Consider the following 56604-nt stretch of genomic DNA (forward strand, 5'->3'; position numbering starts at 1 on the left):
ACAAAACCGATGCCCAACTCTTCCAGCAGCGGAATAATTTCCCGCTCTGGCTCACGCCACCACATGGAGTATTCGCTTTGCAGTGCGGCAACGGGTTGGACGGCATGGGCGCGGCGAATGGTTTTCGCGCCGGCTTCAGACAGGCCAAAGTGTTTCACCTTGCCTTCGGCGATCAGGTCTTTCACTACGCCCGCCACGTCTTCAATTGGCACTTCCGGGTCCACGCGGTGTTGGTAGAGCAGATCAATAACGTCGGTTTTTAAGCGCTTAAGCGAGCCTTCAACCGCCTGGCGGATATGTTCCGGGCGGCTGTTTAAAATCTGCTGCTTGTTGTCATCGCCAAAAGTAAAACCGAATTTGGTGGCGATCACCACGCGATCGCGAAACGGCTTCAGCGCTTCGCCGACCACCTCTTCATTCAGATAAGGGCCGTACACTTCTGCGGTATCAAAAAAGGTCACGCCGCGTTCAACGGCGGCACGGATAAGCTCAACCGCCTGGCGGGTATCGGTTGCCGGGCCGTAGCCGTAGCTCAGGCCCATGCAGCCCAGACCGAGTGCGGACACTTTCAGGCCAGATTGGCCAAGAGTTCTCTGTTGCATTGCAGGATCCTTAATCACGTTAAACGTCGAGTTTACGGGCCGCCAGCCACTCAACGATGGCCGGGTCACGATGAGAGAAAAAGGCGCTGGTGGCGGTATCCAGCGCGGCAATGCGCAGCATGTCGTCAGCGCTAAGCGCAAAGTCGTTGATGGCAAAATTTTCGACCATACGTTCCTTACGCACCGATTTAGCGAGCGATACGATGCCGCGCTGGAGCAGCCAGCGCAGGACGACCTGGCCCACGCTTTTGCCATATTTATTGCCGATAGCCGTCAGCACCGGATGCGCAAATAGGCCGTTGCGCCCTTCGGCAAACGGTGCCCAGGCTTCCGGCTGAATGCCGCGGCTCTGCATCCACGGCGTGGCGTGAAGTTGCTGGTTGAACGGGTTGACTTCGACCTGGTTAACAGCGGGTGCTATGCGGTTGAAGGCCATCAGGTCGGCCAGTCGGTCTGGCTGGAAGTTACTGACCCCAATAGCGCGGATTTTTCCCGCCTCATGCAGTTCCTCCATGGCTCGCCACGCGCCGTGGACGTCGCCGAAGGGCTGATGGATAAGATAGAGGTCAACGTAGTCAAGCTGCAGGCGGTTCAACGAGCGCTCGAACTGTGCTTTCGCCCCTTCATAGCTGGTGCCTTGCAGCCATAGTTTGGTGGTGATAAACAGCGCATCACGGGCAATACCGCTCTGCTTCAGGGCGTTGCCTACCTGGGTTTCATTCTGGTAGGAGGCGGCGGTATCAATTAAACGGTAGCCGGTCTCGAGGGCATCCAGCACCGCGCGTTCACATTCGGCAGCATCGGTCATCTGGTAGACACCGAAGCCCTGTAGCGGCATCGCAATGCCGTTGTTCAGTTGTACTGTTTGCATGGGGTTATCCTTCTTCTGAGTAGAAGAAGGATAGCGCGTGGGGATTTATTTGATTAGAGGGGGGAATTTACTAATGGTAATGATCAAAATTCATTAATAAGCCAGCGATCGGCGTAAACCGATCGCCAGACTTCAAGCCTGCCGTTTCTTCCCGGACGAAATATCCCGCCGCAGTGCCGCTGGCGCATTCGGGTCGCCGGTCAGCGGCAGGTTACTCAGCATCACCTCAATATCCTCAGCCGGCACCGGGTCGGAGAACCAGAAGCCCTGCAGCGCATCACAGCCCAACCCGCTGAGGATGCGCTGTTGCTCCTGCGTTTCCACACCTTCGGCAACGACGTCCATATTCATTGAGTGAGCGATGTTAATGATGGTCGAGACGATTTTGACGTGCTTACTGTTTTCTCGCATGTCTTTCATAAAGCTCTTGTCGATTTTCAGCTCTCCGGCGGGGAGATCCTGAAGCGCTAGCATGTTGGAATAACCCACGCCGAAGTTATCGATGGAGATGGTGATGCCGATGCGGCAGAAGTCGTTGAAAATCTGCACGCTGCGGTCAAAGCCGTGTAACGCGGTGGTTTCTGCCAGTTCAATCGTTAAGCGGGTTGGGGAGACGCGATGGCGCACCAGCGCTTCGCACACCCGTTCGTAAAAGTTCTGCTGCTCAAACTGCACCGGCGAGATATTCAGCGATACCGTCCAGTCGTCGTGTCCGGCAATGCTCCACTTATGCAACTGCTGGCTTGCTTGCTCCACTATCCAGTTGCCCACCGGGACAATGAACCCGGTGTTTTGCAGTGTGGGTAGGAATACGTCGGGCAGCAGGATACCTTTTTTCGGGTGTCGCCAGCGCAGCAGCGCTTCAAAGCCGTAAATACGCTGTTCTTTGACGTGATACTTAGGTTGATACCACAGTTCAAACTGGCCGCGATCCAGCGCCTGAGTCAGATCCTGCAGGAAGTGTGCTCCTTGCCAGGTACTGTCGAGCATCGATTCATGGTAGAAAACCCAGCCGTTACGGCCATTGTGCTTCACGTGATACATCGCAGTATCCGCCGAGAGCTTCAGCTCCTGCGGCGTTTCGCCGTGGCCTGGATAGAGGCTTATTCCCACGCTGAGTGAAATCTGTAGGATCTGCCCGGAGTGGTAGAACGGGCGGCGGACGCTTTCCACCAGGCGGGTGCAAATATCGGTGATTTCCGCTTCAGTGCAGTTTGGCGCGAGCAGGATAAACTCGTCACCGCCGATACGTGCGAGCGTCATTTTGGGATTGAGGCAGGCGCTCATGCGGTTGGCGACGGAGACCAGCAGATTATCACCAACGTGATGACCCCAGGCGTCATTAATCAGCTTAAAGCGGTCGAGATCCATCAGCACCAGCGCAAACGTGCTACCCGCCAGGCGGGATTGATGCAGGCAGGCCAGCAGACGCATATCAATCTGGCTGCGGTTGGCCAGCCCGGTCAGGCCATCAAAGCGCGCTTGTTGCTCCAACTGTTGGTTAAGGCGCTGCAGGTTTTCCGTCAACCGGGCGGTACGCACCTGTGAGTCGACCATCGAAATCATCAGCATCAGCCCGAGCAGCAGCAGGGTGGTCACCGACACCCAGATCGAGAGCCCCTCTTCGCTGACCATCGCGTCGTGGCCCATCATCATATGACCGTGGCCGGTAAAGGTGGCGGCGCTCATGCCGGTGTAGTGCATAGCGGCAATGGCGATGCCCATGGCGAACGCCGCGCCGACGCGGGTCAACAGCACGCCTTTACTGTTGAGACGCAGGCTGAAGGCCAGCCACAGGCCGACGCAGGAGGCCACGATAGCAATGACCACCGAGGCGATAATCAGCGGAATGCTCCAGACGATATCATCGTGGGCCATTAATGCCGCCATGCCCACATAGTGCATGGTGACGACGCCAGAGCTGAGCAGGGCGGTGGCAATGCAGAGGCGTTTTAACGACAGCGTGTTGCCTGCAACCGCGATATTAATCGCTAATGATGAGGCAATAATGGCTGCCAGCAGAGAAATAACCGTGAGCTCAAGGTGATAGCTCATTGGCATTGGCATTTTCATCGCCAGCATGCCGATAAAGTGCATCGACCAAATACCAATACCCAGCGTCGCGCCGCCGGTAATGCGCCAGAAGATAGCGGCTTTTTTATTCGACGCAGCAATTTTTGCAGCACTATCAAGCGCAACGAAAGACGCAATGAAGGCCACCAAAAATGAAATACCGACCAGTATCGGGTCCCACGAAGCATGCAGCATCATGTAATCCATACCTTTTCATAAAGGGGGTTTAATTAATCTATCAGTAAATTCCGAATTTTACACAGCGAAATAGCAATAACCTGTGACTCTTTTTACTGAATTGAACTCGATTAAGTACGGCTAAAACTTGATGAAATGCCAATGAATGTTAAGTGTTGCTTTTTTATATAATTCTTATTTTATCACTGCTTAAGTGTTTCATTAGTCGTTGAGATTGTTGATTTTACTTAAGGTGGCGTAATTGTCTGGTAAAAGTGAAACTGGCACTGCTAACAATTAAACTCCTTATAAACATGGAAATAATCTGGAAAATACCCCTTGTGGTGATATAACAAAATGACACAACAGGTGTTGGGGAAAAGATTATGTTTAAAAACATTAGCGTCCGAACGTTTATCCTGGTATTTATTCTGGCGGTTTTCCTTATTGTAGATGTGATCTGCTTAATATTATCAAAGAATATATTCTTGCATTTAGCCATTAACCTGGTTTGGGTAGTGGCGCTGGCGTCGCTCTGGCTTTATATGACCAAATATCTTGTTACGCCGATTAACGCCGTAAAGCGCAGCATTGATGAAGTTAATGATGGTAATTTATCGGTGCGTATTCCGATATTTGGTAATAACTGTGCCGGGCGCTTAATTCCGGGTATCAATAGCTTATCGAATAATATCTCCACGCTGGTGGCGGAGATTCGTTCTTCGTCCGATACGGCGATGACGTTGTCTGAACAGCTGGCAAACCGCAGCGCGGAATTGGCGGTGAAGACCGAGCAGCAGTCCGCTACGCTGATGCATACCGCCTCCAGCATGGAAGAGATCGGCGCGGGTACTAAGAACAATGCCGAGCACACCCGTCTGGCAAGCGAACGGGCGGGTGAAGCTACCCGATGCGCCCGTAAAGGCGGGGAGTTGATGGGGGAGGTGGCGACGAACATGCAGTCGATCACCGACTGTGCGCGACAGATGACGGAAATCATTGCCATGATTGATGGGATTGCTTTCCAGACGAATATTCTGGCACTGAACGCGGCGGTAGAAGCGGCGAGGGCAGGCGACCACGGTAAAGGGTTCTCGGTAGTGGCCGGTGAGGTGCGGAATCTGGCGCACCGCAGCGCCGAGGCGGCGAAGAGCATTAAGACCTTAATCAGCGTCACCAGCGATAACGTGACGCAGGGCGCGAATATTGTCGCCGAGGCTGAGCGGAATATGCAGGATATCGTGAGCGGTTCCGGCGAACTGAACAGTCTGATGGAACAGATTGCAGTGTCGACCGCCGAGCAGGAGAAAGGTATCGATCAGATAACGCTGGCGCTGACGGAGCTGGAAACTGTAACGCAGAGTAACGGGATGGTGGTGGAGGAGCTGGCGCGGTCGTCTGATATTCTGAAAAATCAGGTTATCGACTTGCAGTCACGGACGCAAAACTTCCGTATCGGAGATGAGCCGCGGAAGCTGGAGGCCGCGCCGGGAGCGGCGGTGCTTAAACCAGCGGTGGCCGGGAGCCATGATAAGGACTTTTGGCAGTCGTTTTAGCGTAAGGTAACGCTTCATCGCTTTCAGAAGAACGAGTAGGCTGGATGGCGCTTTGCGTATCCGGCCTACTGCTGTGTAACTTTCACCGTCCCCTTTTATGAACCATTTCAGCGCGATGCCCCGCCCACATATTGCTTAACAAACGCAGATGGCTAGACTAACAGGATAAATAGTTCTAACCGGAGGCGAAGTGGAAGCCATAAAGGGATCTGATCTCAACGTACCTGATGCGGTATTCGCGTGGACGCTCGACGGGCAGGGCGGCGTAAGGCCCCTGACCGATGATGAAACCGTCAGCAAAGAGAACCCGTGCTGGCTACACATGAACTACACCCACCCCGACAGCGCACAATGGCTGGCGACAACGCCGCTGTTGCCCAACACGGTGCGCGACGCGCTCTCCGGCGAAAGCTTACGCCCGCGCGTCAGCCGTTTAGGCGAAGGGACGCTGATCACGCTGCGCTGCATCAATGGCAGCACTGACGAACGCCCTGACCAACTCGTGGCAATGCGGCTCTATATAGATGAACGCATGATCGTCTCCACACGGCAGCGAAAAGTGCTGGCGCTGGATGATGTGGTTAGCGACCTTCAGGACGGCAGCGGGCCGACGGACTGCGGTTCCTGGCTGGTGGATGTCTGCGACGCGCTGACTGACCATGCCAGTGAATTTATCGAACAGTTGCACGACAAGATTATCGATCTGGAAGATAGCCTGCTGGAGCAGGAGGTGCCACCACGTGGCTTCCTGGCGCTGCTGCGTAAACAGCTGATTGTGATGCGTCGCTATATGGCACCGCAACGGGATGTCTATGCCCGACTCTCCAGCGAACGTCTATCGTGGATGACCGACGACCAGCGCCGTCGGATGCAGGATATTGCCGATCGCCTGGGGCGCGGGTTGGATGAGATTGATGGCTGCATTGCGCGGACGGCGGTGATGACCGATGAAATTGCGCAGATGATGCAGGAGTCACTCTCGCGCCGCACCTACACCATGTCGCTGATGGCGATGGTCTTTTTACCCAGCACGTTCCTGACCGGGCTGTTTGGGGTCAACCTTGGGGGTATTCCCGGCGGCGGATCGCATCTGGGCTTCTCCCTCTTCTGTATTATGCTGGTAGTACTCATTGGTGGTGTTACGTGGTGGTTACATCGCAGTAAATGGTTGTAAAAAGTCACCTTTTTTATTCCATTAAGCGCCAATAACACGACTTAATTTGAGCGAGGTCAATAAACCAGCACCCCAATCGAGGCAATATCGTTCCTGCAGGTGAATGCAACGTCAAGCGATGGGCGTTGCGCTCCATATTGTCTTACTTCCTTTTTTTGAATTACTGCATAGCACAATTGATTCGTACGACGCCGGCTTAGAATAGTCGGCTTTTTTTTATCTTTTTTTCCGCTACCCTGGCTACACTCGTTGATTAGTTGTCGCATCCCGCGGCGAGATCTGCGAGGATACGCGCCTGCTGAACGTCAGCCCCTAATTCGTGAGAACTACACCGTGACCGCTTTTGCCTCCCTGAACATCCTGCCCGCTTCCCAGCTCGAAAATCTCAATGACCTGGGCTATCTCTCAATGACCCCGGTACAGGCGGCCTCGCTGCCGGCCATCCTTGCGGGAAAGGACGTGCGGGTGCAGGCAAAAACCGGCAGCGGTAAAACGGCTGCATTTGGTCTTGGCCTGCTTCAGCACGTGGACGCAGGTCTCTATCAGACCCAATCGCTGGTGCTGTGCCCCACCCGTGAGCTGGCCGACCAGGTCGCCGGTGAGATTCGTCGCCTGGCCCGTTATCTGCCGAATATTAAAGTGCTGACGCTGTGCGGCGGCCAGCCGTTCGGCGCTCAGCGCGACTCTTTGCAGCATGCGCCACATATTATTGTAGCGACGCCGGGCCGTCTGCTTGACCACCTGCAAAAGGGCACCGTCTCTCTGGATGCGCTGCAAACGCTGGTGATGGACGAAGCGGATCGCATGCTCGATATGGGATTCAGTGATGCTATCGATGAAGTTATTCGTTTTGCACCAGCGTCTCGTCAGACGCTGCTGTTCTCCGCCACATGGCCGGAAGCAATAGCCGCCATCAGCGGCCGCGTGCAGCGCTCGCCGGAAACCATCGAAATTGACTCCGTTGACGCGTTGCCTGCCGTTGAACAGCAGTTCTTCGATGTGCCGCGTCACGGTAAAATCGTGCTGTTGCAGCAACTGCTGAGCCAGCATCAGCCTGCGTCCTGCGTGGTGTTCTGTAACACCAAAAAAGATTGTCAGGCGGTCTTTGAGGAACTGAATGCCGCGGGTCAGAGCACCATTGTGCTGCACGGCGACCTCGAACAACGCGACCGTGACCAGACGCTGGTGCGCTTTGCTAACGGCAGCGCGCGTATTTTGGTCGCAACCGACGTTGCCGCCCGCGGTCTGGATATTAAATCGCTGGCGATGGTCGTGAACTACGAACTGGCTTGGGATCCAGAAGTGCACGTACACCGCATTGGCCGTACCGCGCGTGCCGGTAACAGCGGGCTGGCCATCAGCTTCTGCGCGCCAGAAGAGGCGCAGCGCGCCAATATTCTCGCCGAAATGCTGCAAATTAAACTCAACTGGGTCGCTGAGCCGGGTAAAGCGCGTATCGTGCCGCTGGAGCCAGAAATGATGACCTTGTGCATCGACGGCGGTAAGAAAGCCAAAATGCGTGCGGGCGACGTGCTGGGGGCGTTAACCGGTGATGTTGGGCTGGTTGGCGCAGATATCGGTAAAATCGACGTTCATCCGGCACACGTTTACGTGGCGGTACGCGAGGGCGTGGCGCATCAGGCGTGGAAACTGCTGCAGAAAGGGAAAATCAAAGGCAAGGCTTGCCGAGTGCGTCTGCTGAAATAACCGCAGAATAACGCGTCTCAGGTGCGGACCTGAGGCGCGATAAGCAGATTACTTCACTTCGACGACGTTCAGACGCAGCTCATCCAGCTGCCCATCTTCTTCTTCCGGCTGCCAGCCCACTGGCTGTAACGGAATCTCTTCCCGGTCAAACGCCAAATCGCCGCCGTCAATCACTTCACCGCCGTGGGTCAGACCTTTGAAATCGAACAGGTTGATATCGCTCAGGTGCGATGGCACCACGTTCTGCATGGCGCTAAACATGGTCTCAATGCGGCCCGGATAGCGTTTATCCCAGTCGCGCAGCATATCCGCAATCACCTGACGCTGCAGATTCGGCTGCGAACCGCACAGGTTGCATGGGATGATTGGGAAGCCTTTCGCTTCAGAGAAACGTTCAATATCTTTTTCGCGGCAATACGCCAGCGGGCGAATAACAATGTGCTTGCCGTCGTCGCTCATCAGCTTCGGCGGCATGCCTTTCATTTTGCCGCCGTAGAACATGTTCAGGAACAGCGTCTGCAGGATGTCGTCACGGTGGTGGCCGAGCGCGATCTTGGTTGCACCCAACTCCGTGGCGGTTCGGTAAAGAATGCCGCGACGCAGGCGCGAGCAGAGCGAGCAGGTGGTTTTCCCTTCCGGGATCTTCTCTTTAACGATGCCGTAAGTATTCTCTTCGACAATCTTGTACTCCACGCCCAGCTTCTCCAGATACTCTGGCAGAATGTGCTCCGGGAAACCCGGCTGTTTCTGGTCGAGGTTGACCGCGACCAGGCTGAAGCTGATAGGGGCGCTCTGCTGCAGGTTGCGCAGAATTTCCAGCATGGTGTAGCTATCTTTACCGCCGGACAGGCAGACCATAATGCGGTCGCCGTCTTCAATCATGTTGAAGTCAGCGATGGCTTCGCCCACGTTGCGGCGCAGACGCTTCTGCAATTTGTTCAGATTGTATTTTTCTTTTTGGCTAATTTCTTGATTTTGTTGCATTTAATGGTTACTCAAAAATCTAAATGGAAGTTCAGGCCAAACACAGCGTCTTCCCGTCCATTTGATTTGCGATAAAAGACCTGTCTCGCGCTGACCGGTCAATAGCGAATCAGCGAATGTGTGGCGTGTATGGTACGGATTACGGCGACGAATGTCAGCACGTTTTACTGCTGCGTGCTATCTAATCGGGGCGAGGGCCTGTGTGGCTAAGCGAGAGGTGGGGTCTATCAAGGGTAGAAATGCATCAGTAAATGCGTCGTGCAAAGTAAAAGGCCCATTAAAAATAATGGGCCTGACAGGTAACATTATCGACAGCATTATTATGTGGATGAAATTTATCAGCCGCGACAAATTGTCATCCAAAATAATGAAACATGCTAATGTTACGCTGTTATAAAACGCTAACGGCCATGAGGTAAATAAACCTCCTGGTGGTCAATATCAGAAGAGATAGTTAACGTTCAGTGTGGTGGTGCTGTATGACGTGTTGAAGTTACGAGAACCATAATCTGCATAGTTAGGATCGTGCAGATAAACGGAAGACGTTCCTAAGTCAACGTAAGTATATTCAATACCCGCAGATAAATTCTGAGTGACGCGATATTGAATACCGGCACCAACGTTCATACCAGCAGAGATGTTTGACGCGTTGGTGTTGAATTCGTTTCCACAACCATTTGTCTTCGTCACGTTACCTTTATGGCAGCCCATGGTAAAATCTTCTTTCGCGACGGTGACGCCAACTTTTACGTATGGCAGGACACGGTCAAAGGCGTAACCCATCAGGAGATCGACAGAACCGTTCTGTTTGATATCAATGGAACCATCGTATGCGTCATACTTATCATGGTCGCTGTTTTTGAAAGCGTCGCCCATGTCAGACAGGTTCAGGTTTGCCGCCACGCCCAGCACGATATTATTATCGAACTGCCAGTTATGGCCGACCTGAATACCACCGACCACGCCGTCGATTGAATCACCCCAGGAGGTTGAATTCCCTTCATCGCGACTGTGGCCTGAACCATAACCGAGATTACCCCCTGCATAAAAACCAGTCCATTGATCAAGTTGATTTGACGCTGCAAAAGTAGAACAAGAAATCATTAATGCAGAGACAAGTAATGCACGTTTCATTTTAATACCTATGAATGAAGTAAATTGATCAAGCACGTGTATTATTCCCGTACTGGCTTTGAATGCAATTTATAATTTCGGTTGAATTTGTTTTTAATTAATAGTGAATGTAACGAAAAAGGATAATGGCATAGTAACTATATGCCTCTATAATTTTATTGGTTTGGGTGATGATTTTTGTTGTTGATGTATATAATAATATCCATTTGGTCAGGCGTATTAGGCCAAATGGCATAAAGGACGTGCGCCAGCATATTAATAAAATCATAACTGGCTGCTTGGATAACATGCTTCTCCAGCTGGTATTCCCCGAAACAACCGATTCGCCAGAGGGAGAGAATTTCGCTATGATCCTCACTCCTTCGCAATACTGGTCGCCTGATGTCTACGATTGTTGATACTTTTATCGCTCCACCGTGTTCCGCCGAGATAGAAATCCTCTATGAAGATGCGCATTTGCTACTTATCAATAAGCCCAGCGGGTTGCTGAGCCTATCGGGTAAGAATCCGCAGAACTTCGATTCAGTACACTATCGGCTGGTAAAGGATTTTCCCGGCTGTACGTTGGTTCACCGTCTTGATTTTGGCACCTCCGGGCTCATGGTGGTGGCACGTAACAAAGAGATGAATGCCGCGCTGTGTCAGCAGTTCAGTCAGCGTAGCGTGACTAAGGTATACAGTGCGTTGCTGTGCGGCCATCTTGAAGATGACGAAGGGATTATTGACGCGGCGATTGCGAAGGATCCGGCGTGGTTTCCGCGCATGACAATTTGCCCGCAGCAGGGAAAACCGGCACGGTCACATTACCGGGTTGAAGCGCGTTTTTTCCAGCAGGGGAAAGAGGGAACTCAGTTGCCGCTGACGCGAGTCTCGTTAACACCGGAAACCGGGCGCACGCATCAGTTGCGTATACACTGCCAGCAACTGGGTCATCCGATTTTAGGTTGCGACCTGTACGGCGGGCTACTGATGTCCGGTGCCGAAGGGACACCGAGACTGATGTTGCATGCCAGCGAGCTGAATTTTGTTCATCCCGTCAGTGGTGAAGCGGTCAATGTGCGTCATGCTAGCCCATTTTAGACATTAAAAAAGCCCGTGAGGGCTTTTGGTAAGACGTAGGCGGGGGATGTTTACCACATCAGATCGTCAGGGATTTTGAAATCAGCGTACGGATCGTCTTCATCCTGCACTTCCTGGCTTAGGGCGCTGTGCAGAACAATGCTGCTGGCATCGCGCTGGGCGATTTTTTCCGCCACGACCGCCGGGATAATCGCGTATTCGCTCTCACCGTTGCTCTGGGTTGCCAGACGCGCGATGGCGAGACGCCCGTTAATCAACTGGGTCTGCGTCAGTTTATCGACGGTGATTTTTTTGATGATGCTGCCGTCGGTAAAGTTAAAGCTAATATCGCCGCGGCCCGGCATGACGCGGTTCATTTCAATCAGCTGTTTAACCTGCGCTTTATACTCTTTGGATAACACGGCCTGTTTTTGCTGCTCGCTAAGCAATTTATCGCGCTCAAGCTGCGCCTTTTTATTCTCTTCGACCGCTTCTCTTGCCTCACGAGCCTGAACGCGCGATTTTTTCGCCGTACGCTGAACTTTGGCCACTTTTTTACTGGAGACTAATCCCGCTTTTAGCATCTGCTCTTGTAAGGTAAGTTTTGTCATTTTCGCTTCTGAATAGGATGAATAATGGCGAGGATTATACCCGCAATTTTTGTCACGATGCCAGATTATAGGTCTCGAGTGGCGTGTTGTCCGACATCCGCTTGGCATTTTGCGCCTTTAATGCCCTGTTATTCATTGTGGTGATGAATGCGTAGCCGCATAATAGCGGCCAACCTCCGCAGGTGCGGGGTTAAGCGCCAGCTTTTTCTGGTGATGAAGGAAACACAATGGAAAGGCGTAACTTTCTGAAAGGTGCCGCGGCACTCTCCACCCTTGGGCTGGTGAGCCCGGTTTTTGCTAAAACCGAAGCCGTCGCAAAGCCTGCCGTCTCGTCTTCCGGCAAATCACGCCGTTTCGTGATGACCCAGACCTACAGCCTTAAGGCCCCACAGGGCTCTTCCGGCAAGGTCAATTTGTGGATCCCCATCCCGGAAGATACCGCCTTCCAGCAGCTGCTTGATCTCTCCTTTAGCGGCAACTATCAAAGCGCTACCCTCAACGCCAATAACCGCTACGGGGCGAAAGTCCTGTTTGTGACCTGGCCTGCCTCCAGCGGCCCGTTGGAAATTAAGGTCGACATGGAGATTGAAACCCGCGATTGGGAAGTGCTGAAAGAAAACCGTCTTGCCGACTGGCAATTGCCGGTAGAAGGCGCGGTGATCCCTGACGAGATCAAACCGTTCCTGCAGGCAACCCCTCATATTCCCGTTGATGGTCTGGTCAAAGAGACTGCGCTGAAAATTATCGGCAGCGAAAAGGCGCCGCTGAAGCAGGCGCGTCTGATTCATGACTGGGTGAGCACGCATATGCACCGTGATGATGCGGTGATTGGCTGCGGTACCGGTGACGTGGGTGAGATCCTGAAAACCGGTAAGCTTGGCGGTAAATGCACCGACATCAACTCGGTATTCGTGGCGCTGTGCCGCGCGGTCGGGATCCCGGCGCGTGAAATGTTCGGTATTCGCCTGGGCGCGAGCCGCAAGCTCGACGGCTACTCTAAAAAAGCCTTCGGCAGCGCCGATGCGCAGGGCGTGGCAAAAGTCAGCGGCGGCCAACACTGCCGCGCGATGTTCTGGCTGGCCGGCTTCGGCTGGATGCCTGCCGACCCGGCGGACGTCACCAAAATGCGTCTGACCGAGAAAAAAGAGAACGGCGACCCGGCGGTGACGGCGGTGAACGACTATCTGTTCGGTAACTGGGAGATGAACTGGGTGGGCTTCAACCACGCGCGTGATTTTGCGCTGTCGCCAGCGGCAGAGCAGGGTGACGTTAACAACCTGGGCTACCCGTATGCCGAGGTGGATGGCGATCCGCTGAACTTCTACGATCCTGCGGCATTTAGCTACGACTATGTCAGCGTCGAACAGCATTAAGGGCGGCGTCCTGACGCTACTGGCGGCGATCGTTGCCGCCGGTGCCTCGACCCTGTGCTGCATTGGGCCGCTGCTGTATCTGCTGTTTGGTATCTCAGCAGCGGGGCTGGTGGGCATTCCTGGCGCCTCCTGGCTGCAGTTCCCGATGATTGTCGTCGCGGTAGGGCTGATGGCGCGGGGGTTCTGGCGTTTGCATTTGTCGCCGAAACCGGTATGCGTCAACGTGGTGAGCCGTCGGGTGCTGGTGTGGCTCTATTGGCTGTCGGTACCGCTGGTACTGGCGCTTATCACCTATCCTTATGTTCTGCCCTGGATTTGGGAGTGGATGGAATGAAAAAAGCAGTATGTCTGGCGTTGATGCTCGTTACGCCGCTGAGCTGGGCCGCCGATAAGCTGGTGACCATTGATATTGGCGAGATGAACTGCCCGCTGTGCGTGATTTCAATTAATCAGGCGCTACGTACGACCGATGGGGTGATTAAGGCGAAAGCGTCGCTGAAAACGCGTCAGGCGGAGGTGGTGGTGCCGGAGAATTTTGATAACCAACAGCTGCTGGCGGCGATTGCCAAAACCGGGTTTAAGGGCGAGATTCACGGAGAAAGCGCGGTGCAGTGAGGCCGTGCTGGCGTGATAAAAGAAAAAACCCGCTGTTGCCAGCGGGTTTTTTGTTGCATTAGAACTGGTAAACCAGGCCTACGCCAACGATGTTGTCGGTAGAGATACCGTTTTCCTGATAGAAGGAATCGTTGCCGTCCAGCAGGTTGATTTTGTAATCAACGTAGGTGGACATGTTTTTGTTGAAGTAGTAGGTCGCGCCCAGATCCAGGTATTTAACCAGATCTTTGTCGCCAACAGAGTTGGAGCTAACGTTAGCGTTAGAATGAGTGGTGCCAGTGGTGGTGCCGTACAGATCTTTACCTTTGGACTGCAGGTAAGAAATTGCTGGACGCAGGCCGAAGTCGAACTGGTACTGTGTGGTAACTTCAAAGTTCTGGGTTTTGTTTGCTACGCCATCATTACCGTACGGGGTCATGTTGTTGGTTTCAGCATACATGGTTGCCAGGTAGATGTTGTTAGCGTCGTATTTCAGACCCAGAGTCCATGCGTCAGCTTTATCGCCTTTAGCATTCGTGCCATCGATCTGATCGTTAGTACGATCAGAAGTTGCATACGCAGCAGAAGCGCTTACGCCCATACCTAAATCGTATGAGGTAGAAACACCGAAACCGTCGCCATTATCGTAGCGCACATCACTATCACCGACATTGCCGCGGTTGTTGGTCCCAACATCATCGGTGCCTTTGCTTTCGTTTTTGCCCTGATACTGCAGAGCAAAGTTCAGGCCATCAACCAGACCGAAGAAGTCATTGTTACGGTAGGTCGCAACGCCGTTAGCACGGCCAGTCATGAAGTTGTCAGCATTGGTATAGGTATCGCCGCCAAACTCTGGCAGCATATCGGTCCAGCCTTCCACGTCGTACAGCACGCCGTAGTTACGACCGTAGTCGAATGAGCCGTAGTCGCCGAATTTCAGGCCAGCAAATGCCAGACGGGTCCAGTTGTTAGCGCCGTCACCTTCAGAAGAGTTTGCTTGAACGTTGTATTCCCACTGACCGTAGCCAGTCAGCATATCGTTAATCTGAGTTTCGCCTTTAAAGCCAAAACGGACGTAGGTCTGATCACCGTCTTTTTTGGAATCGCTGGAGAAATAGTGCAGACCATCTACCTTGCCATACATGTCTAATTTGTTGCCGTCTTTGTTATAAATTTCTGCGGCATGAGCTGCGCCTGCTGCTAACAGCGCAGGGATAACGAGGGCCAGTACTTTTCTGTTCATTGAAATTATTCCTTTAGTATTTTTATTCGCGCACTTCCACTCAAATGGAGGAAGTAAGGCAATGCTAAAGGAGACCTATCGGAGATGGTAAATAACATTTGTTACAACATGAGTAAAATCTAAAGAATATAATTCCCATGAAACGATGATAATTCTCATGAATATTTATCATTGAAACATATAAAATAAAAATTATACAAAGAATATTCGCTGCCGTAAGCTATCTCCGTTATATGCCTTTTTGTCACACAACGTATTTAAGTTGCCGTGTGTCATTTCATTTATTCGTCACTCTCCAATGACAAGCCCGAATTGCTATTCGGGCTTTTTTTATTGCCTTGTTTTTATGTGTTTTTTACGGTGTGGTGGCGTATGCCTGTCGGTCGTGGAGTCTATCCTATCTACACCCGCATTAGGTCATTATCGCCCTATTCGATAGTCAGTTTTTATAGATAATAAGCACAGGGTAGACGGACGTAATGCTACATATTTGACGCGTTAAGAAGCGGCTGAAAGTAGATAATAACGCGATGGCTGAATACGTTTCTCACACCGGGTGACGGAAATTTGGCCATGCGAGATTAAATAGTGTGATCGATAGCATAAAACTAAATGTTTCTGTCATTCCTGCATTCGGTTCGGATTTACATGAAAAAATATAGTGATGCGCGGGAATAATCGTATTGGTCGAATTAACTACGTACCGGGCAAAAAAAACCGCCTTCATAAAGAAGGCGGCTGTCGATAACAATCGTTATTCCTGCGGCGTTGTCTTCTCAGCCTTTCCGGCCAGCTGTGCGAGGAAGTCGTAGCGCTTTTGCAGGTCCTCTGCCGCGTCTTTCCACAGCTGCTCGGCCACTTCCGGCTGCTGGCTGTTCAGGCGACGGAAGCGCTGCTCGTTCATCAGCGTTTCTGCCAGCGCGTCTGACGGTGGGCGAGAGTCCAGCGCCAGCGGGATTTTCCCTTCGTCAGCGCGACGCGGGTCGAAGCGGAACAGCGGCCAGAAGCCGGTAGCGGTAAGCTGACGCATCTGATCGTGGCTCAACGCCAGATCGTAGCCGTGCTCTTCACAAGGGCTGTAGGCGATGATCAGCGATGGGCCCGGATAAGACTCGGCTTCCTGAATGGCTTTCACCGTCTGGTTGAGCTGGGCGCCGAGTGAAATCTGCGCCACATAAACATGACCGTACATCATCATGCTGACGCCCAAATCTTTACGCGCTTTGCGCTTGCCGTGCTCGCCAAACTTGGTGACGGCGCCGAGCGGGGTCGCTTTAGAGGCCTGGCCGCCGGTGTTGGAGTAACACTGGGTATCCAGCACCAGAATATTGACGTTCTCGGTCAGGCTCATCACGTGATCCAGGCCGCCGAAGCCAATATCGTAGGCCCAGCCATCGCCGCCAATCAGCCAGATCGATTTCTCGACCAGTGCGTCGGCATCGGTCAGCAGCTCTTCAGCGCCCTCAACACCTTTCAGCGCGCTGCGCAGCTGTGAGACCTGTTCGCGACGGACATCCGGTGTGGCATCGGCGTGCAGCGCGTCGTTCAGCTCAGCCGGAATATGTTCGGCAAAACCGTCCAGCAGGCGCATCACGCGCTGACGATGCTGATCGACCGTCAAGCGGAAACCCAGACCAAACTCGGCGTTATCTTCAAACAGCGAGTTGGCCCACGCCGGGCCGCGACCGTTAGCATCGGTGGTGTACGGCGTAGAAGGCAGGTTGCCGCCGTAGATAGAAGAACAGCCGGTGGCGTTGGCAATCAGCATACGGTCGCCGTAAAGCTGGGTCAGCAGTTTGATATACGGCGTTTCACCGCAGCCGGAGCAGGCACCGGAGTATTCAAACAGCGGGGTAATCAGCTGCGAGGTACGAATATCGATACGTTCCAGCTTGCTACGATCGATTTCCGGCAGGTCGAGGAAGAAGTCATAGTTTACTTTCTCTTCTTCAACGTGCTCCAGGCGGGACATCATATTGATGGCCTTAATGCTTGGATCCTGACGATCTTTCGCCGGGCAGACTTCCACGCACAGGTTACAGCCGGTGCAGTCCTCAGGCGCCACCTGCAGGACGTATTTCTGGCCGCGCATATCGCGGGACTTCACGTCCAGAGAGTGCAGGGACGCCGGGGCGTTTTCCATCTCTTCCGGGGAGACCACTTTGGCACGAATCGCCGAGTGCGGGCAGGCCGCGACGCAGTGGTTACACTGGGTACAAAGATCCTCTTTCCAGATAGGGATCTCTTCGGCAATGTTGCGTTTCTCCCAGCGGGTGGTGCCTACCGGCCAGGTACCGTCTGGCGGCAGTGCGGAGACCGGCAGCGCATCGCCAAGCCCGGCGAGCATTGCGGCGGTCACGGTTTTGACGAAATCTGGAGCGGCGTCGGACACCACCGGCGGGCGGTTCGGGCTGGCGGCGTTAACCTGCTGTAGCGGCACTTCAAACAGCGACTCGCGCGCGAGCGCCAGCGCCTGCCAGTTACGCTCAACCAGATCCTGACCTTTGCTGCTGTAGCTTTTGGCGATGGCGTTTTGCAGTTCCATCAGTGCGCTGTCACCCGGCAGGATTTGCGTCAGATGGAAGAACGCCATCTGCATCACGGTGTTGATACGCGCGGCGAGCCCGCATTCACGGGCGATTTTCGCCGCGTTAATCACGTAAAAGCGCGCTTTTTTCTGGTTCAGAACGGCCTGCACTTCCTGCGGCAGACGCCCCCACACTTCATCGGCGCTGTAAGGGGTGTTGAGTAGGAAGATACCGCCAGGCTTCAGGCGCTCGGCCATCTGGTATTTATCGATAAACTGCAGCTGGTGGCAGCCAACGAAATCGGCCTGCGCCACCAGATAGGCGGAACGAATGGGTGTGTCGCTCACGCGCAGGTGAGAAACCGTCAGGCCACCGGCTTTTTTGGAGTCGTAGACAAAGTAACCCTGCGCAAACCACGGCGTCGAGTTACCGATGATCTTGATGTTGTTCTTGGTGGCTGAGACGCTACCGTCACTACCAAGGCCGTAGAACAGCGCTTCCAGACGCGCGCGCGACGGCAGCGTGTTTTCCGGCAGCGGCAGGGAGAGGTTAGTAACATCGTCGTAAATGCCGACGGTGAAGCGCGGTTTTGGCTTCGCTTCCGATAGCTCATTAAAGATAGCCAGCACGCAGTCCGGGCCAAACTCTTTTGACGACAGGCCGTAGCGGCCGCCAATCACGCGAGGTAAGGTTTCGCGCTCGCCCTGATTGAACGCTTCCGCCAGCGCGGTCATCACGTCGAGGTACAGCGGCTCGGCCAGTGCACCAGGTTCTTTGGTACGGTCGAGCACCGCCACGCTGCGCACGCTTTCCGGCAGCGCCTGCAATAAATGCTGGGCGGAGAACGGACGATAGAGGCGCACTTTCAGCACGCCGACTTTCTCGCCGCGGGTCAGCAGTTCATCCACCACCTCTTCACAGGTACCGATGGCGGAGCCCATGATGACAATCACGCGCTCGGCCTGCGGATGGCCGTAGTACTCGAAGGGCTTGTAGTGGCGGCCAGTCGCGTCGGCGAAATCAGCCATCGCCTGCTCAACGTGGTCATATACCGCGTTGTACCACGGGTTAGTGGCTTCGCGAGACTGGAAGTAGGTATCCGGGTTTGCGGAAGTCCCGCGAATCACCGGGTGTTCCGGGTTCAGCGCGCGGGCGCGGTGTGCGGTGATTTCATCCTGCGGCAGCAGGTCGCGAATGGTGTTATCCGACAGCGGCACGATTTTGTTGATTTCGTGCGAAGTGCGGAAACCGTCGAAGAAGTGAATAAACGGCACGCGGCTTTTCAGCGTGGCGATATGTGAAATCAGCGCAAAGTCCTGCGCTTCCTGAACGCTACCGGCACACAGCATCGCGCAGCCGGTCTGGCGAATAGCCATGACGTCGGAGTGGTCGCCGAAAATCGACAGCGCATGGGTCGCGACGGTACGGGCCGCGACGTGCAGGACAAACGGGGTCAGCTGACCGGCCAGTTTGTAAAGCGTTGGGATCATCAGCAGCAGACCCTGCGATGAGGTGAAAGAGGTCGACAGCGCGCCGGTTTGCAACGCGCCATGCACGGCGGCAATGGCACCGGCTTCAGACTGCATTTCGACCACGCGCGGGACATCGCCCCACACGTTTTTAAGCCCATTCCCCGCCCATGCATCGGCCTGTTCGGCCATCGTTGAACTCGGCGTGATCGGGTAAATGGCGATGACTTCACTGGTTCGGAACGCCACTGAGGCGACCGCACCATTACCGTCAGTTGTGATCATTGGTTATGACACCTTACATTGCGCAGAAAAGTGGCCCACGGGCATCCCGAAGGCCGGAAATTTATCCTTAATAGACACATCGCTCTTGTCGATGATGTTAGGTGAAGTTTAGCAAACCCCGCGCTGAATCATTTTTGCTTTTGTGTCCTTGGAGCGCGTCTATATCAATGACGCGAATATTTTTAGCCACAAAATTGCCAGAAAATGTTTCTAAGGTGCATAAATGCGCGCTTCCTCTCTCGACGAGTGCGGCTGCACTGCCTATGATGCATAGGTTTGTTCCTATTTTTGCGATTCGGAGGGAAGTGATGCGAGCTGCTTTTTTTGTCGGGTGTGCGGCGCTTTTATTATCCGCGTGTAGCAGTGAACCTGCCCAGCAGGCCACGGCGGCGCACGTAACGCCAGGGATGAGAGCGGCAATGTCCAGCTCAGGCGAAGCAAACTGCGCGATGATTGGTGGGGCGCTTTCCGCCGCCCGCCAACTGGATGGCTCCAGCATTGGCATGTGCGCGCTGCCAAACGGTAAGCGTTGCAGCGAGCAATCACTGGCGGCGGGAAGCTGCGGTAGCTATTGAGTGTTAACTCACCAGGTCGGCGAGTTTGAAGGTCAGCGTCTGATCGGCAGTTGCCAGCGTCAGCTGATGTTCAGTTAAATCGACCTGGGCTCCCTGGCGAAGCATGCTGCTGAGCGTCGCGTCGAGCTGGTTTAGCTGCGCGTCGCTACAACGCTTACGGGTCATTGCCAGTTCGGAGGCTTTGAGTTCGCCGTTGCTGATTTTTGCGGTTCCGGAAAAGCGGTTACACATCTCGCCGGAGAGATAAATGTTATTTAATAGCGGCTGTTTCTCACCAAAGCTCACTTCGAGCGGCGCGCCATTGCTATTGACGGTTTTGCCATTCACGCTTTCAAGTACAAAACGGTGATGCTGGAGCTGTTCACCGCCGGTAGACATTTTGCTGTTATAGACGCAGCCTGAAAGCAGAGCGGCTGCGGCCAGCAATAAAAACACGTTCTTCATTGCACGGGACTTCTTATAAATATATTGATCAGGTGAATACTTCTGAGGGGTTACTGTACAGCCGGAGAGGGCTGGAGGACTTGGCGGAAAATGCTTCCGACGGTAGGTCAGGCGCTTATTCGTCCAAATCCTGGTACCGGCAGGCAAGAAGAAAAGTGGTTGGGTTTATCACCCCGTTGTGTGCCTATCTGTAGTCGGTTCTTCCCCCACAACGGTGAGTTCCTGGTGGGGGAAGAAAAACGCATTAAGCAATAGCGTTAGGGCAATCAGCCCCAGTATCAATCTGGCGCAGGTTCTCCAGCGTGGTCTCCGAAATACTGGTCAGCGCCTCCGCGGTCAGGAATGCCTGGTGGCCGGTAAACAGCACGTTGTGACAGGCTGACAGACGGCGGAACACATCGTCCTGAATCACGTCGTTAGACTTATCTTCAAAGAACAGATCGCGCTCGTTCTCGTACACGTCCATCCCCAGTGCGCCAATTTTCTGCGTCTTCAACGCTTCAATCGCTGCCTGGGAATCAATTAACGCACCGCGACTGGTGTTGACGATCATCACGCCGTCTTTCATCTTCTCAAACGCGCTGGCGTTGAGCAGATGATAGTTATCTGCGGTCAGCGGACAGTGCAGCGAGATAACGTCCGACTCGGCGAACAGCGTCGGCAGATCAACATACTCTACGCCCAGTTCCAGCGCCGCCGCGCTTGGATACGGGTCAAACGCCAGCAGACGCATACCAAAACCTTTCAGGATGCGCAGGGCGGCGACGCCAATTTTACCGGTACCGATCACCCCAGCGGTTTTACCAAACATGGTAAAGCCGGTCAGGCCTTCGAGTGAGAAGTTAGCATCACGGGTACGCTGATAAGCACGGTGAATACGACGGTTGAGCGTCATCATCATGCCAATAGCGTGTTCCGCAACGGCTTCCGGCGAATAGGCCGGAACGCGAACCACGCGCAGACCCAGCTCTTTTGCCGCATCGAGATCGACGTTGTTAAAGCCCGCACAGCGCAGCGCAATGTACTTCACGCCGATTCTCTTCAGCTCTTCCAGAACCGGACGGCTGCCGTCATCGTTGACGAAAATACACACCGCTTCACAGCCGTGGGCGGTTTTCGCGGTTTTTTCCGTCAGCAGGAAATCAAAAAATTCGAGTTCAAAGCCATATGTCTCATTAACATTTTGCAGGTACTTTTTGTCGTACTGCTTGGTGCTGTAAACGGCGATTTTCATAAGACTTTTCTCCAATGATTTTGGCGTTAATTTAGCACATTTCAAAAAATCTTACAAAATATAAAAATGTTTTGAAGGCTAAAGTTACGTAAAGAAACTATCACCAGTATACGCGGATAATCGGCGGGGCAGAAATCACTGTCTCAATCAGAATCAACTGAAATTCCTCACGTTTTATTTTGTAGCAGCTATGATTAATCCATGGTGGCGGCTTTCACTCACAGGTCTGACATGACACAATATGCCTCTTTGGATCGCCCGCTGCGCGTTCACGGCATGACTGCCTGCTTAATCTGGATATTACTGCACCCATGAAGGGTAAATATAAAGCCGTTATTGCGCTACTCCTGGTATTAATACTCCTGCCGTTGACGCTGGTGATGACGCTCGGATATTGGGTGCCTACGCTGGTGGGTATCTGGCTGCCAGCGGGAACTCGCATTGCGCTGAACGACAGCCCACGTTTCACCCGCACCTCCTTACGCGTTCCTGATTTACGTTATCTGGTAGGGGATTGCGAGCTCGCCACGTTGAAAGACGTGACGCTGTCACATCCTAGCCGCTGGCAGTTGCATGCCGCCGCCGTCAATCTCAACGCCGTCTGCTTTAATAAGCTCCCGCAAAACGATGCGGTGCCGGGTGCGCCGCGAACGCTGGCGGAATGGCAGTCGATGCTGCCTAACACCTGGCTGTCCATCGACTCACTGAGCATCTCGCCGTGGGAAAAGTGGCAGGGCAAGCTCAAGGTCTCGCTCACCGCCCAGCATCAGGAACTGGAGTATGAAGGCGACCAGGTGACGCTGCACGCCCGCCTGCGCGGGCAGGCGCTGACGGTCAGCGAGTTTCATGCCAGCCTGCTGGAAGGCGAACCGCCGGTGAAGCTGCTTGGTGAATTTACCATGCCGCTGGTGCCGGACGGGCTGCCGGTGAAGGGCCATCTTGAATCGACGTTCCAGGTGCCTCAGGTGCCGTCGCCGGTGGATGCTGAACTGAACTGGGACGGCAATCAGGGGCAACTGGTGATGATGGCGCGCGGTGAAGATGACCCGATTGCCGACTTCCCGTGGCAGATTACCGAACAGCAGCTCATTATCAGCGACGGTCGCTGGAGCTGGCCGTTTCAGGCGGGCATTCCGCTACGTGGTCGCGTGGGCGTGAAGCTGGACAACTGGCAGCAGGGCATCGATAAAACGCTGATTACTGGTCGACTGAGCGTACTCACCTCTGGTGATGCCGGTAAAGGCGTCGCGGTGCTGAACGTTGGGCCGGGAACGCTGAGCATGGATAACAGCGACATGCCGCTGCATCTGGTCGGTGAGGCCAAACAGGGTGACCTGATTTTCTACGCTAAGCTTCCTGCACAGTTAAGGGGCCCACTTTCCGCGCCGACGCTGGCTTTCCAGCCCGGTTCGCTACTCCGTTCACGCGGTCGCGTTATTGATGCTCTTAATATTGATGATGTCCGCTGGCCATTGGCCGGGGTCAAAATTTCCACTCAGGGGATTGATGGCCGTCTGCAGGCGATCCTTCGCGCCCATGAGCAGCAAACCGGCGATTTCGTTCTCCACCTGGATGGCAAGGCCGATAACTTCATGCCGGATAAAGGTACCTGGCAGTGGCGCTACTGGGGCGACGGTCACTTTACGCCGATGCAGGCGCGCTGGGACGTGACCGGCACCGGCGAGTGGCGCGATAGCGCGATTGTGCTCAACGCACTCTCCACCGGTTTTGACAAGCTGCAGTACGGCACCATGACCATCGAGCAGCCGCGCCTGACGCTCCAGCAGCCGATTCACTGGATCCGCGACGAACAGCATCCCTCCTTTACCGGTGCGCTGGCGCTTGATGCCAAAGAGACGCGCTTTACCGGCGGCAGCGTCTTGCCCGCCTCGGCCCTGAACTTCAGCGTTGACGGCCGCGACCCAACTTTCTTCCAGTTTAAAGGTGACCTGAGGGCGCAGGAGATTGGCCCGATTCGCGTCAACGGCCGCTGGGACGGTGAACGTCTGCGTGGGCAAGCATGGTGGCCTAAGCAATCGCTGACAGTGTTCCAGCCGCTGGTGCCACCGGACTGGAAAATGAAGTTGCGTGACGGTTCGCTGTATGCCCAGGTGGCGTTCTCTGCGGCGGTAGGGCAAGGTTTTGAGGCCGGTGGTCACGGCGTGCTGCGCAACGGCAGCGCATGGATGCCGGATAACGAAGTCAACGGCGTTGATTTTGTACTGCCGTTCCGCCTGAAAGCAGGCGTATGGCAGTTGGGAACGCGCCGCCCGGTGTCGCTGCGTATTGCTGAAATCGTCAACCAGGTGACGGCGCGTAATGTCACTGCCGACCTGCAGGGCACCTGGCCGTGGAGTGAAGCATCGCCGTTACAACTGAGCGACGTCAGCGTTGACGTGCTCGGGGGTAAGGTGACCATGCAGCAGCTGCGTATGCCGCAGCACGATGCGGCGCTGCTACGCTTGCAGCATATTTCAACCAGCGAGCTGGTCAGCGCGGTCAACCCGAAACAGTTCGCCATGTCCGGCCCGGTGGACGGTGCGCTGCCGCTGTGGCTGAACGATAGCAAATGGATAATCAAAGACGGCTGGTTGCATAATCCTGGCCCGATGACCCTGAGACTGGACAAAGACACCGCCGATGCCGTCGCCGATGACAATATTGCCGCCGGGGCCGCGATTAACTGGTTACGCTATATGGAGATCTCGCGGTCGTGGACGCGTATCAATCTCGATAGTCTCGGTCTGCTGACGCTACAGGCAACGGTCACCGGGACCGGCGTGATGGACGAGAAACGCAGCACGGTGCGTCTGAACTACACGCACCAGGAGAATGTTTTTGATTTGTGGCGAAGCCTGCGCTTTGGCGACAAACTTCAGTCATGGCTCGAGCAACACGCAACCCTTCCCGGTGTGCCGTGTCGCAGCGGCACGGAATGTAAGGAGCAACAATGAAATTATCCATCGCCATACTAGGATTGATGGCAACCGGCCTGTTATCAGGGTGCGTGCCGCGTATTGAAGTGGCGGCACCGAAAGAGCCGATCACCATCAATATGAACGTGAAAATTGAACACGAAATCCATATTAAGGCCGATAAGGACGTTGAGGATCTGCTCAAGTCCCGTAGCGACCTATTCTGAGGCTATGATGAGAAAATCCGGGATTATCGCCGTGCTGGCGCTCACGTTCTTCAGCCTACAGGCGCTGGCGCTTACGCTGCCCGAAGCTCGCCAGCAGGGACGAGTGGGAGAAACGCAGGGGGGCTATCTGGCGGCCATTGCCCAGGATAGCGAGACGCTGGTGCTGGTGAAGAAAATTAATGAAGCACGCAGCCAAAGCTATCAGCAGCTGGCGCAAAGCAACAACCTGCCGTCGCAGGAAGTCGCGCGTCTGGCCGGGAAAAAGCTGATTGAGAAAGCCCAGCCGGGGGAATACGTCCAGGGCATCAACGGCCAGTGGGTGCGGAAGTAAAGGCTGGCGCGTAGAAGAAAAAACGCATTACGGTTGAAACAGGGGCGGCAACTCGCTCATACTCTTGGCATGTAACCTGTTCGTCGGTAACGATTTTACCGGCTGCACATGAGAATAATAAAGGAACTCCCAATGGCAGAAGAAACGATTTTCAGCAAAATCATTCGTCGCGAAATCCCATCAGACATCGTCTATCAGGACGAGCTGGTCACCGCCTTCCGCGATATTTCTCCGCAGGCGCCGACGCATATTCTGATCATTCCTAACACGCTGATTGCCACCACCAACGACGTTACCGCCGAGCACGAACTGGCGCTGGGGCGTATGGTCACCGTGGCGGCGAAAATTGCTCGTGATGAAGGGATTGCTGAAGACGGCTATCGTCTGATCATGAACTGCAACCGCCACGGCGGGCAGGAAGTTTACCATATCCACATGCATCTGGTGGGCGGTCGCCCGCTGGGGCCAATGCTGGCGCATAAAGGCTAACCTATGAAACCGGTCTGTCTCGGTCTTGTGCTTTGCGCGACGCTGCTTGCCGGGTGCCATTCGCGCCCGGAAATTGCCGTCAGCGAGCAGCAAACGCTGGTCATGGAATCCGCCGTCCTGGCGGCGGGGGTCAGCGCGGAAAAGCCGGTGCTGAGTTCATCGGATATCCAGTCTACCGCCAGCGCGAAGCTGTTTAATGAAAGGCGAGAGCCGGTCACCGTTCACTATCGTTTTTATTGGTATGACGCCAGAGGGCTGGAAATGCACCCGCTGGAAGCGCCGCGCAGCATCACGGTTCCAGCAATGGGGTCGGTGACGCTGTACGGGACGGCTAACAGTCTTGGGGCGCACAAAGCCCGGCTTTATCTTTATCTCTGAGGGGTAAACTATCAATGAGTAAATTGGGTCGCTATGCGTTAATTGCTTCCCTGGCAATGTTCCTCGCCGGGTGTGCGGTGCGTGAACAACCGGCACCGGTTGACACGGCAAATCCACAGCAGCCGCAGCAGCCAACTGAACCGCAGCAGCCGGTGCCGACGGTGCCGAGCGTGCCGACGATTCCGCAGCAGCCAGGGCCAATTGAGCACGGTGGTGAAACGCCTGCGCAGCCAACGCCGCGCGTCCGTCACTATGATTGGAACGGTGCCGCGCAGCCACTGGTGGGCAAAATGCTCCAGGCTGGCGGCGTTAACGCGGGCAGCATTCTGCTGGTTGATAGCGTCAACAACCGTACCAACGGTTCGCTGAACGCCGGTGAGGCGACGACTGCGCTGCGCAATGCGCTGGCGGGCAACGGTAAATTCACCCTGGTGTCAGCGCAGCAGCTGGCGGTGGCGAAGCAGCAGCTTGGCCTGTCGCCGCAGGATAGCCTCGGCTCCCGCAGCAAAGCGATGGGCATCGCCCGTAACGTGGGCGCGCAGTACGTGCTCTATTCCAACGCCACCGGTAACGTCAACGCGCCGATGCTGCAAATGCAGCTGATGCTGGTACAGACCGGTGAGATTGTCTGGTCAGGTAAGGGTGCGGTTGCGCAACAGTAAACTTTCGCGTGACGAACTCCTGTCACGCGTCTTCCCGCACTATAAGATTGTCGCCAGCCCCGAAACCGCGGGGCTGAGCGGCAGTAGCTGCATCCTGCAACACGGCGAACGACGGCTGGTGCTGCGTCAGCATCACGACCCGCATGCGCCGGAAAGCGACTTCCTTCGTCAGTATCACGCCCTGCGTCAACTCCCGTCCTCACTGGCACCAAAGCCGGTTTTTTATACGCCTGGCTGGATGGCCGTCGATTTTTTAGCCGGTGAGATCAAAAGCGTGCTCCCGACGCATCGTCAGCTCGCCGCTCTCCTGTATGATTTGCACCAGCAGCCTCGGTTTGGCTGGGCGCTTTCGCTGCAACCGCTGCTGATGCAGTACTGGGAGCAATGCGACCCGGCGCGGCGAACGCCGCTATGGCTCCGAGAACTTAAGCGTCTGCGCAAACAGGGCGAACCTCGACCGTTGCGGTTAGCGCCGCTGCATATGGACGTGCATGCGGGCAATATCGTCCATACCGCCGACGGACTGCGGCTGATCGACTGGGAATATGCGGGGGACGGCGATGTGGCGCTGGAGCTCGCCGCCGTCTGGACGACAGACATGAAGCAGCGCCGCGAACTGACGTGGGCATACGCCGAGCAGGCGCATTTTTCGCCGGAACCGCTCTGGCGACAGGTTAAACGCTGGCGGCCGTGGGTGCTGATGCTTATGGCTGGCTGGTTCGAGTGTCGCTGGCAGCAAAGCGGCGACAAACAATTCATCACGCTGGCAAACGAGATTTGGTGCCAGCTTAGCGACAAAAAGGAGGCCGTGTGGGGCCAGTAATGTTGGATGTTGAAGGCTATGAGCTGGATGCCGAAGAACGTGAAATTCTGGCGCATCCGCTGGTAGGCGGCTTAATTCTCTTCACCCGTAACTATCATGACCCGGAGCAACTGCGTGAGCTGGTTCGCCAGATCCGTAGCGCCTCCCGAAATCATCTGGTGGTGGCGGTCGATCAGGAAGGCGGGCGCGTCCAGCGCTTCCGGGAAGGCTTCACCCGTTTGCCGGCTGCGCAATCTTTTGCCGCCGTGCTGGGCGAAGAGGCGGGCGGACGAATGGCAGTAGACGCAGGATGGTTGATGGCAAGCGAAATGATCGCCATGGACATTGATATCAGCTTTGCGCCGGTGCTGGACGTTGGCCATATCTGCACCGCCATCGGCGAACGTTCCTATCATGCTGATCCGCACAAAGCGCTGGCAATGGCGCGTCATTTTATTGACGGTATGCACAGTGCCGGGATGAAAACCACCGGTAAACACTTCCCGGGCCACGGCGCGGTGACCGCCGACTCGCATAAAGAGACGCCGCATGACCCGCGTTCAGAGGCTGAGATTCGCGCCAAAGATATGGCGGTGTTTAAAACGCTGATTACCGAAAACGCGCTCGACGCCATTATGCCCGCGCACGTTATCTACGATGAAGTCGACCCGCGTCCGGCAAGCGGCTCGCCGCACTGGCTGAAAACCGTGCTGCGCGGCGAGCTGGGCTTCGACGGGGTGATCTTCTCCGACGATTTGTCGATGGAAGGGGCGGCAATTATGGGCAGCTACGCCGAGCGCGGTCAGGCATCGCTGGATGCAGGTTGCGATATGATCCTCGTCTGCAATAATCGTAAAGGGGCCGTCAGCGTGTTAGATAACCTGTCGCCGATCAACGCTGAGCGTGTTACGAAGTTGTATCATAAAGGTTCATTTAGCCGTCAGGAACTGATGGACTCCGCCCGCTGGAAAACGGTTAGCGCTGAGCTGGAGCAACTCCACGAACGCTGGCAGGAAGAGAAGGCTGGTCATTAACCCTCCCGGTGTGGGAGTAATGGTGTGGTGAGGATCAAATGATTATCTATTTACACGGTTTTGACTCGAATAGCCCAGGTAACCACGAAAAAGTGTTGCAGCTACAGTTTATCGACCCGGACGTGCGGTTGATTAGCTACAGCACGCGGCACCCGAAACATGATATGCAGCATCTGCTCAAGGAAGTGGACAAGATGCTGCAGCTGAACGCCGATGAGCGTCCGTTGATTTGCGGCGTAGGATTGGGTGGCTTTTGGGCGGAACGTATCGGCTTCCTGTGCGATATCCGTCAGGTGATGTTTAACCCGAACCTGTTCCCGAACGAGAACATGGACGGCAAGATTGATCGCCCGGAAGAGTATATGGATATCGCGACCAAGTGCGTGAATAACTTCCGTGAAAAGAACCGCGATCGCTGCCTGGCCATTCTCTCGCGTCATGATGATGCGCTGGATAGCCAGCGTTCAGCCGACATGCTGCATCATTACTATGAGATCATCTGGGATGAAGAGCAGGGTCATAAGTTCAAGAATATCTCCCCGCATCTGCAGCGGATCAAAGCCTTTAAAACCTTAGGCTAAGAGACCGGCAAAGCGCCCCGGCAACGCTCCGTTGCCGGGGCTTTTTTTTGTTAATTTTTAACCGAACCAACCCATTTTTCGGCTATCAAAATATCGTTCGCTCAACTTCTGCGCGATAAAACTTGATGCACATCAATTTTGGTATGACCAATGCACCATTCATGTTATTCTCATTGCAGCTGAATGGTTTCACACAAGTAACTTGTTGTTAATTAAAGGCTATATTCATAACTTTTAATTAACAATTGGTTAATAAATTTTAAGGGGGTCACATGACTACGCCAATGAAAAAAATCGTAATTGTGGGTGGTGGTGCTGGCGGCCTGGAACTGGCTACTCAACTGGGTAGAAAGCTTGGCCGCAGTAAAAAAGCGAAAATCACGCTGGTGGATCGTAACCATAGCCACCTGTGGAAGCCGCTGCTGCATGAAGTGGCAACCGGCTCTCTTGATGAAGGCGTGGATGCGCTGAGCTACCTGGCGCATGCGCGTAACCACCACTTCCAGTTCCAGCTGGGCTCGGTGATGGATATCAACCGCGAAGCGAAAACCCTCACCATCGCTGAACTGCGCGATGAGAAGGGCGAACTGCTGGTGCCTGAGCGCAAGCTGGCGTACGACACGCTGGTGATGGCGCTGGGCAGTACCTCCAACGACTTCAATACCCCGGGCGTGAAAGAACACTGCATTTTCCTGGATAACCCGCATCAGGCGCGTCGATTCCATCAGGAAATGCTCAACCTGTTCCTGAAGTACTCGGCGAATCTTGGCGCAAACGGCAAGGTGAACATTGCGATTGTTGGCGGCGGGGCGACCGGCGTTGAGCTGTCGGCTGAACTGCACAATGCGGTGAAACAGCTGCACAGCTACGGCTATAAAGGCTTAAGCAACGAAGCGCTGAACGTGACGCTGGTGGAAGCCGGTGAACGTATTCTGCCAGCATTGCCGCCGCGTATCTCTGGTGCGGCGCACAGCGAGCTGACTAAAATGGGCGTGCGCGTGCTGACCCAAACGATGGTCACCAGCGCGGATGCAGGCGGCTTGCACACCAAAGACGGCGAGTACATTCAGGCCGATCTGATGGTCTGGGCGGCAGGTATTAAAGCGCCGGACTTTATGAAAGAGATCGGCGGTCTGGAAACCAACCGTATTAACCAGCTGGTGGTCGAGCCAACGCTGCAAACCACCCGTGACCCGGATATCTACGCGATTGGCGACTGTGCCTCCTGCGCACGTCCGGAAGGCGGCTTTGTGCCACCGCGCGCTCAGGCGGCGCACCAGATGGCGACCTGTGCACTGAATAACATTCTGGCGCAGATGAAGGGCAAAGAGCTGAAAGCGTATAGCTACAAAGACCACGGCTCTCTGGTATCGCTCTCTAACTACTCCACCGTCGGCAGCCTGATGGGCAACCTGATGCGCGGTTCGATGATGATTGAAGGGCGTATCGCGCGTATGGTTTACATCTCTCTGTACCGTATGCACCAGATTGCGCTGCATGGCTACGTGAAAACCGGCCTGATGATGCTGGTGGGTAGCATTAACCGCGTGATTCGTCCGCGTCTTAAGTTGCATTAATTATCGTGCCGTTCCCGGCGTCGGCGTGAACGCCTCGGCCGGGCTACAGCAGTGACGAGTAGCCCGGCCGAGCGTCGCGACGCCGGGACATTCCATCTTCAGAATTCTCCGAAACACCCATCTCCCCATATAAAATCCTGCTTTTGAGTTTTTGTCTGATAGGCACTGCTAACGATCGGTTGCACAATTGTTAGCAATAGCAACAAAGGAGGATCTCCCGTGAATAAATCAATGTTGGCGGGTATAGGTATTGGCGTTGCCGCCGCGCTTGGGGTTGCCGCTGTAGCGAGTATGAACGTTTTCGACCGTGGCCCGCAGTATGCGCAGGTCATTTCCGCTACGCCTATCAAGGAAACCGTCAAAAATCCGCGTCAGGAGTGCCGTAACGTCGCGGTGACGCATCGTCGTCCGGTACAGGATGAAAACCGTATCGCCGGTTCCGTGCTGGGTGCGGTGGCAGGCGGCGTGATTGGCCATCAGTTTGGTGGCGGGCACGGTAAAAGCGTTGCCACCGTGGTCGGCGCGTTAGGCGGTGGCTATGCCGGCAACCAGGTGCAGGGTGCGATGCAGAATAATGACACCTACACCACCAACGAGCAGCGCTGTAAAACGGTGTATGACAAATCCGAAAAGACGCTCGGCTATGATGTGACCTACAAAATTGGCGATCAGCAGGGAAAAATCCGTATGGATAAGCAGCCTGGTAGCCAGATCCCGCTGGATAGCAACGGCCAGCTGGTACTGAATAAAGCCTAAAATAGCAGGTAGTAAGTTGTTCGCCCCGCCATCACTCAGATGGCGGGGCGTTTTTTTTATGATGGGGCAATCATCTGCGGCCAGAGTCGCAGCGTGGTGTCGGTTATCTGCATCAGGGTATCAAAGCTGGCCCCTTCGCGGGCGCTGATGGACATGCCTTGCAGAATACAGCTCAAGAACAACGCCAGCTCGGTGACGTTTTTCTCCGCCGGAATTTCCCCTCGCGATTGGCGCAGCTGAAGGAACTGATTCAGCGTCTGCTCCTGTACCGCATGGCGAGACTTAATGGTCTTCGCAATCTCTTTCGATGACGCCGCCAGCGCCGCCGAGGTGTTGATCATAAAGCAGCCCGCCGGTGTGTCCTTACTGGTAAAGCAGGTGGCTACCGCGGTGAAGTAGTTGCGTAGCGCTTCCACCACCGGTTGCTCATCGCAGAACAAACAGGCTTCATTTTTTGAGGCAAAGTGCGTGATGTAGTGATCGAGAACGGCACGGAACAGCCCCTCTTTATTCACAAACTCGGCATATAGCGTCGGCGCTTTTGCACCCGTGGCTTCGACGAGGTCGGAGAGGGATGTTGCTTCATAGCCATACTGCCAGAATAGCGTCATCGCTTTATCAAGCGCCGCTTCCCGGCCGAATACTTTAGGTCGACCGCGGCCTTTTTTCGCGCAACTTTGCGTGTCAGTTGTCATCGTGCCGCCTACCTTAGTCGGTGTTTAGTGAACGCTCATTATAAAAATAATCCCCGGAAGGGGCTAGCGCTTCGTGAGGAAAAATAAAAAGAACATATTCATATGAAAAATATATGAATCTTAATTAAATAAACGATCGTTATAAAAATACGTTGACGTGTGACCTGGATCTCATTATGATTATTTTATCGATCGTTAAGTTAATAACGTCTGACCTACAAAAATCATCTGCAAAGGTAAAAATCATGAAAACCGTAAAAACTCTGGCCATCGCAGCCGTACTGAGCTCCCTATCATTCGCAAGCTTTGCTGCCGTTGAAGTGCAGTCTACTCCGGCAGACCAGCATAAAGTCGGCAGCATTTCCGCTTCCGCAGGCCCTAACCTGGCGTCTCTGGAACAAGAACTGGCTCAGAAAGCAGATGACATGGGCGCGAAATCGTTCCGTATCACTTCTGTAAGCGGTCCAAACAACCTGCACGGCACCGCAGTTATCTATAAATAAGCGTTAAAACCCTCATAATGCTTATGTCACTGCCATAAAAAAGGCCCTGAGCGTATCCCGCTCAGGGCCTTTTTCTTTATGGGTTCTGCTACATATTTTGCTGTGCGACGTCGTGGTGACGGGTGACATCAACCGGCATCCCGGAGCGTACGTCAATCACTTTGTTCATCACGGCTGCGTCGGTGTTCGCATTCTGGCTGAACGCCTGCATGCTGGCGTTTAGCACGATAGGCAGCGTCTGCGGATCGTCATCAATATGTTCGGACAGCGGCTGGTGAACCTCCACCAGACGTACACCGTTTGGCTCGACTGACGCTTTAATCGGCGTGTTGATGATGGTCACCTTAGTGCCCGGCGTCACCTGGTCAAACAGTGCTTTGATGTCGCCATCGCGCAGACGAATACAGCCGGAGCTGACGCGCATGCCGATACCAAAATCGGCGTTGGTGCCGTGCAGCAGATACACGCCGCCGTAGGCCGCGAGGCGAATTGCGTGGTGGCCCATCGGGTTATCTGGACCCGCTGGCATCACCGCAGGTAAATCGATCCCCTGTGCTTTGTAGCGTGCACGGATATTGGCCGTTGGCGTCCAGGTTGGGTTAGCGCGTTTATCGGAGACGGTCGTCACCATGGTTGGCGTCACCGTTGTGCCACCTAGCTGACCGATACCGATAGGATAGACGGTGACCGTATTTTTACCCGGCGGATAGTAGTAGAGACGCAGCTCAGCCAGATTCAGCACGATGCCTTCGCGTGGAACGTCCGGCAACAGCGTTTGCAGCGGAATGGTCAGTACGCTACCGGCGCGGGGCACGTAAGGATCGACTCCAGGGTTGGCCTGAAGCAGGGCGAGGAAACCGACGTTGTATTTTTTGGCGATAGATTCCAGCGAACCGCCGTTATTCTCGACGACGTGGAAACGGTTTTCGCCGACCAGACGGCTGCCGGGCGGCGGTAACGGCCAGCTGTTGGCGCTGGCGGGCAGCGCAACGCTGGCAACGAGAAGTAATCCCAGTAGCCAGCGTGAAAGTTGCAGAGTTTGTTTCATTACTCTAATCCCTCAAAGTCGTAATATGTTGCTTAAAAGTTAAAGCGACTATTATGCGGAAGGGAACTGTAGGGAAGTGCTAAGGGTTTGAAAGAGTATGTAAAGGCGGCCCCGTGAGCGGGGCCGCTGGTGGTTAGAAGGACATTTTCACCGTGAACTGCACTTCGCGCGGGTCGCCAATCTGGTTGCCCAGGTTGTTGCTGGCGATAGACGAGGTGTAGTAGGTCTTGTCGAACAGGTTTTTGACGTTGACCTGCAGGGTGACCGGGTACTGTAGTTTCATCTTATAGGCCGCAAAGATATCAGCCACCGCGTAGCCCGGAAGGTAGTAATCCGCGCCGTTGGTGCCTGAACGACGGCTCAATGCGTGGCCGCCGCCGCCGAGGGTCAGGGTGTTGCTGTCGTAGACGTTGTTGATGTCATAGGTCAGGAACAGTGAACCGGTATGGCGCGGAACGTTTGGCAGCGGTTTGCCTGCATAATCAGGATCATCAATCACCTTCGCATCGGTATAACCGTAGCTGGCAATCACGTTCAGGTTATCGGTAAGCGAGCCTGCGACATCCACTTCAATCCCGCGTGAACGCACTTTACCCGCCGTTTTGGCGTAGGTTTCGTCGCCGATGGTCTCGGTATACAGCACGTTGCGCTTATGAATATCAAAGAAGGTGATGTTCGAGGTCACACCGTTGAACAGATCAAACTTCGCGCCCATTTCGTAGGCCGTAGACTCTTCCGGCGGCAGATCGCCGATATAGCTGGCAATCGAGGACTGCGGCATAAACGACTGCGCTACGTTGCCGAACAGCGAGACGTTCGGCGTTAGCTTGTAGACCATACCCAACTTCGGCGTCAACTTCTCATCCTGGCTGTTGGTGTTCTCTTTAAACGGACGGCCTTTGCCTGCGTACTGGGTGTAGTACTGGTAGCGTGCACCAGCCACCACGATCCATTTATCGGTCAGATACAGCGCGTCCTGTACGTAGGTGGCGTAGGTTTCCTGCTGAATGCGCTGATCGCTGTCGGCTGCGGAGACGCTGGTACATTTACTCAGCGAGCCGTAAACCGGGTCATAAATGTTAAAGCCATTTTTGACGTTCTTGCAGCGAATCATATCGGTACGCAGCAGGTCATAATTCTCGTAGGCAATACCGGTGAGCAGTTCGTTATAGAAGCCGCCAATTACCACGTTGCCCTGTAAATCTGCACGCGTGGAGTGCATACGCTGGGTTGAGCCCTGGGTCGCATCGACGCGTCGGGTCAGGTTGCCGGTCTTCGCATCGTAAGCCATCACGCGCGCCTGGTTATCGCTGTACATGTCCTGGCTAAAGCTGTAATCGAAGCGCGCGGTCCACTGACTGTTCAGACGGTATTCAGCGTTTAACTGCGCCAGATCGGAATTACCGTCGGTGATGTTGAACGGCTCGTCAAAACGTGTTTTACGAGATACGTTCACCGCCTTCCCGGTATCGAGGTCGAAAATGGTGCCACGGTCGAACGGGGTATTGTAGTTACGGTGTGACCAGGAGAGGTTTACCGTCGCATCGTCGCCAAACCACGTCAGGGAAGGGGCAATAAAGCTGCTGCGCTCTTTGCCGAAGTTACGCCAGTAATCTTCGTTCTGGTATTCACCAATCAGGCGATACGCCAGACGGGTGCCTTCAATCGGGCCGGTCACGTCGATTTGCCCGGTGCCGCCGCCAAAGCTGCTGGAGGTGGCGGAAATATCGCCGGAGAAGGTGCGTTCCGGGCGCTTGGTAACGACGTTAATCAGGCCGCCGGGATCCAGAATCCCGTACAACGTAGAGGCCGGGCCTTTCAACACTTCCACGCGAGAAGTCGCGGCGTTAAAGCTGCGCGGCAGCACAGTGCGCAGGCCGTTGGTCATGATTGAACCATCGCGGTTAGCGCCAAAGCCACGACGGGTAAAGGCGTCCTGGGTGCCGCCCAGGGTGTTGGTTTGCACCACGTTGGCGACGTTATACAGCGCCTCGTCAAGCGAAGTGGCGTGCTGGTCCTCCAGCACTTTGTCACTCACCGTGTTGACCACCTGCGGAATATCGAGCAGCGGCATTGAGGTGAGGGTCGCGGTGGAGCTGCTGATGGGCTGGTACCCTTCGGTAACCGTCTGGTCAGCCTGCGCGGTGCCTACAACCGTCATCGCTTCTTCTTTTTTCGCGCTATCGCCGCTCGGGGTATTTTCTGCCGCCATCAGCGAAGGGGAGCCGACCGCCCCCAGAAAAACCAGTGAAAAAAGTGCGCGTCCGGATTTTCCCGTGAACGTCGGGAATAACTGTGTCATCTCTCTGTTTCCCATAAAAAAACTGCCGAAGGATGGCAGTAAAAATTGATAAAAATCATTGCCCTGAAAAACCAAAATTACCCATTCACACCAAGCCGGGATGTTCAGGATATGTAATTGAGAATCATTCAAACATGCAAAAATGTAGTAGTAAATCCAATCGGCAATAAATTTATCGGCGACTCAAAATAAGCCGGAATACGAGGTTGTAAAACAGAGGTGTTGTTCATAATTAATTGAATATCATTGCTTTTAATGGTTTTTGTTAGGTATAGAAATCGCGCTTCATAACCTATTCCTTATGAAATGAAGTGGTAATGTAGTGCTATTGACTACTACATTACGACATTGCATGATCAAAAGAGAATGAGATTTATTTAAAGTGCAGAACGATACCACGTCGTTGCGGCCGGAGAGAAAGAAACATGCCACAGCGGCAACAAAACGCCCCTCAGGAACGCGGGATAGTGCTGGAGTCCCTTTGCGCCGGTTACGGCAACCAGCGCATCGTTGATAACATCAGCCTGACCATCCCCGTCGGCAAGATGACGGTGCTGGCGGGCGCCAACGGTTCCGGTAAATCCACCTTACTCAACACCATGGCGCGGATGCTCAAACCGCTGGGCGGCTGCGTGCGTCTGGACGGCCAGGATATTCACCAACAGCCAACGAAGCAGGTCGCGCGCCAGCTCGGCCTGCTGCCGCAGTCGCCGCTGACTCCGGAAGGGCTCACCGTCTTTGAACTGGTCTCGCGCGGGCGTTACCCGTGGCAGGGGCTGATCCGTCAATGGTCGACGGACGATGAACAGGCGGTCGAGACGGCGCTGCGTCTGACCGGCACTCTGGAGTTTGCGCATCTGCCGGTCGACAGCCTCTCTGGCGGCCAGCGTCAGCGCTGCTGGATTGCCATGGCGCTGGCGCAGCAAACCGCCACCATTCTGCTGGATGAACCGACCACCTGGCTTGATTTACGCTATCAGGTGGAAATCCTCGAACTGCTCCAGCAGCTTACCCGCGAACACGGGCGCACCGTGGTGACCGTGCTGCATGACCTCAACTTCGCGGTGAATTACGCCGACACGCTGATTTTTATGAAGCAGGGGAAGATTGCCAGCATCGTGGATGACAGCGCGCCTTGCACCGCCGAAATCATCAAACAGGTTTTCGACGTCGACGTGCATATGTTGCCTAACCCGCAAACTGGAAAACCGCTGTTTATGCCGTTCTGCGCCCGCCCGGAGTCTGCCTGATGGCGACGCAGAGCCTGATTCAACGGCCAAAAACGGTTCGTCCGCTGTGGGCACTGCTGCTGGTTAGCAGCCTGTTATGTCTCGGCGCGATTATTCATCTCGGGCTTGGCGCGCGTGCCATTGCCCCCAGCGTAGTGGTTGATGCGCTGCTGCACTACGACCCACGCAATTTTGACCACCGCATTATCATTAACCTGCGCCTGACGCGGCTGCTAGCGGCGCTGCTGACCGGCGCGGCGCTGGGCGCTGCGGGGCTGCTGCTGCAAACGGTGATTCGCAACCCGCTGGGCGAACCGCATATTCTCGGCCTCAACGCCGGGGCTACGCTGGCGGTGGTGGTCTGCTCTGCGGCGGGGATCTCCTACGGTGTGAGCCGCCCGCTGGCGGCGGCTTGTGGGGCGGCGGCGCTGTTTGGGCTAGTGATGCTGCTGGCTTCAGCCGGGCGCGTTGGCGCGACGGCGATGAAAATTACCCTCTGCGGGGTGGCGCTGTCGGCGTTTGCGTCGGCCGTCACCGCGTCGATTCTGATCCTTGATGAACAGACGCTACAGGCGATGCGTACCTGGCTTGCGGGGGATCTCTCCGGCATTAGTCTCAGCACGCTACAGATTGCCAGCGTGCCAGCTCTGCTTGGGGTGTTGATGGCAGCGTTGCTCGCGCCGCGCCTCAACATTCTGGCTCTCGGCGACCGGGTGGCCAGCGGGCTTGGCGTATCGGTGGTGCGCACCCGCGTGCTGGGGGTGATTGCCATCGCGCTGCTGTGCGGTGCGGCGGTCTCGGTAGCCGGGCCGATTGGTTTTATCGGACTGGTGGTGCCACACGTTATTCGCCGCTGGGCCGGGCAGGATATCCGTACCGGGCTGCTGCTGGCGTTGCCGACCGGGGCGTTGCTGCTGCTGCTGGCGGATATTCTCGCCCGCTGGCTGCTGGCGCCGCAGGAACTGGCGACCGGGGTGATGACCGCGATGGTCGGTGCGCCGGTGTTTATTGCGATTGCGGTGAGGTTCTTTAAATGACGCGAGCAGTCACCCGCGCGGGTTTTCGCGCTGTCACAATCGGCCCATTACGTATTTTGCTGCGCCCCCGATTGCTGAAAATCGCCGCCGCGCTGATGACCGTGATTTTGCTATTAGTGGTTTTCGGCGTCACGCGAGGCTCGCTGCCCATTCCCGCCAGCGCCATTGGCCGCGCGCTGTTTATGCCAGAGGCGTTAAGTGCGCAGCAGGTGTACATCGTGCGCGACATCCGCTTACCCCGACTGCTGATGGCGCTGTTCTGCGGCGGTATGCTCGGCCTTGCCGGCGCGGCAATGCAGTCGATTACCCGCAATGGCCTGGCCGACCCTGGATTAATTGGTGTGAAAGAGGGAACCAGCGTGGTGGTGCTGACCCTCATCCTGGCTTTCCCCGCCGTGAGTCTCGCCTGGCGGCCGCTGGTCGGCATGCTCGGCGGTGTGCTGGTGGCGCTGCTGGTCATCGTACTGGCCCGTGACCTCTCGCGCCCGCGCTTTATTTTGATTGGTATCGGCGTGTCGTGGGCGCTGTCGGCGGCGATGGGGCTGTTTATCACGACTGCTGATATCCGCGATGTGCAGACGGCGATGACCTGGCTTGCGGGCAGCCTGCACGCTGCCACCTGGTCGCTGCTGGCGGTCGCGGTGGTATGGGCGCTGCCGGCGGTGCTGATCCTCTATTTGACCGCCAGAGCGGCGGACGTCGCGCTAATGGGCAACCAGGTGGCGAACGGGCTTGGGGTGCGGTTATCACGCCTGACGCTGCTGCGCTTCTTCGCGCCGGTGCTGCTGACGGCGGCGAGCGTCTCCTGCGTCGGTAGCCTCGGTTTTGTCGGGCTGATGGCACCGCATATGGCGCGCTTTATGCTGCGCGGCGGCCAGGTCGCGCTGCTTACCGGTAGCGCCTTGATTGGCGCGCTGCTGGTGTTGCTCACCGATACCCTCGGGCGGTTGGCCTTTGCGCCGCTACAAATTCCGGCAGGGATCATCATTTCGTTGATTGGCTGTCCCTTCTTTATTTTACTGCTGTGGCGTCGTCGCGACGCATTGTGAGGTTCAGGATGACCCTACGTGGGCTAATGTCAGTGTTGTGCCTGTTTAGCGTTTCGGCGTTTGCACAAACGCACCCGTTTACCGACGATCTGGGCCGCGTGGTTCAGGTTCCCGATCACCCGAAACGTATCGTGTCGATGCACGATCTCGATATTACGATTCCGCTCATCGAGCTTGGCGTGCCGCCTGTTGCCAGCCACGGGCGGACGCGTCCGGACGGTAGCCACTATCTGCGCTCCAGCGCGATGCTGACCGGCGTCGATTTTGATAACAGCGATATTAAGTTTATTGGCACCGCGGATATTGACCTCGAAGCGGTGGCAGCAGCCAAACCAGACCTGATTATTACCGAACCCAACCGTAACGTGCCGATTGAGCAACTGGCGAAAATCGCTCCGACGGTGAGCATTGACCATCTGCTCGGCAGCGCGCCGCGTATCTACAGCAAGCTGGCCGAACTGACCGGCTCACAGGCGCGGCTGGCACTCCTTGAGCGCCGCTATCAGACGCAAATCGAACAGCTTAAACAGACCATCGATACCAATAAGATCACCGTATCGGTGATTCAGGCCAACAACGGCAAAATCACGGTACATCACTCTTATCATTCACTGGGACGCGTGCTACGCGATGCGGGCTTCCGTTTCCCGCCGATGATTGAAGGTATTCCCGACGGCCAGCGTATTGACGTGAGCGCTGAGCAGTTGCCGGAGCTGGATGCCGATTTCCTGTTTGCCACCTGGCGCTCGGACACCGGCGGTAAACCGCAGGATGAACTCAACGATATGGAAAAAGTGATGCCGGGCTGGTGCGACTTTATGCGCGCCTGCCGCACCGGGCATTACATCCTGCTGCCGCGCGACGAGGTTATCTCTAACTCTTACGCCTCGTTGAACCTGCTGGTGGCGGAGGTGCAGTCGCAGATTGCCGGCCGTCCATTGCCTAAGGAGGCAAAATGAGCCAGACGGTGATACGTAAAGAGAAGCGTCGGGTTGACCTGTTCGGCGAACGCCTGCGAAGCCGCACGCCTCAGCTTTCGCCGCGTCTGCTGGCGGTCGCGCACTGGATTGATGACAACCGCGAGGCGGTGCTCGACCACACGGCGATGGAGATTGCCGCCGCCACGCAAACCTCCGATGCCACCGTGGTACGCGCCATCCAGGCGCTCGGTTTTGCCGGGCTGCGCGACCTGAAGCAGACCATGCAGCACTGGTTTGGCCCGACCATCACCTCGTCGGAAAAAATGGCGTCGACGGTTGGGGCACTGACCAGCGACGTTAACTCCAGTATCGATTTTGTGCTGGAAGGGCACCAGCGTGCCTGTGAGATGCTCGCCAGCACCAGCAACCGTGCGGCGATAGCCCAGGCGGTGGCGTTGCTCGGCGATGCGCGTCAGGTCGCGCTGTTTGGCATCGGCGCGTCGGGGATTCTGACCGAGTACACCGCGCGACTGTTCAGCCGGATTGGTTTGCCGTCCTGCGTGCTTAATCGCACCGGCTTTAGTCTCGCCGAGCAGCTTATTGCGCTGCAGCGCGGAGATGTGCTGATTATGATGGGGCAAAAATCGCCGCATCGGGAAGGGCTGACGACGCTGCGTGAGGCGGAGCGGTTGGGTATTCCGACGATTTTGCTGACTCAGGCTACCGATTCGCGCTTTAGCGATATGGCGCAGGTGGTGATCCACGTTCCGCGTGGGGAGAATGGCCGCGTGCCGCTGCATGGTACGGTGATGGTGTGTCTGGAGATGCTGGTACTGTCGGTGGCATCCACCCACTCACAGCGGACGCTGCGTTCGATGAAGCGAATTAATGATTTGCATAAGGCGATTGGGAAGTCTGGGGGACGGAAAGGGGGGTAGCGCGAGCGTTGCTAATGCCTTCGTTCTGAGTTGCATTCAGGCTTATCACTCTGTTGCGCTCTCTTCCAGCGGTAGCCATATAAACTGCACTGGCGCAGAGAGCGCGCAAGGGGCGGCCAATCGCCGCTGCGCGGTTCCCTCAGCCCACATCCCTGTGGGCTGACCCGGCCTACGGGAAACGCTTCGGTGATTTAGACGCCACCAAAAACCGTGCGGTCTTTCAGTTAACAGCAATAACCAGTCTTTCTGAAACCGATGAGTCCCCGTTGGAAATCGGCGAGCCGGAGAATGGAAGACAAGGTCAGGACGCCATGGATGGCGGACTGAGGCGAACCGAGACAGGGATGTCGAGTTTCGCCGTGCCGCAGGCTGGAGTTCGTAGGCGAGCGCAGTGCGAAGCACCGATTTCCCTGCGGGGCCGCGGGGATTGCGAAGGGGTGCGCGGCCGCACCCCTTGGCCCGTTCACCGGTGATGGAACTTCATATTCCACCTAACGTAAAGTGAACGGAACCTTTCACCAAACTGACATGTATCCAGTTTTGTTATCAAAAAGTTTCAAATAAGAAGGGCGCTTAACCATTAACCAGTTGCTTTTCTGCCGAATAATCATCACGCTACCTAAAAGACCGACCATCTGAGGAGAGAAACATGAAGGCACTGCCCGCGGTAGCGGTACTGGGTTTAGGCGCGATGGGGCACGCATTTGCCGCCAACCTGCTCAAAAAAGGTTTCACCGTATACGGCTGGAACCGCACGCCGGGTCGCGGCGACGATCTGCTGTCTGAGGGCCTTATCGTGCGTGAAACTGCCGCACAAGCGGCAAGCGACGTGCAGGTGATTATCGCCATGCTCACCGACGGTGACGCCACCCTGGCGGCTATCCGCGCCGTTGCACCATCCTGTCAGCAGGGGGCAACCTTCTGCCAGATGGGGACCATCGGCATTCAGGAAACCGCTGATGCCATCGCGCTGCTCGAAGCACTTCGCCCCGATATGCTCTACCTCGATGCGCCGGTTTCCGGCACCAAAGCCCCGGCGGAAAACGCCCAGATTCTGGTAATGGCCAGCGGCGATGCGTCGCGAGCGGGCGACGCACAGCAGGTCTTTGACGCCATTTCTCGCGGCACCCAGTGGTACGGCGACGCGGGCAACAGCCAGAAGATGAAGCTGGTGATCAACGCCTGGCTTATCTCAATGATGCAGGGCGTGGCGGAAAGTATGCAGCTTGCCAAACAGTTTGGCTTCACGCCGGGCCAGCTGTGGGAAACGCTGGAAGGCGGACCGCTGGCGGCGCCGTACGTCAAGGGCAAGCTGGAGATGATCCGTAAAGAGGACTACACCCCGCAGATGCAGCTTCAGCATGCGCTCAAAGATGCGCGTCTGGCGCTGGAAAACGCTCCGCAGGGCACCATGCCGATGATGGCCGATATCGTCGATATGTGGACGCAGGCATCGCAGGGCGGGCTGGCCGAGCAGGATCTGGCGGCGGTATACGCCTGGCTTGATAACGCGCGTAAAGCGTAAGCCTGAAGGAGAAAGCGCATGGAGTGGCTACGCCAGCGTATTGAACGTCAGGTGCTAGGCCTGACGGGGATTGCGCTGAATGAAATCGACTTCGAGCATCCTGCCGGAGAACCGGGGCTGTTCGGACCGCAGTCGGCTATCTGGCCGGTGCACGGCGATTTCACCTCCATGCTGTGCGGCGGCATCAGCGCGTTATTACTGCAGATGCTGCACCCACTGGCGCTGGCCGGTGTGTGGGATCACTCCTCGTTTCGTGACGATATCTTTGGCCGCCTGCGCCGTACCAGCCAGTTTATCTCAGCCACCACTTTCGCCACCGTTCCAGATGCTGAACGGCTGATTGCCAAAGTGAAAGCGATTCATGAGCGGGTTAGCGGGGTAGATATCGACGGGACGCCGTACGCCGCCAGCGACCCGGATCTGTTGACCTGGGTTCACGTTGCGGAGTGCAGTTCGTTTATGGCCTCCCATCTGCGCTATCGCCGTGTAGTGGTGAGCCCGGCAAGGCAGGCGCAATATTTTATTGAGTCCGCGAGTATCGCCGAGCGGTTGGGTGCGCGTAACGTGCCAAAAACGCCGCAGGCAGTGGCGGACTATCTCGAGCAGATGCGGCCTCAGCTAAGATGCGATGAACGCACACGAGAAGTCGCTCGCGTGCTGATGACCACCCGTCTGCCGGGGCGGATGGCACAACCCGCGGGCACGATTCTGATGAAGGCAGGGATTGACCTGCTGCCCGACTGGGCGCAGGAGATGCTGGATTTACGTCTTAATCCAGTAGAGCAGCGACTGGTACGCGGTGGTGTGCATACCATTGCCGCTGTTTTGCGCCGCTCGGTGCGCAACGGCGCTTATCACTGCGCGATGCGACGCATGAGTTCATCGGCATAATAATCCGGTACTTCACTGTCGCGGATGGCCTGTGCCACCAGCGCCACATCGTACTGCACCGTTTTGACCATCAACGACAACTTCCCTTCACGAATTTCGCCTGATAACCAGCTTGCCTGCGGCTGTCCCGGTTTAATACGCCCTACGGCGCCAGGGTTGGCGAACAGTAACGGCCGTCTCGTACCTCTGTCGATTTCCCGCACGCAGGCAAAGTGGGTATGTCCGCAAATTAACGCGTCGACGTCGTGCAATTGTGGAAAGGCCAGCAGCGTGCGTGCGCTGGTATCGGCGTACAGATATTCCGACAGTGAGCGCGGGCTGGCATGCACCAGCAGAATTGGCAGCGGCAGATCCGGGCGCAATGTATCGGGAAGCGCTTGCAGCCAGCGGCGGTTTTCCTCGCTAAGAACCCGTTTACTTAGCGCAATGGCTTCGACTCTGGCATCCCGCTCTTCGGGGCTGTGCACTGCCATGGTGGTCACCGGTTCATCGCAGGCCACCCGCTGGTCGTGGTTTCCTCGTAGCACTGGAATCTGCCGCTCACGCAGTCGGGCGATAACTTCATTTGGCCAGGGGGCGAAATCGACAACGTCGCCAAGGCAGAAGCATTGGGTAATGCCGTGGTGGTCAATATCGGCGAGGACGGCATCAAGCGCCGGTAAATTGGCGTGAACATCGCTAAAAATGGCAAAACGATACAGCATGGTCGGCATCCGAAAAGGTTCGTATAGCCACTAGCATCGGCGTTCTGGCAGCCTTGTTCAATCCAGATGCTTGCCGTTATTATTAGGTAAAACCTAACAATCAGGAGCGACCATGGAGCTGCGCCATTTGCGTTATTTCCTTGAAGTGGCTAACACCCTGCATTTTGGTGCGGCGGCGGAGGCGCTCGGTATCGCCGTGCCAACGCTCTCCGTACAGATAGCCCAGCTTGAGCGTGAACTGGGTACGCCGCTGTTTGTCCGCAGCCAGCGGCGGGTGCAGCTTACGCAGGCGGGTGAGATTCTGCGCGACGAGGCGCAGGCGACGCTTTCGCAGGCCGAGCAGGCGAGGGCGAGGGTACAGAGTGCGGCGCGGGGTGAGCGCGGGTATCTGCGTGTCGGATACGTGTCATCGACGTTAATGTCCGGGGTGCTGAGTTCGCTGTTTAATCACTATCGCCAGCAGTACCCCGACGTCGCCGTTGAGGTTAGTGAACTGCCGATGGAGGGGATGGCGGCACTATTGGTGGAGGGGAAACTGGACGTCGCGTTGGTGCGCGGGCCGCTAGCGTTGCCCGCTGAAATAGCCCATCTGGCGCTGCATCATGACCACTTTTGCCTGGCACTAAGTGACGGTCATTCGTTGGCACAGACAGCGGAAATAGTGCCGGAAAGCCTTCGTCAGCAAACTTTTATTCTGCCGGAACAGCGCTCCGGCACCGTTGAAGTGGCAAAACGCGGCGGCTTTACTCTTGAATACACCCGACGGTCCGGGGCGCTGACGGAGGTGCTGGCGAACGTTGCGCTGGGCAACGGCGTGGCGGTGGTTCCGGCGGTGATGGCGCAGACCATCAATCTCCCCGGCGTGTGCTATCGAGAGATTGCCGGAGAGGCGATCCCATCTGTGCTGTGGCTGCTGTACCGCAAACGGGAACGCACCGCCGCGATTAAAAAGCTAGTAGCGCTCGCCAAAGAACAGATAGCGGATTGATTTAACGTGACGTTGTCACGAATCAGTAGCCCGGCCGAGCGCAGCGACGCCGGGAAAGACTCCCGCTCCATATAAAAAAACCGGCCCTCAGGCCGGTTTCGGTTATCAGATTTTGCAGGCATCGCCGCAATCATCGTCGGCGACAATCGCCTGCGCTTTCTTGTCCGCATCGTCAAGACGTTCTGCGTTGCGCTCTTGCGCCTCTTCCAGCCCATCAAAGACCAGATTATCGAGATCAATTTCCATCGCTCACCTGTACTCACTCTGTTCTACAATTGTCACAGTATATTGCAAAAATGTTGATTGATGTACCCGCATATGGACCCGCACGCGTATTCAGCACGATCCGCTCGTGAAGAAAAAAGGGAAATGGCTGAAGTGTGACGGCGCGCGACTGGAATGCGCACGCAGTGTTCAAAAAGTAACTGATAACAGGCGAATACTGGAAACAGTAGAGCATATAGCCTTGAAAACGAGTATCAGACCGGAGGGATATGCAATGCAACAACAGGATCAGCAGGCGTTAATGAACTTTGATTTTTTGGCCCGCAGTTTTGCCCAAATGCAGTCGCGAGGCCGCCCTGTCGATATTTGCGCGGTAACCGGCAATATGAACGAGCAGCAAAGAACGTGGTTCTGTGCGCGGTATGAGTTCTACCGAACGCAGGCGGAAAGCGCGAAGCGGCAGCTACTTGAAGTGTGTTAATCGTTAACGGGCCGGGTGGCCCGTTTTTCATGATAAGCGGGCACAATATCGTGCCCGTTGTTGTTTCTGATTATCGTGCTTTTTTGGGAAAGACCAGCAGCGCCACAATCGGTGAAACCACCATCAGGGCGAAGACGTAGGTAAAGCCCACGGTAAAGCCGCCGGTCAGGTCAACCGACCAGCCGATAAGCTGGCTGTTGATGGTGGCCAGCAGGAAGGTGCAGACCCAGAAGGTGGACATAGCGTAGGTGACGGTCTGCGTGGTGGCGTTTTTGAGCCCCTCTTTGGGAATCGAGAAGATAAACGCAAACCAGGTCGCAAAGATACCGCCGGTCAGGAATGAACAGACCAGGATCACCATGTCGTTGGTGGCGAACAGCATGGCAAAAGTCGTTACCGCCATAAAAATACTGGAGATAAACAGCCAGTTTTTATAGTGATAGCCGCGGTTTTTAAAGTACGGCCCCACCAGCGCGCCGAGCATAATCCCCACCTGGTTCACCGTGCCGCTCAGATGCGCGTGCGAGTCTGCCGGCAGATGCGCATATTTGGCGTAGTACAGCGGCAGGAAGGTGAACATAAACACCATCATGATCATCGCGCCAGCGTACTGGGCAATCATCCCCCACACGATGCGGCTGAATATCGCCTCTTTCAGCACCGCCATCTTGCTTTCACGACTCAGGTTCGCCGCGTGCTGCTCGCTGCGTTCTTCGTCGGTAAAGCACAGCATCCACACCGCGCCCAGCACCAGGGTAATGACCCCGTAGGCCGCCAGCAGGTTACGCCAGCCGCCGAAGAAGGTGGAAAGATAGCCCGCCAGCGTCAGGGCAATGATGGTGCCGATGATGTTTGAGGTGCAGTTGATGCTATTCAGGGTGGCCGCCATCTTGTTATCGAAGAAGCGGGCCACCGTTGGCACCAGCGACACCAGACATACCGCGCCGCCGAGGCCGCCGAGGAAGCGAATAATCAACAGCAGGGTGAAGTTATCGACAAAGGGAATAAAGACCGACACGCCAATCATCACGCAGCCCAGCAGGTATGATTTGCGCGTTCCCATGCGGGCAACCAGCACGGCAGTGCCCACGGCACCGACAATCTTGGCCCACAGAATAACGTTCGACATCAGCGCGGCGTGCGACACGTCAACGTTGAAATCAGCCATAATCTGCGGCATCACCGAGCCGGTGGTGGCCCAGGCGGCGCCGAACACCATGTAGACGGCATAGAGTACGAATTCAATGGTCCACTTTTTCACGCGCGAACCTCACCGGTGCTCAGTTCCACCATCTCCAGCAACATTTCAGCGGCCAGACGCAGAGATTCGACGGGTAAAAACTCTTTGGTCGAGTGGAAGTTGTGCGCGCCGGTAAAGATGTTGATGGTCGGCAGGCCTTTCGGGGTGATCACACTGCCGTCGTAGCCGCCGCGCATCAGCAGCGGTTTTGGCGTAATGTCGAGGTTATGCATCGCCCGTTTGACGTTTTCCAGAATCTCCGGTGATTTGTCGAGACTCGGCTTCACGTTGTCGTAAATATCATTCAGCGTGATGGAGATGCGCTCATCGCCCCAGCGCTGTTTGAGGTCTGCCACAATCGCCTGCAGCGTGGATTTACGCTGCTGATAGCCGTCGATTTCAAAATCACGGATAGCGATATCCAGCGTGGCGTTGGCAGTATCACCGGTCAGCTTATGCGGCCAGTAATAGCCTTCGCGGCCCTCGGTGTGCTCTGGGCGCTCTTTTGGCGGCAGGGCAGCAATCACTTCCGTGGCGATACACAGTGCGTTCACCAGCTTGCCTTTCGCGCTCATCGGGTGAGCGGTGGTGCCTTTAACCGTAATCTGTGCGCTACCGGCGTACCAGTTTTCAATCACGTATTCGCCGACGCCGCAGCAGTCGAGGCAAATGCCGTAGTCGGCGTTCAGCGCTTGCACGTCCAGCGCTTTTGCTCCGCGAATGCCAATCTCTTCATCCGGCAGCAGCACCAGACGAATATCGCCGTGCGGCACCTCCGGGTGGGCAATCAGGTACTGCAGCGCTTCGGCACCGGCAGCGATCGCCGCTTTGTCATCGGCGCCCAGCAGGCTGGTGCCATCGGTGGTGATGAGATCCTGGCCGATGTAGTCCAACAGTTCCGGGTGGTTATCCGGTGAAAAACGTTCGCCGCTGCCCGGCAGGACGATGGCCTGCCCGTCATACTGGTTCACGCGAATGGCATGGGTATCGCCGGTATGGTCAGGTGCGGTGTCGAGGTGCGCGAAGAAGACGATAGAAGGGGCGTTGGCAATATTCGCCGGAAGCGTAATGGTGGTGATAGCGTGGTTGTTTATATCAACGGTAACTGCCGAATGATGAGCAAATTGATTGGCGACGTGTTGTGCGAGTTTAAATTGATTATCACAACTCGGTAAATTCTGACTGGTGGGAACGGAGGTGGTGTTAATTAAGGTATATTCGAGGAATGTTTTTGTTATTTTGTCGCTATCAATACGTTTTTTCATTACGATTAGCCTATTATTTGGTTACGTAAAGAAACACTTTATTCACATCTTTGCGGAAGGGATAAAAAGCTTCTTACCGTTCTCTCTTATGCAACAGGAAACGCTTGCGTTATGTGTTTTTGAATTAATCACTTGCCATACAACTATACTTATTAATAGCACATTACGCTGGCATGTAAAGCGGTGAGTGAGGCAGAAAACGCATGTACTCCCCGAAGGCTCGGGGAGCGGCAGGAACAATTATTTAAAACGATCCCACGGAATAATATTATCTAACAATACGGATAACAAAATCCCCATCAATAAGCCATTACTTAACAATGGACGAATGGTGAGCGGTACATCCTGTAAATATACCGGCGGAAGGTTCATTAAAAATAGCCCAATAAATAAAGGTAGCGCCAGGCGATAGATATTCCGCGAAGTGAACTTCACCTGCTGGCTAAATACCAGACTGGAATATAATAACGGCAGATAAGAGACCAGCATCACCGCGCTGCTAACACCTAACGGAATAGAGCAGAAAAAGCGGGTGAGTGGGGTCACCATGGCGACCAGCAGGAACAGCAGCGCACCGTAGAAAAAGGATTTTCGCGAGCTGTCGTTGGTTTGGGTTAACAGGCCAACGGAAGAGACAAAGGGCGAGAAAGGAATCACCGCCAGCGGCACGGTCACCAACGTAATCACCCCGGAAACCACAAAGCTGCGGCGATAATGCGCGCTGCTGGCAGGGCTCTGCGGGTAGAACACATCGGTACCGCGCACGGCGCCGTAGGTATTACTGATGTTCACCAGACCGGTGATAACCGCGGTGAGAATAATCCCTGGCGACAGCGTACCGTGGCTGCCCAGCGGGAACAGTTGCCAGTGCAGTTCACCGAAGGAGGTGGCCGACGCGCCAAAGCAGATGCGCCACACCAGCCAGCCGACGACCGTGCCAATCAGCAGGGCGTAGCGGGAAATGCGCGCAGGTAAGAAGATAATCAGGCCAATCACGAAGAACATAATGGCCGTCGAAATGGCGAACGGCGCAAGCTGCAGGCCGACGGTTGATTTGGCGATGCCAAACGGCAGCCCCAGCATCGCTTTAAAAAAGATGGTGGTGAGTTGCGCGCCCAGCAGCAGCATAAAAGCGACCATCACCGTCGGGGTAAACAGCCACGACAGGCGATTACCGAGGCCGCTGATGCCGATAATAATGGTCACTACCGCAGAGATGGCGATTCCTACCGCCAGGCTGCTGGCAATATCGTTCAGCGGCGTGCCACGCGAGGCTTCTGCCAGGGTGATGGTCAGAATGGTACCCCACCATAAGCCGGTTGGCCCTTCCATTATGGCGCGGCGGTGGCCGAAAAAGACCTGCAGTAAACAGGCAACCGCGGTGCTGAGAAACGCGTACTGGGTCAGCATCAACAGGCTGCTGTCGGGCAGATGGAAAGCGGAAACCAGCGTTGGTGGAACCACCACGGTATTGCAGAAAATAAAGAAGAACCACTGAAAACCGGACAACAGGTTTTCACGTTGAAACAGAGACTTCGGCATAGGGCACACCTGTAAATAAACGCTACTGTAGGCCTTTTTGTCGCCCGTCAGACATTTCAGGCATTAACGGCCTGAAAACGGGAATGAAATGCCGAAAATGCGGCATGAAATGCAATATTTGTGTGATGAATATATCTATTCTGGACTATGCCGCAAACTCCGCCAGTCTGGCCACAGGGAAATGCAGTCTGGGATCCTGGCGGAACGTCTCCAGCAGGTATTCGACGGTCGCTTTGACGCGCGGCGCAACCAGCGCCCGGTGCGGGTACTGAATCACCATTTCATAGCTACCGCTATCGTGTTGCCCGAAGAGCAGCGTTTTTAGCTGCCCGCTTTGCAGATGCGCCAGCGCATGGTGGACGCCAACTTGCGCAATCCCCAGACCCAGCAGCGCCGCCTGAAGCTGGGCTTCGGGGGCTGAGAGGGTAACAACGGCGGCGTCCGGTTCCAGCGTTATCAGGCTGCCATCGGGTGCGTGAAAGTTCCAGGGCGACACTTTGCCGCCGAGAAAGCGACGGGCGATCAGACGATGATGCCTGAGCGCGTCCGGCGTAGTGGGTACGCCACACTCCGCCAGGTAGGCCGGTGACGCTACCAGCACCATATTCAGCAGACAGACCGGGCGAGAAATCAGCGACGAATCGACAATGCGTCCGCCGCGGATAGCCAGATCGTAGCCATCGCGGACGATATCCGTCACCCGATCGTCAAAATCCACCTCAACGGAAAGGCCGGGATAGCGCTGACGCAGCCCCGGCAGGGCGGGCAGCAATTGTTCGCGCCCAAAGGCTGCGCTGGTGGAGATGCGCACATGCCCCCGCGTCTCCATTTTCCCGGCTACGACCGTATCGACGGCGGTATCCAGTGCCTCAATGGCGACGCGCGCCTGTTGTAAAAAGGCCGCCCCTTCCTCGGTCAGGCTGAGCTTGCGAGTGGTGCGGTTCATTAAACGAACCCCCAGTGCCTGCTCCAGCCCGGCGATATTTTTACTGATGGCGGCGGCGCTCACGCCCTGAAGCCGCGCGGCGGCGGCAAAGCTGCCTGCATCGGCGGCATCGATAAACGAAGTAATGGCGCGCACGCGCTGAGAAAGGTCCATGTCCGGTTCCGATAGCAGGGGTAATGGCCTTTATTATTAACCTTAGGTTGAAAGTACATCAACCATAAGGCTTATTAAAGTTAGCAATAGGTCGTCGCATACTGCGTGTCATTCGAGATAAACACGACAAGGTCATCGACATATGAAAACGCTGGTGGTGGTTTCCCATCCTTATTTCTCACAATCCCGCGCGATCCACGCGCTGCAGCAGACCGCCGAAGAGGCGGAAAACGTGACGGTACGTAACCTGGAAGCGCTGTACGGTGATAACCCTGCGGCCATCGACGTGGCGGCAGAGCAGGCCGCCTATGCGGATGCCGACCGGGTGGTGTTCCTCTATCCTACCCACTGGTTCAACCTGACGCCGATGCTCAAAGCCTATTTGAATGCGGTCTGGACCTACGGCTGGGCCTTTGGCCCCGGCGGCGAGGCGCTGAAAGCGAAACAACTGCAAATTGTTACCACGGCGGGGGCGAGCGAGTTCACCTATTCTCATGACGGGCTGCTCAACAGCACCATGGAAGAGGTGCTCACCCCCATGAAAGCCAGCGCCCGCTACGTGGGCATGGGCTACCGCCCGCCGCTGGCGTTCTATGAGGTGGCGGCCCGTAACAAGGACAAGCTGAGCGAGTTCCAGGCGCGGTTTGCCGCCGAACTGCGCGCGGCATAACCGTAAGGAGAGGCATGATGATAAAACGTCAGTTAGGGCAAGGGCTTGAGGTGTCGGCGCTGTCGCTTGGCGCGATGGGCTATGGCAAAGCCCGCGAGCTACCGGACCGCGAGCAGATGATTGCGCTGATTCGCCATGCGGTTGAACGGGGGATGGATTTCTTCGATACCGCCGAAGTGTACGGCCCCTGGACCAATGAACGGATGGTCGGTGAGGCGCTTGCGCCGTTTCGCCATCAGGTCAAAATCGCCACCAAATTTGGCTGGGATATCGATCAGCAGACCGGCGAGCATCGCGGCGGCGTCAATAGCCGCCCGGAACAGATTCGCCGCTCGATAGAAGGCAGCCTGAAACGTCTGGGGACCGACTATATCGACCTCTACTATCAGCATCGCGTTGACCCGGATGTGCCGATGGAAGAAGTGGCCGGTACGGTACAGGATCTGATTACTGAAGGAAAAGTGCGCTGGTTTGGCATGTCGGAAGCCAGCGCTGAATCTATCCGACGGGCCCATGCGGTACAGCCGCTGGCGGCGCTGCAAAGCGAATATTCCCTGTGGACGCGTGAGCCGGAGCGTGAAATTTTGCCGACGCTGGAAGCGCTGGGCATTGGGCTGGTGCCTTACAGCCCGCTGGGCAAAGGCTTTCTGACCGGAAAAATCGACGCCACCACGGTGTTTGACAGTAGCGATATTCGCGCCCATACGCCGCGCTTTGCTGATGCTGCCCGCGCGAGCAATCAGCAGCTGGTTACGCTTATCCGCCAGATTGCCGACAAACATGCCGCCACCCCGGCGCAGGTGGCGCTGGCGTGGCTGATGGCACAGAAACCGTGGATCGTGCCGCTGTTTGGTACCCGTAGCCAGATCCGCTTTGAGGAGAATATTGGCGCGCTGGAACTCACGCTCGACGCGCAGGACCTCAAACAAATTGCCGATGCCAACATTGAGATTCAGGGCGAGCGCTATCCGGCTGAGGTGCTGCGTTTCTCTGGCCGGTAGTGACGGTATTCATGAAACTGGCTCATAGCCCAGTTCTGATTTCACCGGCTAATCAACCTAAAGCCAACGTCTTATACTTATCCCATTTACCCGTTTATACGGGAGCCTGCGGGCTCCCTTCGGAGAGGCATTGATGCAAAATCCATTAAATGATCGCCAGCAGGCGATGATTCCGATTGCCGCGCTGACCGCCTGCGGTGACATGACCAGACTGACCACCGCGCTGCATGAAGGGCTGGACGCCGGGCTGACCGTGAATGAAATCAAAGAAGTGCTGGTTCAGCTTTATGCCTACTGCGGTTTCCCGCGCAGCCTCAACGGCCTCGGCTGCTTTATGTCGGTGATGAACGCGCGCCAGGCGCAGGGCATTGTCGATGACGAAGGCAAGGCCTCCACCCCAGCGGCCGCGGGATGGGATAGCCTGGCCGCCGGGCGTGATACCCAAACGGCGCTGGTGGGCAGAACGGTGAGCGGGCCGCTGTTTGATTTTGCTCCGGCTATCGATACCTACCTGAAAGCGCATCTGTTTGGCGATATCTTCCAGCGCGATGTGCTGGACTGGCCAGCACGCGAACTGGCGACCATCTCTGCGCTGGCCGCCATTCCCGGCGCAGAAAGCCAGTTGAAAAGCCACTTTGCCATCAGCCACCATAACGGCATCACCTCAGAGCAGCTTCAGGCATTTATTGCCGTGCTGTCAGCGACATGCTCTTCAGACATGGCGGCTAATGCCAATGCGGTTCTGGCGCAGTTTCTTGCTGAAACCGCGAAGTCATAACGCTGCACCTGGCTTAATGCGCGAAATGTTCGCGCAGGATCTGCGTTAGCAGATCAAACACCAGCCGCACGCGGGCAGGGAGCAGCGGCAGATGCGGGCGAAATATATAGAGCTGCCACGGCTGATAGTTGAGCGCTGGCAGCAGATTCACCAGTTCGCCGCGCTGCAGGAACGGGCGCACGGTAATATCCGCCAGCTGGCTAACGGTGCGCCCGGCGAGCGCCGCCGCCAGCTCGCTGTCGATATCGAACGCGACAAACGCCGGATTGGCCGGGAAAAAGCTGTTGTCGTTAGCAAACTGCCACGGCCAGATGCGGCCGGAGTTGCTGTTGCTGAGCGCGCTTAGCGGGTAGTGAAGCTGCAGGGCTTTGAGGTCTGCGGGCTCGCCTAGCCGCTGGATTAACGCTGGCGCGGCGACAATCTGCACCCCGACCGGGCGGATCGTTTTGACGATATAGCGGTTATCCGGTACTGCGCCGATACGAATACCAATATCAATCTGCTCATCAATAATATTCAGGTGACGACCGGTGTTGTGCCACTCGATGGCAATCTCCGGATAGTCCGACAGCTGATGCAGAAGCTGGCAGATAATATCCCGGTTTTCAAACAGCGGGGGCAGAGTGATGCGCACCTTGCCTGCCATAGACTGCTCGTTGCGTCGCTGACCTTCGGAGAACAGCGCTTCGCTTTCCACCAGCAGTCGCTCAGCTTTGGGCCAGAACTGCTGACCAAACGGCGTAAGCTTAATTTGTCGGGTATTACGCAGAAACAGCATCTCGCCAAGCTGGCTCTCTAGTTCGGCGATGCCACGGGTAACCTGTTGTGGCGCGAGACCCAACTGAGTGGCGGCTTCGCGGAATTTGAGCGTCTGCGCGGCGGTACAGAAAATTTTCAGCGCATCAAGTTTATCGAGCATGGTGTGGCCTGATGATTAAGGGTTTACTGGCTATTATATCCAAAATTGGAATTCTGAAAGCAGGATAAATTCATATACTGGTAATAATCTGCGGCGGATAATCACGGCATCGAAACGCGGGGCGACAACGCCTGACGGCGCAAATATCAACGGTTAGCAGGGGGATTTATGGTTCAGCGGACATGGCTTATTACAGGCGTAAGCAGCGGTTTTGGTCGTGAAATGGCGCAGCAACTGCTGGCGCGCGGTGAACGCGTGATTGGCACGGTGCGCAGCACGGCGAAGGTGGAAGACCTGCTGGCCGCGTGGCCGGAGACCTTCAGCGCGCCGCTGCTGGATGTCACTGACGGCGCGGCGGTGCGTCAGGTGGTTGATGAGTCCTGGGCGCGCTTTGGCCGCATTGATGTGGTGATTGCTAACGCCGGGTACGGCCTGTTTGGCGCGGCGGAAGAGTTGAGCGACGCGCAGGTGCAGCAGATGATTGATACCAACCTGCTGGGTTCTATCCAGCTTATCCGCAGCGCGCTGCCGCATCTGCGTGCGCAGGGCGGTGGCCGAGTGATTCAGATCTCCTCCTACGGCGGCCAGGTGGCCTTCGCCGGAAATTCGATGTATCACGCCACCAAATGGGGCATTGAAGGTTTCGTCGAAGCCGTGGCGCAAGAAGTGGCGCCGTTTGGTATCGGAATGACCATCGTCGAGCCCGGCGGTGCACGTACTGAGTTCCGCTACGGCAGCGCGCAGGTTGCGACGCTGATGCAGGAATACGATGCGACACCGGCGCATAGCTTCCTTAAGATGCTCGACCCGGCGAACGGTCAGGCACCGGGCGACCCGGCGCGGATGGCGGCACGCATTATTGAAAGCGTGGAGGTCAATCCGGCCCCGCTGCGGATGGTACTGGGTTCGCAGGCGCTGCAAAGCACCATATCGACGCTGCGGGCTCGCGCTGCCGATTTTGAAACGCAGCAAGCGCTGGCGGCATCGACCGATTTCCCCGCTGGCGAGTAACCCCTTCACCGGCAGCACGCGTCTGCCGGTTTCTTCTTTTTTGTCAGGACATTATGAGCAGAACCGATCACTCCACGCCGAATAAACGCGCCGCCACCTCCGGGATCTTCTTTATTTTGATTCTCGGTGCGCTGATGGCATTTACCTCGCTTTCAACCGATATCTACCTGCCCGCCATGCCGATGATGGCTGCCGAACTGCAGGGAAACGTCGAACTGACCATTACCGGCTTCCTGATTGGCTTCTCGTTTGCCCAGCTTATCTGGGGGCCGATTAGCGACCGCGTTGGCCGTCGTATCCCGCTGTTTATTGGTATGGTTCTGTTTGTGATTGGTTCTGCCGGTTGCGCGCTGTCGAGCGACATGCCGCAGATTGTGTTCTGGCGTGTGTTTCAGGCGTTCGGCGCCTGTACCGGCCCGATGCTGGCGCGCGCAATGATTCGCGACCTCTATGCCCGCACCCGCGCGGCGCAGATGCTCTCGACGCTGGTGATTATCAGCGCCATTGCGCCAGTGGTGGGGCCGCTGCTCGGTGGGCAGATTGTGACGATCGCTTCCTGGCGCGCGGTGTTCTGGCTGCTGGTGGTAATGGGGGCGGCGATGTTTATCGCGCTGTGGTGGCTACCGGAAACGCTGCCGGGTGAAAAACGGCTGACCACGCCCATCAGCAGCGCGTTTGGCAACTATGCTTCGCTGGTGAAAAACCGCGAGTTTATGCGTTACACCCTGTGCGTAAGCTTTTTCTACGTGGCGGCCTACGCCTTTATCGCTGGTTCGCCGTTTGTCTATATCAGCTATTACCACGTTGACCCGCAGCACTATGGTTGGCTGTTTGCAGTCAATATTATCGGCGTGATGGCGCTAAGCTCCGTTAACCGCCGCTTAGTGCAGCGCCACCCGCTGCATACGCTGTTGCGGGTAGCCGCCTTTGTGGCCGCGCTGGCGACCGTACTGCTGGCGTTGTCGGTGAAAACGCATATTGGCGGTATGGTGGCGATGGTGCTGACCATCTTTATTTTCTTCTCGATGAACGGCATTGTCGCCGCAGCTTCCACCGCCGCCGCGCTGGATACGGTGCCATCGAATCTGGCGGGTTCGGC

54 protein-coding genes and 1 pseudogene (2 of these 55 cut by a window edge) are annotated in these 56604 nt (G+C 55.8%); 34 read left to right on the forward strand and 21 right to left on the reverse strand.

All coding sequences use genetic code 11. The annotated features are described in order from the left end of the window. From HII27_RS00815 to HII27_RS00825, 3 genes are all read right to left on the reverse strand, one after another. Positions 1–602 carry the 5' portion of an aldo/keto reductase gene (locus HII27_RS00815; protein WP_185666080.1) on the reverse strand. Its footprint begins 388 nt before the window's first position, so the window shows 602 of its 990 coding nt (coding positions 1–602); it begins with the start codon at positions 600–602; its stop codon lies beyond the left edge, outside the window. A gap of 19 nt (positions 603–621) precedes the next feature. Further along, positions 622–1473 (reverse strand): aldo/keto reductase, encoded by an 852-nt coding sequence (locus tag HII27_RS00820; protein ID WP_185666081.1) that lies wholly within the window; start codon positions 1471–1473, stop codon positions 622–624. A gap of 132 nt (positions 1474–1605) precedes the next feature. Further along, on the reverse strand, positions 1606–3744 hold the full coding sequence (locus HII27_RS00825) for a putative bifunctional diguanylate cyclase/phosphodiesterase (RefSeq protein ID WP_223883118.1): 2139 nt from the start codon (positions 3742–3744) through the stop codon (positions 1606–1608). A 365-nt stretch (positions 3745–4109) separates the two neighbouring features. Between HII27_RS00825 and HII27_RS00830 the strand changes: the two genes are divergently transcribed. The 3 genes from HII27_RS00830 (at position 4110) to dbpA (ending at position 8160) form a co-directional block, all read left to right on the forward strand. After that, entirely contained in the window at positions 4110–5279 is a 1170-nt protein-coding gene (locus HII27_RS00830; RefSeq protein ID WP_185666082.1) for a methyl-accepting chemotaxis protein, read from the forward strand. A 190-nt stretch (positions 5280–5469) separates the two neighbouring features. Continuing rightward, the gene (gene zntB / locus HII27_RS00835; RefSeq protein WP_185666083.1) at positions 5470–6453 is read left to right on the forward strand and encodes a zinc transporter ZntB; all 984 of its coding nucleotides are present in this window, start codon (positions 5470–5472) and stop codon (positions 6451–6453) included. Positions 6454–6786: 333 nt separating this feature from the next. Beyond that, positions 6787–8160, forward strand: coding sequence for an ATP-dependent RNA helicase DbpA (gene dbpA, locus HII27_RS00840; protein ID WP_185666084.1), 1374 nt, complete (start codon positions 6787–6789; stop codon positions 8158–8160). 48 nt (positions 8161–8208) lie between these two features. Here the strand turns inward: dbpA and ttcA are convergent, their stop codons facing one another. The 3 genes and pseudogenes from ttcA to HII27_RS00850 form a co-directional block, all read right to left on the reverse strand. Further along, complete coding sequence (gene ttcA / locus HII27_RS00845; protein ID WP_185666085.1) at positions 8209–9144, reverse strand: tRNA 2-thiocytidine(32) synthetase TtcA; 936 nt, start codon at positions 9142–9144, stop codon at positions 8209–8211. Between the two features lie 46 nt (positions 9145–9190). Beyond that, positions 9191–9321 (reverse strand): annotated as a pseudogene (locus HII27_RS27495) (site-specific integrase); the annotation flags it as partial. Positions 9322–9585: 264 nt separating this feature from the next. After that, positions 9586–10278: an outer membrane protein gene (locus HII27_RS00850; RefSeq protein WP_185666086.1), complete on the reverse strand. Its 693-nt coding sequence runs from the start codon at positions 10276–10278 to the stop codon at positions 9586–9588. Positions 10279–10659: 381 nt separating this feature from the next. Between HII27_RS00850 and HII27_RS00855 the strand changes: the two genes are divergently transcribed. Then, a complete protein-coding gene (locus HII27_RS00855; protein WP_185666087.1) occupies positions 10660–11358 on the forward strand; it encodes an RluA family pseudouridine synthase in 699 nt (232 codons plus the stop codon). A gap of 50 nt (positions 11359–11408) precedes the next feature. Here the strand turns inward: HII27_RS00855 and HII27_RS00860 are convergent, their stop codons facing one another. Next, positions 11409–11948 (reverse strand): DUF2058 domain-containing protein, encoded by a 540-nt coding sequence (locus tag HII27_RS00860; protein ID WP_185666088.1) that lies wholly within the window; start codon positions 11946–11948, stop codon positions 11409–11411. A gap of 227 nt (positions 11949–12175) precedes the next feature. Between HII27_RS00860 and HII27_RS00865 the strand changes: the two genes are divergently transcribed. From HII27_RS00865 to HII27_RS00875, 3 genes are read left to right on the forward strand one after another with little or no spacing between them, the layout of a single operon-like run. Beyond that, on the forward strand, positions 12176–13321 hold the full coding sequence (locus HII27_RS00865) for a transglutaminase-like domain-containing protein (RefSeq protein ID WP_185666089.1): 1146 nt from the start codon (positions 12176–12178) through the stop codon (positions 13319–13321). Further along, entirely contained in the window at positions 13299–13655 is a 357-nt protein-coding gene (locus tag HII27_RS00870; protein WP_185666090.1) for a hypothetical protein, read from the forward strand. The genes HII27_RS00865 and HII27_RS00870 overlap by 23 nt, the downstream gene beginning before the upstream one ends. After that, entirely contained in the window at positions 13652–13936 is a 285-nt protein-coding gene (locus HII27_RS00875; RefSeq protein WP_185666091.1) for a heavy-metal-associated domain-containing protein, read from the forward strand. Before HII27_RS00870 ends, HII27_RS00875 begins: the two co-directional genes overlap by 4 nt. Before the next feature lie 58 nt (positions 13937–13994). On the opposite strand, the gene ompC is transcribed toward HII27_RS00875, so the two are convergent. Both ompC and nifJ read right to left on the reverse strand, forming a co-directional pair. Continuing rightward, on the reverse strand, positions 13995–15158 hold the full coding sequence (gene ompC / locus HII27_RS00880) for a porin OmpC (RefSeq protein ID WP_185666092.1): 1164 nt from the start codon (positions 15156–15158) through the stop codon (positions 13995–13997). A 754-nt stretch (positions 15159–15912) separates the two neighbouring features. Continuing rightward, positions 15913–19440 carry a pyruvate:ferredoxin (flavodoxin) oxidoreductase gene (gene nifJ, locus HII27_RS00885; protein WP_185666093.1) on the reverse strand — a complete coding sequence of 1176 codons (3528 nt, stop codon included), beginning with the start codon at positions 19438–19440 and terminating at the stop codon, positions 15913–15915. Positions 19441–19748: 308 nt separating this feature from the next. Between nifJ and HII27_RS00890 the strand changes: the two genes are divergently transcribed. After that, entirely contained in the window at positions 19749–20015 is a 267-nt protein-coding gene (locus tag HII27_RS00890) for a putative hemolysin (RefSeq protein ID WP_185666094.1), read from the forward strand. 3 nt (positions 20016–20018) lie between these two features. On the opposite strand, the gene hslJ is transcribed toward HII27_RS00890, so the two are convergent. Then, positions 20019–20459 carry a heat shock protein HslJ gene (hslJ, locus tag HII27_RS00895; protein WP_185666095.1) on the reverse strand — a complete coding sequence of 147 codons (441 nt, stop codon included), beginning with the start codon at positions 20457–20459 and terminating at the stop codon, positions 20019–20021. 244 nt (positions 20460–20703) lie between these two features. Continuing rightward, the gene (locus HII27_RS00900) at positions 20704–21693 is read right to left on the reverse strand and encodes a 2-hydroxyacid dehydrogenase (RefSeq protein ID WP_185666096.1); all 990 of its coding nucleotides are present in this window, start codon (positions 21691–21693) and stop codon (positions 20704–20706) included. A 311-nt stretch (positions 21694–22004) separates the two neighbouring features. Between HII27_RS00900 and HII27_RS00905 the strand changes: the two genes are divergently transcribed. The 11 genes from HII27_RS00905 to HII27_RS00955 all read left to right on the forward strand — a co-directional run bounded on the left by HII27_RS00905 (position 22005) and on the right by HII27_RS00955 (position 31445). Further along, positions 22005–24647: a YdbH family protein gene (locus tag HII27_RS00905; RefSeq protein WP_185666097.1), complete on the forward strand. Its 2643-nt coding sequence runs from the start codon at positions 22005–22007 to the stop codon at positions 24645–24647. After that, entirely contained in the window at positions 24644–24835 is a 192-nt protein-coding gene (locus HII27_RS00910; protein WP_185666098.1) for a YnbE family lipoprotein, read from the forward strand. Before HII27_RS00905 ends, HII27_RS00910 begins: the two co-directional genes overlap by 4 nt. A 7-nt stretch (positions 24836–24842) precedes the next feature. Beyond that, positions 24843–25166, forward strand: a complete 324-nt coding sequence (locus HII27_RS00915) for a YdbL family protein (protein ID WP_185666362.1) — start codon at positions 24843–24845, stop codon at positions 25164–25166. A 132-nt stretch (positions 25167–25298) separates the two neighbouring features. Continuing rightward, positions 25299–25655, forward strand: a complete 357-nt coding sequence (hinT, locus tag HII27_RS00920) for a purine nucleoside phosphoramidase (RefSeq protein ID WP_185666099.1) — start codon at positions 25299–25301, stop codon at positions 25653–25655. Positions 25656–25658: 3 nt separating this feature from the next. After that, a complete protein-coding gene (locus tag HII27_RS00925) occupies positions 25659–26033 on the forward strand; it encodes a YcfL family protein (protein ID WP_185666100.1) in 375 nt (124 codons plus the stop codon). A 23-nt stretch (positions 26034–26056) separates the two neighbouring features. Then, positions 26057–26695 carry a penicillin-binding protein activator LpoB gene (gene lpoB / locus HII27_RS00930; RefSeq protein WP_185666364.1) on the forward strand — a complete coding sequence of 213 codons (639 nt, stop codon included), beginning with the start codon at positions 26057–26059 and terminating at the stop codon, positions 26693–26695. Continuing rightward, entirely contained in the window at positions 26676–27518 is an 843-nt protein-coding gene (thiK, locus tag HII27_RS00935; RefSeq protein ID WP_185666363.1) for a thiamine kinase, read from the forward strand. The genes lpoB and thiK overlap by 20 nt, the downstream gene beginning before the upstream one ends. Then, entirely contained in the window at positions 27506–28531 is a 1026-nt protein-coding gene (gene nagZ / locus HII27_RS00940) for a beta-N-acetylhexosaminidase (RefSeq protein WP_185666101.1), read from the forward strand. The genes thiK and nagZ overlap by 13 nt, the downstream gene beginning before the upstream one ends. 38 nt (positions 28532–28569) lie before the next feature. Then, on the forward strand, positions 28570–29112 hold the full coding sequence (gene ycfP, locus HII27_RS00945; RefSeq protein WP_185666102.1) for an alpha/beta hydrolase YcfP: 543 nt from the start codon (positions 28570–28572) through the stop codon (positions 29110–29112). 272 nt (positions 29113–29384) lie between these two features. Beyond that, positions 29385–30689 carry an NAD(P)/FAD-dependent oxidoreductase gene (locus HII27_RS00950; protein WP_185666103.1) on the forward strand — a complete coding sequence of 435 codons (1305 nt, stop codon included), beginning with the start codon at positions 29385–29387 and terminating at the stop codon, positions 30687–30689. 219 nt (positions 30690–30908) lie between these two features. Beyond that, positions 30909–31445, forward strand: coding sequence for a glycine zipper 2TM domain-containing protein (locus HII27_RS00955; RefSeq protein ID WP_185666104.1), 537 nt, complete (start codon positions 30909–30911; stop codon positions 31443–31445). 56 nt (positions 31446–31501) lie between these two features. Here HII27_RS00955 and HII27_RS00960 read toward each other — a convergent pair whose 3' ends face one another. Beyond that, complete coding sequence (locus tag HII27_RS00960) at positions 31502–32140, reverse strand: TetR/AcrR family transcriptional regulator (protein ID WP_185666105.1); 639 nt, start codon at positions 32138–32140, stop codon at positions 31502–31504. 245 nt (positions 32141–32385) lie between these two features. On the opposite strand from HII27_RS00960, the gene bhsA reads away from it, so the two are divergent. Continuing rightward, positions 32386–32643 carry a multiple stress resistance protein BhsA gene (gene bhsA, locus HII27_RS00965; RefSeq protein ID WP_185666106.1) on the forward strand — a complete coding sequence of 86 codons (258 nt, stop codon included), beginning with the start codon at positions 32386–32388 and terminating at the stop codon, positions 32641–32643. 88 nt (positions 32644–32731) lie between these two features. Here the strand turns inward: bhsA and ldtC are convergent, their stop codons facing one another. Both ldtC and HII27_RS00975 read right to left on the reverse strand, forming a co-directional pair. Then, entirely contained in the window at positions 32732–33691 is a 960-nt protein-coding gene (gene ldtC / locus HII27_RS00970) for a L,D-transpeptidase LdtC (RefSeq protein WP_185666107.1), read from the reverse strand. Positions 33692–33824: 133 nt separating this feature from the next. Then, positions 33825–35993, reverse strand: coding sequence for a TonB-dependent siderophore receptor (locus tag HII27_RS00975; RefSeq protein WP_185666108.1), 2169 nt, complete (start codon positions 35991–35993; stop codon positions 33825–33827). A 425-nt stretch (positions 35994–36418) separates the two neighbouring features. On the opposite strand from HII27_RS00975, the gene HII27_RS00980 reads away from it, so the two are divergent. The 7 genes from HII27_RS00980 (at position 36419) to HII27_RS01010 (ending at position 43582) form a co-directional block, all read left to right on the forward strand. Next, positions 36419–37243 (forward strand): ABC transporter ATP-binding protein, encoded by an 825-nt coding sequence (locus HII27_RS00980; protein ID WP_185666109.1) that lies wholly within the window; start codon positions 36419–36421, stop codon positions 37241–37243. After that, positions 37243–38259: a FecCD family ABC transporter permease gene (locus HII27_RS00985; RefSeq protein ID WP_185666110.1), complete on the forward strand. Its 1017-nt coding sequence runs from the start codon at positions 37243–37245 to the stop codon at positions 38257–38259. The genes HII27_RS00980 and HII27_RS00985 overlap by 1 nt, the downstream gene beginning before the upstream one ends. Beyond that, complete coding sequence (locus HII27_RS00990; RefSeq protein WP_185666111.1) at positions 38256–39308, forward strand: FecCD family ABC transporter permease; 1053 nt, start codon at positions 38256–38258, stop codon at positions 39306–39308. The genes HII27_RS00985 and HII27_RS00990 overlap by 4 nt, the downstream gene beginning before the upstream one ends. 8 nt (positions 39309–39316) lie before the next feature. Then, the gene (locus HII27_RS00995) at positions 39317–40267 is read left to right on the forward strand and encodes an ABC transporter substrate-binding protein (protein ID WP_185666112.1); all 951 of its coding nucleotides are present in this window, start codon (positions 39317–39319) and stop codon (positions 40265–40267) included. Then, positions 40264–41166, forward strand: coding sequence for a MurR/RpiR family transcriptional regulator (locus HII27_RS01000; protein ID WP_185666113.1), 903 nt, complete (start codon positions 40264–40266; stop codon positions 41164–41166). Before HII27_RS00995 ends, HII27_RS01000 begins: the two co-directional genes overlap by 4 nt. Positions 41167–41815: 649 nt before the next feature. Continuing rightward, a complete protein-coding gene (locus tag HII27_RS01005; RefSeq protein WP_185666114.1) occupies positions 41816–42691 on the forward strand; it encodes an NAD(P)-dependent oxidoreductase in 876 nt (291 codons plus the stop codon). Between the two features lie 18 nt (positions 42692–42709). Then, positions 42710–43582, forward strand: coding sequence for an oxygenase MpaB family protein (locus tag HII27_RS01010; RefSeq protein WP_185666115.1), 873 nt, complete (start codon positions 42710–42712; stop codon positions 43580–43582). Here the strand turns inward: HII27_RS01010 and HII27_RS01015 are convergent. Continuing rightward, positions 43546–44286: a metallophosphoesterase family protein gene (locus tag HII27_RS01015; RefSeq protein ID WP_185666116.1), complete on the reverse strand. Its 741-nt coding sequence runs from the start codon at positions 44284–44286 to the stop codon at positions 43546–43548. The genes HII27_RS01010 and HII27_RS01015 overlap by 37 nt on opposite strands. 112 nt (positions 44287–44398) lie before the next feature. On the opposite strand from HII27_RS01015, the gene HII27_RS01020 reads away from it, so the two are divergent. After that, on the forward strand, positions 44399–45274 hold the full coding sequence (locus HII27_RS01020; protein WP_185666117.1) for a LysR substrate-binding domain-containing protein: 876 nt from the start codon (positions 44399–44401) through the stop codon (positions 45272–45274). Between the two features lie 105 nt (positions 45275–45379). Here HII27_RS01020 and HII27_RS01025 read toward each other — a convergent pair whose 3' ends face one another. After that, the gene (locus tag HII27_RS01025) at positions 45380–45520 is read right to left on the reverse strand and encodes a hypothetical protein (RefSeq protein ID WP_112205122.1); all 141 of its coding nucleotides are present in this window, start codon (positions 45518–45520) and stop codon (positions 45380–45382) included. A 253-nt stretch (positions 45521–45773) separates the two neighbouring features. Here HII27_RS01025 and HII27_RS01030 point away from each other — a divergent pair, with 253 nt between their 5' ends. Continuing rightward, the gene (locus HII27_RS01030) at positions 45774–45980 is read left to right on the forward strand and encodes a glycogen synthesis protein GlgS (protein ID WP_185666118.1); all 207 of its coding nucleotides are present in this window, start codon (positions 45774–45776) and stop codon (positions 45978–45980) included. Positions 45981–46050: 70 nt separating this feature from the next. On the opposite strand, the gene HII27_RS01035 is transcribed toward HII27_RS01030, so the two are convergent. The 4 genes from HII27_RS01035 to HII27_RS01050 form a co-directional block, all read right to left on the reverse strand. Further along, positions 46051–47241 (reverse strand): MFS transporter, encoded by a 1191-nt coding sequence (locus tag HII27_RS01035; RefSeq protein ID WP_185666119.1) that lies wholly within the window; start codon positions 47239–47241, stop codon positions 46051–46053. After that, complete coding sequence (pepT, locus tag HII27_RS01040; protein ID WP_185666120.1) at positions 47238–48485, reverse strand: peptidase T; 1248 nt, start codon at positions 48483–48485, stop codon at positions 47238–47240. Before pepT ends, HII27_RS01035 begins: the two co-directional genes overlap by 4 nt. Positions 48486–48725: 240 nt before the next feature. Then, positions 48726–50027 (reverse strand): uracil/xanthine transporter, encoded by a 1302-nt coding sequence (locus HII27_RS01045; RefSeq protein ID WP_185666121.1) that lies wholly within the window; start codon positions 50025–50027, stop codon positions 48726–48728. A 145-nt stretch (positions 50028–50172) separates the two neighbouring features. After that, the gene (locus HII27_RS01050) at positions 50173–51126 is read right to left on the reverse strand and encodes a LysR family transcriptional regulator (RefSeq protein ID WP_185666122.1); all 954 of its coding nucleotides are present in this window, start codon (positions 51124–51126) and stop codon (positions 50173–50175) included. 142 nt (positions 51127–51268) lie between these two features. Here HII27_RS01050 and HII27_RS01055 point away from each other — a divergent pair, with 142 nt between their 5' ends. The 3 genes from HII27_RS01055 (at position 51269) to HII27_RS01065 (ending at position 53575) form a co-directional block, all read left to right on the forward strand. Further along, entirely contained in the window at positions 51269–51796 is a 528-nt protein-coding gene (locus HII27_RS01055) for an NAD(P)H-dependent oxidoreductase (protein WP_185666123.1), read from the forward strand. 17 nt (positions 51797–51813) lie between these two features. After that, a complete protein-coding gene (locus HII27_RS01060) occupies positions 51814–52797 on the forward strand; it encodes an aldo/keto reductase (RefSeq protein WP_185666365.1) in 984 nt (327 codons plus the stop codon). Between the two features lie 106 nt (positions 52798–52903). Further along, a complete protein-coding gene (locus tag HII27_RS01065) occupies positions 52904–53575 on the forward strand; it encodes a carboxymuconolactone decarboxylase family protein (RefSeq protein ID WP_223883130.1) in 672 nt (223 codons plus the stop codon). A 13-nt stretch (positions 53576–53588) separates the two neighbouring features. Here HII27_RS01065 and HII27_RS01070 read toward each other — a convergent pair whose 3' ends face one another. After that, positions 53589–54494 carry a LysR family transcriptional regulator gene (locus HII27_RS01070; RefSeq protein WP_185666125.1) on the reverse strand — a complete coding sequence of 302 codons (906 nt, stop codon included), beginning with the start codon at positions 54492–54494 and terminating at the stop codon, positions 53589–53591. A 168-nt stretch (positions 54495–54662) separates the two neighbouring features. Here HII27_RS01070 and HII27_RS01075 point away from each other — a divergent pair, with 168 nt between their 5' ends. Both HII27_RS01075 and HII27_RS01080 read left to right on the forward strand, forming a co-directional pair. Then, positions 54663–55505: an SDR family oxidoreductase gene (locus HII27_RS01075; protein WP_185666126.1), complete on the forward strand. Its 843-nt coding sequence runs from the start codon at positions 54663–54665 to the stop codon at positions 55503–55505. 53 nt (positions 55506–55558) lie between these two features. Next, positions 55559–56604, forward strand: partial view of a multidrug effflux MFS transporter gene (locus HII27_RS01080; RefSeq protein ID WP_185666127.1) — the 5' portion only. It continues 181 nt past the right edge of the window; 1046 of the gene's 1227 nt are visible here — the first part of the coding sequence; the start codon lies at positions 55559–55561; the stop codon falls past the right edge of the window.

The sequence above is a fragment of the Kluyvera sichuanensis genome (assembly GCF_014218705.1).
In the GTDB taxonomy this organism is placed as follows: domain Bacteria; phylum Pseudomonadota; class Gammaproteobacteria; order Enterobacterales; family Enterobacteriaceae; genus Kluyvera; species Kluyvera sichuanensis.

What these genes read in the sequence shown, in the direction of transcription:
- HII27_RS01070 (WP_185666125.1), bottom strand. Translation starts at nt 54,494, where the DNA reads ATGCTCGATAAACTTGATGCGCTGAAAATTTTCTGTACCGCCGCGCAG.
- HII27_RS00990 (WP_185666111.1), top strand. Translation starts at nt 38,256, where the DNA reads ATGACGCGAGCAGTCACCCGCGCGGGTTTTCGCGCTGTCACAATCGGC.
- HII27_RS00975 (WP_185666108.1), bottom strand. Translation starts at nt 35,993, where the DNA reads ATGACACAGTTATTCCCGACGTTCACGGGAAAATCCGGACGCGCACTT.
- HII27_RS00915 (WP_185666362.1), top strand. Translation starts at nt 24,843, where the DNA reads ATGAGAAAATCCGGGATTATCGCCGTGCTGGCGCTCACGTTCTTCAGC.
- HII27_RS01045 (WP_185666121.1), bottom strand. Translation starts at nt 50,027, where the DNA reads ATGCCGAAGTCTCTGTTTCAACGTGAAAACCTGTTGTCCGGTTTTCAG.
- HII27_RS00825 (WP_223883118.1), bottom strand. Translation starts at nt 3,744, where the DNA reads ATGATGCTGCATGCTTCGTGGGACCCGATACTGGTCGGTATTTCATTT.
- HII27_RS00865 (WP_185666089.1), top strand. Translation starts at nt 12,176, where the DNA reads ATGGAAAGGCGTAACTTTCTGAAAGGTGCCGCGGCACTCTCCACCCTT.
- hslJ (WP_185666095.1), bottom strand. Translation starts at nt 20,459, where the DNA reads ATGAAGAACGTGTTTTTATTGCTGGCCGCAGCCGCTCTGCTTTCAGGC.
- HII27_RS01000 (WP_185666113.1), top strand. Translation starts at nt 40,264, where the DNA reads ATGAGCCAGACGGTGATACGTAAAGAGAAGCGTCGGGTTGACCTGTTC.
- HII27_RS00820 (WP_185666081.1), bottom strand. Translation starts at nt 1,473, where the DNA reads ATGCAAACAGTACAACTGAACAACGGCATTGCGATGCCGCTACAGGGC.
- HII27_RS00905 (WP_185666097.1), top strand. Translation starts at nt 22,005, where the DNA reads ATGAAGGGTAAATATAAAGCCGTTATTGCGCTACTCCTGGTATTAATA.
- HII27_RS01025 (WP_112205122.1), bottom strand. Translation starts at nt 45,520, where the DNA reads ATGGAAATTGATCTCGATAATCTGGTCTTTGATGGGCTGGAAGAGGCG.
- HII27_RS00830 (WP_185666082.1), top strand. Translation starts at nt 4,110, where the DNA reads ATGTTTAAAAACATTAGCGTCCGAACGTTTATCCTGGTATTTATTCTG.
- ttcA (WP_185666085.1), bottom strand. Translation starts at nt 9,144, where the DNA reads ATGCAACAAAATCAAGAAATTAGCCAAAAAGAAAAATACAATCTGAAC.
- HII27_RS01010 (WP_185666115.1), top strand. Translation starts at nt 42,710, where the DNA reads ATGGAGTGGCTACGCCAGCGTATTGAACGTCAGGTGCTAGGCCTGACG.
- HII27_RS01055 (WP_185666123.1), top strand. Translation starts at nt 51,269, where the DNA reads ATGAAAACGCTGGTGGTGGTTTCCCATCCTTATTTCTCACAATCCCGC.
- ompC (WP_185666092.1), bottom strand. Translation starts at nt 15,158, where the DNA reads ATGAACAGAAAAGTACTGGCCCTCGTTATCCCTGCGCTGTTAGCAGCA.
- HII27_RS01060 (WP_185666365.1), top strand. Translation starts at nt 51,814, where the DNA reads ATGATAAAACGTCAGTTAGGGCAAGGGCTTGAGGTGTCGGCGCTGTCG.
- HII27_RS00900 (WP_185666096.1), bottom strand. Translation starts at nt 21,693, where the DNA reads ATGAAAATCGCCGTTTACAGCACCAAGCAGTACGACAAAAAGTACCTG.
- nifJ (WP_185666093.1), bottom strand. Translation starts at nt 19,440, where the DNA reads ATGATCACAACTGACGGTAATGGTGCGGTCGCCTCAGTGGCGTTCCGA.
- HII27_RS00875 (WP_185666091.1), top strand. Translation starts at nt 13,652, where the DNA reads ATGAAAAAAGCAGTATGTCTGGCGTTGATGCTCGTTACGCCGCTGAGC.
- ycfP (WP_185666102.1), top strand. Translation starts at nt 28,570, where the DNA reads ATGATTATCTATTTACACGGTTTTGACTCGAATAGCCCAGGTAACCAC.
- HII27_RS00985 (WP_185666110.1), top strand. Translation starts at nt 37,243, where the DNA reads ATGGCGACGCAGAGCCTGATTCAACGGCCAAAAACGGTTCGTCCGCTG.
- HII27_RS00850 (WP_185666086.1), bottom strand. Translation starts at nt 10,278, where the DNA reads ATGAAACGTGCATTACTTGTCTCTGCATTAATGATTTCTTGTTCTACT.
- ldtC (WP_185666107.1), bottom strand. Translation starts at nt 33,691, where the DNA reads ATGAAACAAACTCTGCAACTTTCACGCTGGCTACTGGGATTACTTCTC.
- HII27_RS00980 (WP_185666109.1), top strand. Translation starts at nt 36,419, where the DNA reads ATGCCACAGCGGCAACAAAACGCCCCTCAGGAACGCGGGATAGTGCTG.
- HII27_RS01015 (WP_185666116.1), bottom strand. Translation starts at nt 44,286, where the DNA reads ATGCTGTATCGTTTTGCCATTTTTAGCGATGTTCACGCCAATTTACCG.
- hinT (WP_185666099.1), top strand. Translation starts at nt 25,299, where the DNA reads ATGGCAGAAGAAACGATTTTCAGCAAAATCATTCGTCGCGAAATCCCA.
- pepT (WP_185666120.1), bottom strand. Translation starts at nt 48,485, where the DNA reads ATGAAAAAACGTATTGATAGCGACAAAATAACAAAAACATTCCTCGAA.
- HII27_RS00870 (WP_185666090.1), top strand. Translation starts at nt 13,299, where the DNA reads ATGTCAGCGTCGAACAGCATTAAGGGCGGCGTCCTGACGCTACTGGCG.
- HII27_RS01030 (WP_185666118.1), top strand. Translation starts at nt 45,774, where the DNA reads ATGCAACAACAGGATCAGCAGGCGTTAATGAACTTTGATTTTTTGGCC.
- HII27_RS00995 (WP_185666112.1), top strand. Translation starts at nt 39,317, where the DNA reads ATGACCCTACGTGGGCTAATGTCAGTGTTGTGCCTGTTTAGCGTTTCG.
- HII27_RS00890 (WP_185666094.1), top strand. Translation starts at nt 19,749, where the DNA reads ATGCGAGCTGCTTTTTTTGTCGGGTGTGCGGCGCTTTTATTATCCGCG.
- HII27_RS01005 (WP_185666114.1), top strand. Translation starts at nt 41,816, where the DNA reads ATGAAGGCACTGCCCGCGGTAGCGGTACTGGGTTTAGGCGCGATGGGG.
- HII27_RS00950 (WP_185666103.1), top strand. Translation starts at nt 29,385, where the DNA reads ATGACTACGCCAATGAAAAAAATCGTAATTGTGGGTGGTGGTGCTGGC.
- HII27_RS00860 (WP_185666088.1), bottom strand. Translation starts at nt 11,948, where the DNA reads ATGACAAAACTTACCTTACAAGAGCAGATGCTAAAAGCGGGATTAGTC.
- HII27_RS00960 (WP_185666105.1), bottom strand. Translation starts at nt 32,140, where the DNA reads ATGACAACTGACACGCAAAGTTGCGCGAAAAAAGGCCGCGGTCGACCT.
- HII27_RS00910 (WP_185666098.1), top strand. Translation starts at nt 24,644, where the DNA reads ATGAAATTATCCATCGCCATACTAGGATTGATGGCAACCGGCCTGTTA.
- HII27_RS01075 (WP_185666126.1), top strand. Translation starts at nt 54,663, where the DNA reads ATGGTTCAGCGGACATGGCTTATTACAGGCGTAAGCAGCGGTTTTGGT.
- HII27_RS01050 (WP_185666122.1), bottom strand. Translation starts at nt 51,126, where the DNA reads ATGGACCTTTCTCAGCGCGTGCGCGCCATTACTTCGTTTATCGATGCC.
- HII27_RS00855 (WP_185666087.1), top strand. Translation starts at nt 10,660, where the DNA reads ATGTCTACGATTGTTGATACTTTTATCGCTCCACCGTGTTCCGCCGAG.
- HII27_RS01020 (WP_185666117.1), top strand. Translation starts at nt 44,399, where the DNA reads ATGGAGCTGCGCCATTTGCGTTATTTCCTTGAAGTGGCTAACACCCTG.
- bhsA (WP_185666106.1), top strand. Translation starts at nt 32,386, where the DNA reads ATGAAAACCGTAAAAACTCTGGCCATCGCAGCCGTACTGAGCTCCCTA.
- HII27_RS00925 (WP_185666100.1), top strand. Translation starts at nt 25,659, where the DNA reads ATGAAACCGGTCTGTCTCGGTCTTGTGCTTTGCGCGACGCTGCTTGCC.